Genomic DNA, 55,938 nt, shown 5'->3' with positions numbered 1-55,938 from the left:
GGGGATGTTCTCCACCCATTACAACAAGGTCCACCGTCCCGACGAGGCGACGCTGCGCCGGCTCGATCTGCTCTCCAGGCAAACCGCGGACATGATCTGCCGCCTGCGCGCGGACGAGGCACTGCGCATACAGGCAAAGGATCTGGAGGAGTCAAGGCAGGAGGCGTTGCAGGCCCACGACGCGTTGAGTCTGCTGAACCAGGAGTTGGAACAGCGGGTCCAGGAGCGGACCGTGAAACTGATGGCCATCAACAAGGAACTGGAATCATTCTGCTATTCGGTCGCCCATGAACTCGGGTCTCCCCTGAGGAGCATGAACTGTTTCAGCTCCATCGTCCTGGAGGAGTATGGCGAGCTGATGGACCCGGAGGGAAGGAATTACCTGGAACGGATCGCCGCAAGCGCTTCCCGGATGGGGCACCTGGTCGAGGGGCTCCTGCTGCTCTCCAGGGTGACCCGCAGGGAGATGGCAAGGGAGACCGTCAACCTCAGCGCCATCGTCGGCGAGATCGTCAACGAGTTGGTGGCGCAGGAGCCGGGACGGCAGGTCGAGACGGAGGTAGCCGAGGGAACCTGGGGGCAGTTCGATCCCGCGCTGGCGAAGCTGGCGCTATACAACCTGTTAGGCAACGCCTGGAAATACACCAGCAGAATCGATGCGGCGAAGATAGAGTTCGGCCACTTCCGGAAGGGGGCCGAGAGCATCTATTACGTGCGGGACAACGGTGTGGGCTTCGACATGGCTTATGTCCACAAGATATTCCTTCCTTTCGAGCGCCTGGAGGCCACCGCCAAGTTCGACGGCACCGGCATCGGGTTGGCCACCGTGCAGCGGGTGATCGAGATGCACGGCGGCAAGGTTTGGGCCGAATCCGAGCCCGGCAGCGGGTCGACCTTCTATTTCACCGAGGGACTCGGCTACGCCTACTGACCGACCCCTCACCTTTTTGCTCCTCATCACCTCCGACGTCGTCGCAAGCTCAGCCGGTGGGACGATTGTCAGTGTACTGGCCGTGTATAATCACTGACGCCCCTCAACTGCACTATCCAATCCCGACATTCACGGCAAAGCTGCCATATGGACTAGAACTAGCCTTCCCTGCATTCCTCCACTCCTCGATGCACCCCGCTCCTTAACAAGGCATGAAAATCTTCCCTCCCAGGTCGGGGCCGGCTCGGCCACCTGTCACCATCACCAGAGCTGGTTCGTTTACCCCAACCTTACCTGTATTTAAAAAAGCGATAACCAGCTAGTTGTTTTTTAAATATACCAATTTGACTTTATTAAATCTCCTTGGTAGGTTCACGCCGCCCGAAAAGCAGTGCTGCCGGTTTGTTATCCGCAGTTACTGCGGGTTATGAGATGAAAAACCGAGGAGGAAGGTAATGAAATGTTTAGTGAAGGGGATGCTGCTGCTGATGCTCTGTGCACTGGTGCTGGCCGGGTGCGGCAGCAGCGTAACGGACAAAACCGCTAACAAGGCGAGACTCGCGGCTGCGGCAACGGACTTTCCCAATGCCGATCTTTTGGTCTCGGCCGATTCGGTGCAGCAAAGCCTGCAGGCAACGGATCTCCTCATCATCGATGCGCGTAGCGCTTCGGCCTACGGGGCGGGACATCTACCCGGAGCCATCAACCTGCAGCATAGCGCGTTCTGGACCAAGGGGGCGGGGCTTAAGGACACCGACACGCTCGCCTCACAGCTCGGCGCCGCCGGTATCACGCGGCAGCAGAAGATCGTCATCTACGACAACACTACGGCCTCGTGGGGTGCGGCAGGGCGCCTCTTCTGGATGCTCGAGTACCTGGGCTGCACGGACGTCCACATACTGGACGGCGGCTGGGACAAGTGGTCCGCCGACGCTCGCCCGACGCAGAGCGCAGCGGTGACCAAGCCTGCCGCGACCTTCACTCCCAGCGTGCAGGGATCGCTCAAGGCGACCTCCGCAAAGATCGCAAGCCGCCTCTATGACAACGACTTTGCCGTGATCGATACCCGTACCGACGAGGAGTTCGTCGGGTGGCAGCTCTACGGCGAAACCCGCGGCGGCCACATACCGCGCGCGGTAAATATTCCGTACGCCTGGTACTACAACAGCGACAAGTCCACTGTCCGTTACCAGCAGCTCAAAACCATGCTGGAGTCCCGCGGCATCACGCCCGACAAGGAAGTCACCGCCTACTGCACCGCAGGTATCCGCAGCGGCTACGCCTATTTCCTGCTTCGCTTGATGGGCTACGGCAAATGCTCCAACTACGATGCCTCCGCCTGGGACTGGGCTGACAACACGTCCTATCCGATGGACAAGGCGACGAATTACGCCGACGCGGTCTACCCCGCTTGGGTCAAGGCGCTCATCGACTACCACAAACCGGGGAGCACCTCGGCCGCTCCGCCGCAGTACTCCTATGACCGCAACCACAAGTACGTCATCTTCGAGACCCAGTGGGGTAGCTTCTCAGACATGACCGCCGGTTGGGCTGACAACTCCTACCTCCTCGGGCACATCCCTGGCGCCATTCACTCCAATTCCGACGTCTACGAGAACGACTTCCCGCGCTGGTTCCTACGTCCGGACGCCGAGCTGAAGGCCGCGCTGGGGAGCATGGGCATCACCCCCGACACCACCGTCGTGGTCTACAGCGATTCCAACATCTTCGCGGCCCGCCTTTGGTGGATCCTCAAGTACGCCGGCGTCACCGACGTCCGCTTCATGAACGGCGGCATTCAAGGTTGGCAGGCCGCGGGGTACCCGACCGAGACCACCATCAATTACCCCGTGGCCACCACCTACACCGGCGCCACCAACCCCGCGCTTATCGCCACCACCCCCTACGTGGAGTCGGTCTACAACACGACCGCCAAGATGGTCGACGTCCGCTCCGGCAGCGAATTTGCCGGCATGATCAGCGGCTACGGCTACGTGGTGAACAAGGGCCGCATCCCAGGTGCCACCTGGGCCTACAACGCGGACGACTCTGCCGGGATCTACGTCGACGCCGACGCCACCTTGAGAAGCTACGAGGAGGTGAAGTCGCTCTGGAGCAACCTCGGCATCGACTTCAGCAAGGAAACCATCTTTTACTGTGGCAGCGGCTACCGCTCCGCCTTGGCCTACCTCTACGCGCACCTGATGGGGTACACCAACATCCGCAACTACTCGGATGGCTGGGAAGGGTGGTCCACCAACTATGTGGAAGATCCCGCCTACCTGGCGACCCCGGCCGTACCGGGAAGCACCGACGGCTGGCGCCAGGATCCCTCAGGACGCCCGGTGGCGACGGGCGGACTGTAAGACGAACCAGTGACTCTATAGCAGGGAAGGCGCCGGCAGCGGCGCCTTCCTTTTGAGACAGGAAGAAAATCATGAAAAAGCTTCTCGCATCGCTAACCGTGGTCGCCCTTGTGGCGGCCTTCCCGGTTTCGTCCTGCTTCGCCGGGGCCTGGACCGCCACACAGGGTGGGTATTATGAAAAAGCCTCCTTCAACTTCTACTACGCAGACAAGAGCTTCGACCGGGAGGGCAACCGCAGGGACCTCTCCGATCATGGGACGTTCACGGACTACAACCTGAGTAACTACTTCGAGTACGGCGTCACTGACAGCCTCACTGTTCTCAACTCACTCTCCTACAAGTGGATCGAGAACGACAACGACTTGAGCCGCGCCACGGCGCATGGCATCGGCGACGTCGACCTCGGGGCCCGCTACCGGCTCTACCGAAGCGACGCCGTCGGAGTGGTCTCGACCCAGCTTTTGGTGAAGATTCCGGGCGGCTACCATAGGAACGACCCGCTCCCGCTGGGGAACCACCAGTACGACACGGAACTGCGCCTACTCTACGGCCGCTCCTTGTACCCGCAGCTGCCCGGCTATGCGAACCTGGAGGTCGGCTACCGCCTGCGCGCTGGTGAACCCTCCGATGAACTGCGCTACTTGGTTGAGGTCGGCTTCGACCTGGGCAAGAACTTCTTCACCCGCGCGAAGCTGGACGGTATCTACAGCATCGACAACGGCAGCAGGCTGGACGGCTCCGGCAACCCGACCACGACCAACAACTTCGACCTCGGCAAGCTCGATCTGACCCTGGGCTACCAGGTCACGCCGGCCATGGGGGTAGAGCTCGGCTACCGCCCCGACCTTTACGGCCAGAACACCGCGGCCGGCGCCAACTACTCGGTCTCACTTTATTTCAAGACGCCGTAACAAAAGGAGGGGTCAGTGACACGGCAACGTAACGATACGGCAGGACAGGGAACTCGCGGGAAGAGCCCCTGGGGCCCGGTTTTACTGATCGCCTTGCTGGTCGCCGCCGCTGCGGGCGTCCAGTTCTCGGGAGCCAGAGAGTATCTCCAGCAGGACCGCCTGCGCGCGCTGATCGCATCTTACGGCGCCCTTGCCCCGGTCATCTACGTCCTGATCTACTCCCTGGCGCCGGTCCTTTTCCTCCCCGCGTTGCCGCTTACCGTGGTTGGGGGAATCGTCTTCGGCCCCGTCTGGGGCGTGATCTACACCATCATCGGAGCGACCGTTGGCGCGTCGCTCGCTTTCCTGGTGGCCCGCTACGGCGCGCGCGACTGGGTCGCTTCCAGGCTCACCGGCCCCACGTGGGAGCGACTCGACCGCGAGGTGGCGCAGCATGGCTGGAAGGTGGTCGCTTTCACCCGCCTGATTCCGGCCTTCCCCTTCAACCTTTTGAACTACGCCTTCGGTCTCACCAAGGTCCGCTTCGCCCACTACGTGCTTGCCAGCTTTATCTGCATGCTTCCCGCGACCGTCGCCTTCATCGTCTTCTCCAGTTCGCTTCTGGATCTTTTGAGCGGCCGCGTTTCGCCGGCGGCGTTGGCGGGGTTGGTCCTCATTTTGGTAGTGGTCCTGGTCCCGGTATGCTACCGTCGCCGCAAAGCGCGCCAGGGAGGTTTCGCAGCGACTGAATGAATGGTGGTGCAGTGGAAACAGTATTGGTGATACCGGCGAGGAACGAGGAGGAGGCGCTTCCCGGCGTGCTGGCTCGGGTCCCGGCCGGGATCGGCCGCGTCATCGTGGTCGACAACGGCTCCAGCGATGCGACGGCACAGGTGGCGGCATCCTTTGGCGCGGCGGTGGTGTACGAGCCGGTGCCCGGCTACGGCCGGGCCTGTCTCGCCGGGCTGGCCGCTTTGCGCGACAATCCGCCTGCGGTAGTCGCCTTTGTCGATGCGGACGGCAGCGACGACCTGTCGCTGTTCCCGGAACTCCTCGCCCCGGTCTGTGCCGGGGAGGTGGATCTCATGCTGGGGCGGCGCGTCCCGGTGGAAGACGGTGCGCTCAGCTTCCAGCAGCGCTTTGGACACCTCCTGGCCACCTCGCTGATCCGGATCTTCTGGGGGCACCGTTTCCGTGACCTGGGGCCGATGCGGGCGATCAGGTGGGATGCATTGGAGAGGCTCTCCATGCAGGACAGGGCATTCGGCTGGACTGTCGAGATGCAGGTCAGGGCGGTGCGCCACGGGCTGAAGATCGGCGAGGTTGACGTAGCGTACCGCCGGCGCAAGGCCGGCATATCGAAGATCAGCCGGACCGTGAGCGGCACCGTGCAGGCCGGTTGCACCATTCTTTGGGTGATCGCGCGGGAGTTGCGTGTGGAGCTTGCTGGAAGAAAACGAAAACGGATTAACCGCATCGGCTAGGCGTGCGGATTCAGGAGATCAGGAGCTAGTCATGTTTAAAATCATGCGGATGATACCGGCGGTGGGGCGGATGCGCCTTGTGACCGCTGTTCTGGCGGGACTTCTTGTGCAGGTCTTCCTCCCTTGGTCCGCTCAAGCGACGGACCTGGGGCTCATCGAGGCCTCCCAGCTGAAGGGGAGCGCCGGCAACTGGGTCATTCTCGATGCCCGCCCCCGCGCTGAGTGGCTGGCCGGCCATATCCCTGGCGCCATCTCCTTTTCCTGGGACGAATACACCCGTACCGACGCGCGCGGCGTGAAGTACAGCTCCTTTCCACCTAACGAACTGGCCTCCCTCCTGGGGGCGATGGGGATTTCCGAGCGTACGCCGCTAGTTATCTACGGCGATGCGGACAAGAGCTGGGGAGGCGAAGGGTACGATGCCTGGCTTTTCTCATGGCTCGGGCACAAGGGACCGGTTCGTCTCCTGAACGGCGGCATCCAGGCCTGGCGTGGCGCCGGACTCCCGCTCGTGGCAGGGGCGGAGCAGCGGCAGGTCAAGAAGGTCGCTTACCTGTTCCAGGTCAAGCCGCGCACGGTGATCTCGACCGAAGAACTCCGGGGGCAAAAGGATGCCTACACCCTGATCGATGTCCGTTCCACCTTCGAGTGGCTGAAGGGGAGGATTCCCGGTTCGGTGCATATTCCCTGGGATGACTTCTACACCGGGAAGGAGCGCAGGCCCCTCAACGCGGCGGAACTGCGGAAGCTCCTGACCAAGCATGGTGTTGACCTTAAAAAGCCGGTCGTGTATTACTGCCTGGGCGGCGTTCGTTCCGGCTATGCCTGGACCGTGCACCAGTTGTCGGGTCTCCCCGAAGCGAGAAATTACAAAGGTGGCTGGGAGGCCTGGGATAAAAGGGAAGGGCGGTAGCCCGACGCCTCAGCCGTGTCCATTTTGTGTAGCTTGTTTTCTTTGCGTCTTAGCACCTTTGCGTTACGTGAGGTTTTTTGCGTATCTCTGTCTTGGTAAGAGCGATGATGCCTTCGGGGGTACTGCTGTTCCTTCTGGTCGGTGTTGTCGGAGCGGCGTCGGGTCAGAAGAGGCTGCTCCTCTTCGCCAAGGACCCCGCCACCTGGTCCATCGTCAAGGGTGGTGCCCATGGGACGATGAGCTACCGCGAGGCGAGCGGCGCCTTTACCCTGACGGCATCCGGTCTCGCCCCGCGCTCTCCCTACGCCTTGGTGCGCTACCACGAGGCCCCGTCTCGCGGCGAAATCCTGGCCAGAGGCGCTAGTGACACGGAAGGGAAGCTCGTGCTGCAGGGGACCTGGCACACCTGGCTCGGCAAGTTCTGGGTGGTCTCGGGAGAGGATGTGGCCGGCGCGCCCGGTTCCGCGGCCACCCCGAGGGCGTGGCGGCCCGAGCGCTACCTGTTCGAGGAAAAGCCGCTTGGCGTCCCCTGCGCTTGCCCCGAACCTGAGGAACCCTGATGTCGCTGCTCCCCCCCTTTTTGACCGCACTGCATTTCTGCGCCCTTATCGGCCTCTGCCTCTACGGGGCGCACCGGCTCTGGCTGCTCAAATGCCTCCGCTTCGATACGTCCGCCGCAGCCCCCCCACCTCCCTTCACGGCGCAGGAAGGTTTCCCTTTCGTCACCGTGCAGCTTCCCCTCTACAACGAGCGTTTCGTGGTGCAGCGCCTGATCGACGCCGCAGCCTCGCTGCAATGGCCCGCGGACCGGCTCGAGATCCAGGTGCTGGACGACTCCAGCGACGACACCGCGGCGATGGTAGACGAGCGGGTGCTTTACTGGCGGGGGAGGGGAGTGGAGATCCATGTGCTGCGGCGCGACCACCGCGCAGGCTTCAAGGCGGGGGCCCTCGCCGAGGGGATGCGTCATGCGCGCGGGGAATTCCTGGCCCTGTTCGATGCCGATTTCATCCCGGCCCCGGACTTCCTGCAGCATACCGTGCCCTGGTTCCGCGACGGCAGGGTCGGCATGGTTCAGGCGCGTTGGGGATTTTGCAACGCCGAGCATTCCTGGTTCACCGGGGTGCAGGCCCTGCTGCTCGGACCGCACTTCAGTATCGAGCACCGGGTGCGCTACCAGAAGGGGCTCTTCTTCAATTTCAATGGGACCGCGGGGGTGTGGCGCAGGTGCGCCATCGAGGAAGCGGGGGGGTGGCAGTCGGACACCGTCACCGAGGACCTTGACCTCAGCTACCGGGCCCAGCTCGCCGGATGGCGCTTCGTCTACCGCGACGAATGCCCGGTTCCCTCGGAGCTTCCAGTCACCGTCGGCGCATTGCGCAGCCAGCAGCAGCGCTGGGCCAAGGGGTCGATCCAGACCGCCCGGAAAATCCTGCCTCGCTTGCTGAGGTCGAAGTTCCCCTTTGCCGTGAAGCTCGAGGCTGTGGTGCATCTCACCGCAAACTGCTACTGGCTTTTGGGCGTCCTGGTCATGCTCACCCTCTATCCTGCCGTCATCTTTCGGGTGGGGATCGGGCTGCATCAGATCCTGCGCGTCGACCTCCCTCTTTTCCTGGGAACGAGCGGCGCCATCATGGGATATTTTCTCTGCTACGCCGCCAGAAGCGGGACGTTGAAGTTCAGACAACTTTGCCTGCTCCCCGCGCTCGCCATTGGCCTGGCACCGAGCATTTCCCTTTCGGTATTGAAGGGGATGTTCTCCTCCGGCGGCAGTTTCGAACGGACCCCCAAGTTCGGGGTGCGGGGGCGGGAGCGTGTGCCCGGCCTTGCCTTTCTCTACTGCCAGCGGAGCTTCGTTTATCTGATCCTGAATGCGCTCCTGTTCGCCTACTCCCTGCTTCCGATCGCTTTTGCTTGGCAACGGGGCGTGGTCGGCGCCGTGCCGCTTTTCCTCCTGTTCCCTATGGGTTTCGCGCTCGTGTTCCTCAAGGACCTGAACGAGCTGTTCATCTCTCAGCGGACGAACTGAGCGCAGGGCCCGGGCACGCCCCCCCGCGCCGCGACAGCAGGCGCCCCACCCCCCACGCCGTGGCCGGCGCCAGGAAGACGACCGCCGTGACCCAGCCGCTTTCGATCCATTGCCCCAAAATAAAATACGGAATCTGTACCCGGTAGGTGAGCAGTACCACCCAGCAGAGCACGATCCCCGCCGGCCCGGCTGCAAAAGGGAGCAAGGCCGCCAGCATCAGTGCGTACCACGGCTGCAGCGTGGGGGTGGTCAGTAGCAGGACCATGGTGACCGCGTAGCAGGTCCCGAGCGCGCGCCTTCCCCGCATGTCAGTGTCGGTTCCATCCGGCGCTTCGAGGGCAACCGCCACGCGCCGGCTCAGCGCTGCGACACAAAGCAGCAGCACCGAAACCAGTGCAAGGCGCGCGAAGTTGCCGGAACCGGTGCTGCCGCGCAAGGTTTTGAAGGCGAACCCGGCGAACTCCCAGTTTTTGGCGTAGATCGCGAGACTGTCCAGGATCCGCGCCAGATCCGGCATAAACGGAATCATGAGCAGCAAGGACCCGCAGCAGAATCCGCCTAAAAAGTGCAGGCGGCGGGGGCGCGGAGCCAGCAGGAAGAGGACCGGCCCGAGCACCAGGGGGAAGAGTTTCACCAGTGCCGCCGCAGCGTAGACGGCTCCGGCGCAGGCCGCGCCTCCCCGCTTCCCGCCGTAGACGAGCAGCAACGAAAAGGCGGCGAGAAAGAGCGCCATGCCGGCCCCGTCCACATGCCCGGATCCCGCGATCTCCAGTATCGGCAACGGGTTCCAGGCGTAGAGCACCGCCCGCCAGGCCGGTAAGCCCACCTTGCGCAAAAGGTACATCATCAGCGCGCAGAGGGCGAGGTCGATCAGCACCAGGAAAGCCTTCAGCCCTGCCACCGTTCCACACAGCGCCGTGCCCGCGGCGAAGATGAACTGCGCGGCGGGCGGATAGATGGTGGTGTACTCCTTGTGGTTGATGGCGGCATGGATCTGCCGCAGTTGTTTCGGCGGCACCACGGCGCCGGGAGCGGCAGCATACGGGTTGACCCCGGAGAGGACGTTGTGGCCGTCCCACAGGTAGCGGTAGATGTCATCCGACAACTGCGCTGGTGCCAGCACGAACATGAGCCGCAGGATGAGGGCTACCCATAGGATGAGAGCTGGCGACCAGGCCCACGGACGCCGCTCTCCCCGGTACAATACCAACGCCAGCACCATGGTTGCCGCAGCCGAAATCCCCACCAGGAGCGGCACTTCCAGTCGCAGTTCTGGCTCCCGTGCCAGGAAAAAAAACAGGGTAATCAGCGACAGGGGGATTGTCACGCTGGTAATGAGGGGGCGCTCCGGAACTCCTGCCGAAACATGGAGAGGAGGGTTACCTGCAGCCGTCTTTGTGGGATTGTCTGGTTTTAGGTGTAACAACTGGAGCACCCCGGTTTGGGAGTGATGAATCAAAAAAGCCGCAAGTCCGAAGGCTTGCGGCTAAAATTCACATTCTTGTAAGGTACTGGTTAGAACGGGATCTCGTCGTCCGGGTTGAATACCGGCTCCTCGTAACCGCCGCCCTGGTTGTAGTCCTGCTGGGGCCTGCCGCCACCCTGGCGCTGGCCGCCGCCTTCACCCTTAGCGGAGAGCATCTGCATCTTCTCGCCCACGATTTCGGTGGTGTAGCGGTCCTTGCCGTCCTTGTCGGTCCACTTGCGGGTCTGCAGACGTCCTTCGATATATACAGTCTTCCCTTTGGAGAGGTACTCGCCGGCGATCTCGGCCAGACGTGCCCAGAGGGTGATGTTGTGCCATTCGGTCTTGTCTTCCCAGTTGCCGTCCTTGCCCTTGATGCGGTCGGTGGTGGCCAGGGAGAAGGAAGCTACGGCAGTACCGCCGGCGGTGTAGCGCACCTCGGGGTCCTTGCCCAGGTTGCCTATGAGCATCACCTTGTTGAGACTTGCCATGGGGATTCTCCTTTGTTCGTGTCCGTTTTGAATTCCGGGAAGTGTATAGAAATCGGGGTCTCATGGCAAGCGATATTGTTTGACTCTCACGGTAAAAAAAAGTAACGTAACCGGTCATGCTGAGAGCTCGTATCTACCTTCTTTTCTTCGTTCCGTACACCTTGTTATGCAGCCTCGCCGCCGTGATCGGCGGACTTTTTGACGCCTCCGGCAGGGCTGGTCACGCCGTCGCCAGGGTCTGGGGCATTGGCTCGCTCTGGGCAGCCCGGATCAGGCTTCAGGTAGAGGGGCTGGAACAGGTCCCCACCGAGGGGCCGGTCATCTACATGGGGAACCACCAGGGGAACTTCGACATCCTCGCCCTGAGTCGAGCCATCCCGCGCCTGTTCTCTTGGGTAGCCAAGGAAGAGCTTTTCAGGGTGCCGGTGTTCGGCGCTGCCATGCGTCGTGCGGGCTATATCCCCCTCGATCGCAGCGACGGCAGGAAAGCGTTGCGGAGCATGAACCAGGCCGCCCAGCGCATCGCTTCCGGCGCCAGCGTGGTGATCTTCCCGGAAGGGACCCGCACCAAGGACGGCTCCCTGCTCCCCTTCAAGCGCGGCGCCTTCTTGCTGGCGGCCAAGGCCGGCGTTCCCATCGTCCCGTTCACCATTAACGGCAGCCGCGCCATCAACCCGCGCAACCGCATCGAGTTGCGGCCGGGGACCATCAGGATCACGTTCGGAGCGCCCATCGATGTGGCGGGGGTCCCGGAACAGGAACTCCTGGAGCGGGTACGCGCAGCGATTGCAGCAAACCTGGAGGGTAGTTAGATGGTCATGGTTTACCTGGCGCTGGCTCTTGGCGGGGTCGCTCTGATCGCGTGGGGGCTCCCCGCCGCGCACCGTCTGCGCTCACCGCTTGACGTCGTTGCTGCCGCGACGGTCCTCCTGGGGGTGGTACTCGCCCTGCTCGGCACGCTGCTCGCCGTCGCCCCCCACTTCTTCCAGGGGTAACCCTGAAGCCACAGGAAACAGAAAAGGACATGGAAAAGGTCAAAACCATAGCGGTAAATGTCGCGGCGATCACGCTGATCTCCATCGCCCTGTTCTGGGGCAACGCGCTGTACCGACAATACGTCCAGTTCGAAAAGGGTGAGAAGGGTACCGCGTCGGGAGATTTCCCCGCGGCGGTGGCCGGCTACGAGGCCGCCATCCACATGTACACCCCGGGCAGTTCCATCGTCCCCCGCAGCGCACAAAAATTGTGGGACCTCGGGCAGATGGCGGAGGCGAACCACGACACGGCGCGCGCGCTGATCGCCTACCGCGCCCTGAGGAGCTCGTTCTACGCTGTGGCCGGCCTCTACTCGCCGGGCCAGGATTGGATTCAGCGTTGCGACTCCCGCATCGCGGTACTCGTCTCCACGTCCGCCAAGGCTACGGGCGGCACGGTGCCTGAGCAGGGGCGGTAAAAACAGGGACTAGTAGCTGGGGGGGGAGTAAACCCCATGCAGCTACACCACGGTCTTTGGGCAGTTCCACGCCATTGCGTGCAAAGGATAATTTTTGGAAGAAAGCAGCATTGAAAATACCGGGCTGAAGTTCGTGGCCCTCGGCGGGCTCGGCGAGATCGGGCTGAACATGGCCGCCTTCGAGTACGGCGACGACGTCGTCATCGTCGACTGCGGGCTCATGTTCCCGGAGCCGTACATGCTGGGGATCGATGTGGTCATCCCGGACATCGGTTACCTGGTGGAACGGGCGGACCGGATCCGCGCCATCCTGCTCACCCACGGGCACGAGGACCACATCGGTGCGCTCCCGTACGTGCTGCGGGACATCAATCCTCCCATCTACGGCACCGCCCTCACCCTGGGCTTCGTCAAGGAAAAGCTGAAGGAGTTCGAGCTCGACGAGAAGGTCGACCTGCGCGTGGTGAAGCCCCGGGACGTGGTGGAACTGGGCGACTTCATAGTGGAGTTCATCCGCGTGGCCCACTCCACCGTGGATGGCTGCGCCCTGGCCCTCACCTGTCCCGAGGGGGTGGTGATCCACACCGGCGATTTCAAGCTGGACCAGACCCCGGTGGACGGCGAACTCACCGACCTCCCCACCTTCGCCCGCTACGGGCAGGCGGGGGTACTGGCGCTCTTTGCCGATTCGACCAACATCGAGCGCGAGGGTTACACCCTTTCGGAACGGGTGGTGGGCGAGGCCTTCGACGAGATCTTCCCCAACTGTCCCGGCCGGGTTATCGTTGCCGCCTTCTCGAGTAATATCCACCGGGTGCAGCAGGTGGTGCACGCGGCGCAGAAAAGCGGCAGGAAAGTGTTGTTGAACGGCCGCTCCATGATCGCCAACGTGCAGATCGCCCGCGAACTCGGCTACCTCACCATCCCCGACGATCTCCTCATGGATTTGAAGGAGCTCCCCAGGCTCCCCAAGGAGCAGGTCTGCATGATCACCACCGGGAGCCAGGGGGAGCCGAGAAGCTCGCTGATCCGGATCGCCATGGACGATCACAAACAGATCAAGCTTGAGCGCGGTGACACCGTCATCCTCTCCTCCCGCTTCATCCCGGGCAACGAGAAGACCATCTCCGACCTGATGAACCACCTGTACCGCCGCGGCGCCGAGGTGATCCACGAGAAGGTCTCCGAGGTGCACGTCTCCGGTCACGCCAGCCAGGAAGAGCTGAAACTCCTGCACAACCTGGTCAAGCCCCGCTTCTTCGTTCCGGTGCACGGCGAGTATCGACACCTGGTGAAGCACGCCCAGTTGGCCCAAAGGGTGGGCACCCCCGAGGAGCGCTGCATCCTGGCCGTAAACGGCGACGTGGTGCTCTTCTCCGGCGACGAGGCAGTCATCGTGGACCACGTCAACACCGGTCGCGTCTTCGTGGACGGCAAGGGGGTCGGCGACGTTGGTAACGTGGTCCTCAAAGACAGGAAGCATCTCTCCGAGGACGGCATGGTGGTGGTCATCGTCGGCATCAACCAGGTGAGCGGCGAGATCATCTACGGACCCGACATCGTATCGCGCGGTTTCATCTTCGAAGACGAGAGCCAGCAGTACCTGGACGAGGCGAAGAAGGTGGTGCTGGACACCCTGGCCCTGGTGAGCACCGAGGCGATGACCGACTGGAACGAGGTTAAGCTCGAGGTACGCCGCGTGCTGCGCCGCTTCTTCAACAAGACCATCGAACGGCGCCCGGTGATACTGCCGCTGGTATTGGAAATGTAGGCAATTTTCCCCCTCGCCCTCCGGGAGAGGGACGGGGTGAGGGCTCCGCCGCCGGTAGCCACCTCTTCGTGGCAACGCCCTCATCCGCCTTTCGGGCACCTTCTCCCGGTGGGAGAAGGGATGAACGGCTGGTGGTTTCGCAATGTTTTCTCCGATTTTCTCCGTGCCTCCGTGGCAAATAGGTTTTGACTATGACGACTGAAGAGAAGATCGAAAAAAAGGAAAAGGTGGCCAAGGAAGTCAAGGGGATGGCCTTCGGCGTGGCCGGGCTGTTCCTGTTCATCGCGCTGGCCTCCTTCCATGGCGAGGACCTGTCCTTCAACAGCGTCTCCACGTTCGCCCAGACCAAGAACCTCGGAGGACGCTTCGGTGCCCAGCTCTCCGACCTCTTCTTGCAGCTCTTCGGCCTGGCCGCCTATATCTTTCCCTGCACCCTTTTCTATCTTACCTACCGCGCCTTCAGCTCGGACACGATCCGGTGGCGCCGCTACAAGCTGGTCGGCTTCGGGCTGCTGGTGCTTTCCATCTCCGGCCTGTTCGCCTTCAACCTGCAGTTCACCGAGTTCCTGGGCCAGCGGGTTCCGACCGGCGGTTTCGTCGGCTACCAAAGCGCTGAGCTTATGAAGCGCGCCTTCGGCAAGATCGGGGCACTGCTCATCCTGCTTCCCATGCTGGCGGCGAGCGCCATGCTCTTGTCCCGCTTCTCCTTCGTCCTGTTCGCCAACTGGTGGCTGACCGCGCTCAAGGAGAACTGGGAGAAGAGCAAGCAGCGCCGCGCCCTGCAGCGCGAGCTCGCTTCCGAGAAGGGTGAGAAGGAAGAGAAGCCTCGGCAGCACGCGGCCCCGGTCATCAAGCCGGCCGCGGTGCCGGCGCCGGTTCCCGCACCGGTGGCCAAGAAGGAGAAGAAGAAGGACGACAAGAAGACCGCCCCAGTGCAGGAGGCCTTCGATTTCATCAAGGCGGAAGGGGACTTCAAGACCCCGCCGCTGTCCCTGCTCGATCCGCCGCCGGAGGGGACCAAGCGCCAGGACAAAGAAACCCTGACCATGAACGCGCGGCTCATGGAGAAGAAGCTCAAGGACTTCGGTGTCGAAGGGGAGGTGGTGGAGATCTGCCCCGGCCCGGTCATCACCATGTACGAGTTCTCCCCCGGCCCCGGCATCAAGGTGAGCCGCATCGCCGGCCTGCAGGACGACCTGACCATGGCGCTGCAGGCGCACTCGATCCGCATCGTCGCCCCGATCCCTGGCAAGGGGGTGGTGGGCATAGAGCTCCCCAACCGCGAGCGCGAGATGGTCTCGCTGCGCGAGATCTTCGCCACCGAACAGTTCCACCGCGGCAAGATGAAGCTCCCGATGGCGCTCGGCAAGGACATCGCCGGCCACCCGCTGGTGACCGACCTGGCCAAGATGCCGCACCTGCTGGTGGCCGGCGCCACCGGTTCGGGTAAATCGGTCGCGATCAACACCATGATCCTGTCGCTCCTGTACACCTCGACGCCCACCGACGTCAGGGTCATCATGGTCGACCCGAAGATGCTGGAACTCTCGGTGTACGAGGGGATCCCGCACCTCCTGCTCCCGGTCGTCACTAACCCGAAGAAGGCGGCCCTGGCGCTCAAGTGGGCGGTCGAGGAGATGGGACGCCGCTACCGGCTCATGTCGGACAAGGGGGTCAGGAACATCGACTCCTACAACCGCGAGTTGGAGCGTGAGGAAAAAGAGAAGGCCGAGAACCTTGCCCGCGAGACCGTGGTGGTCGACGAGATCATCGAGGACATGGAGGAGATCGAGGACCCGGATGACATGGAGGCGCGAGAGGCGGCCATCCAGGCCTTCCTTGCCAAGGAGGAGCAGCTGGAGCACGGCCACCTCCCCTACATCGTGGTCATCGTGGACGAACTCGCCGACCTGATGATGGTGGCCGGCCGCGAGATCGAGGAGTCTATCGCCCGCCTGGCCCAGATGGCCCGCGCCGCCGGCATCCACCTGATCCTCGCCACCCAGCGCCCGTCGGTCGACGTCATCACCGGTCTCATCAAGGCGAACTTCCCCGCGAGGATCTCGTTCCAGGTCTCCTCGAAGATCGACTCGCGCACCATTTTGGACGGCAACGGCGCCGAGTCGCTGCTCGGCATGGGCGACATGCTCTTCCTCCCGCCGGGAACCTCGAAGATGTTGCGCGCCCACGGTGCATTCGTCTCCGATTCCGAGGTGCAGCGCGTGGTCGAGTTCCTGAAGAAGCAGGGGAAGCCGATTTACGAGAAGTCGATCCTGGAAATGAAGGCCGAGGAAAAGGGAGGTGGCGACGAGGAGGAAGAGGTGGACGAGCGCTACGACGACGCCCTGGCCCTGGTGGCCGAGGCGAAGATGGCCTCCATCTCCATGATCCAGCGCCGCCTGCGCATTGGCTACAACCGCGCCGCCCGCATCATCGAGAAGATGGAGCAGGAAGGGGTCATCGGACCCTCCGACGGCACCAGCAAGCCCCGCGAAGTTTTTATCAACAAGATCTAGTCATTCAGGGGACTGGCTCCGCAGGCGCCTGTCCCCCTTACAAGGAGGCCCAATGAACCTTTGTCGCAAGCCTAACCTGGCTCATTTCGCCGTCACCATCATCGGCAAGGACCGCACCGGCATCGTGGCGGACACCTCCGAGGTGCTCTTCAAGCTCGGCTGCAACGTCGAGGACTCGAGCTGCACCATGCTCGGTGGCGAGTTCGCCATGATCCTGATCGTCTCCCACGAGAAGCCCTTCTCCAAGAAGAAGCTGGAGGAAGAGTTCGCCGCCAAGACCGCCGGCACCGGGCTTTCCGCCTTCGTCAGGACCCTGAAGGACGACGAGGTCTGCTACCAGGGGCCGGAAGGGGAGCTCTGCCTGATCTCGGTGTACGGTTCCGACAAGCCCGGCATCGTCTACCGCATCACCCGTGAGCTCGCCGACCGCGGCGTCAGCATCACCGACCTCAACACCAAGCTGATCGGCAAGCCGACTGAGCCCGTGTACGTGCTGGTGCTCGAGGCGGCACTGCCCCAGGGGCTCACGGTGGAGGATGCCTCCGCCCTGCTGGAAAAACTGAAAAAGGAGCTGAGTGTGGAGATTTCGGTGCGCCTCATTACACCCGTCTCCCTCTGATCTGATATGGCAGTCAAACCGATAGTCGTCTATCCCGACCCAATATTGAAGCAGGTCTGCGCCCCGGTGCAGGCCATCGACGATGAGATAAAGCAGCTGATCGAAGACCTGGTGGACACCATGCACGCGGGGCCTGGTTCCGTTGGCGTCGCTGCGCCGCAGATCGGCGTCTCCCGGCGCGTCTGCGTCATCGACGTCTCCAAAAACCGCCACGGCAAGGAGAACAACCACGGGCTGTTGCTGATGATCAACCCGGAGATCGTTGCCAAGAGCGGCGGCGCAGTGATGCGCGAGGGGTGCATGAGCGTGCCGGACTACACCGGCGACGTCGAGCGCGCCACCGAGCTCACCCTGCGTTTCACCGAGCCCGACGGCAACGTGCGCGAGTTCGATGCCTCCGGCTTCGAGGCCGTGGCCATTCAGCACGAGATGGACCACCTGGACGGTTTCCTGTTCCTGGATCGCATCGCTTCGCTTAAAACCGGCCTCTTCCGCAGGAAAAGCTACAAATAAACTCTCTACCCTCTCCCCCCAGGAGAGGGTGCCCGAAGGGCGGGTGAGGGAGCTTCCCTCCGCTTTTTAGTTGCCCCTGGCAAGGCCCTCACCCCGACCCTCTCCCGGAGGGAGAGGGAGATTGTTCAAGCAACCTCGATCATCCACTAAAGCACAACGTGCCAAGGCGGGTTCCGGATTCCTATGAAATGGCTTCTCATCACATCCGCGCTGCTCTTCGTCGCCTCCATCCGCCGGCCCATCTTCGTGGTGGCGCTCGGCTGCAGCCTGGCCTACCTCGCCTCGCGTGGGATGGGACTGGGACGGCTCCCCCTGATCGGACCGCAGGACACCCTGGCTTTTTTCTCCGGGTCGCTCGGGCTCATGGCGCTCCCCTTCATCTATAGCCGCCAGACCGCGGGCATACGCTGGTTCTGCTGGGGGTGCGGCGCGCTGGCCGGTCTCTTCGCCGCCTTGGCGCTTCCCTTCCCGACCATCAACATGCCGCTGCCCCCCATCCTCGACACCTACTGGTTCGAGCTGCACGTGGCGTTGGCCTTCTTCGCCTACGGCCTGTTCGGCATCGCTGCGCTCCTGGGCATAGCGTTTTTGCAGGGCGGGGGGAAACCCGCGCTTGACCTGCAGTACCGGGCCGCGCTGGTCGGTTACAGCTTCTTCTCGCTCTCCATGGTCTCGGGTGGTATCTGGGGCTATTACGCCTGGGGCACCTACTGGCTGTGGACCGCTAAGGAGCTTTGGACCTCCATCCTCTGGATCTTCTACTCGCTTTACTTGCACCTGCGCCTGAAGGGGCAGTCCTGGGAGCGTGGCTTTGCCTGGCTTGGCATCGTCGGCTTCCTGGTGACGCTCTTCACCTACCTGGGCGTCAGCATGCTCATGCGGAGCTCGCATAGTTTCTAGTCGGTAGTCTGGGGACAGGCACCTGCGGAGCCTGTCCCCAAACCGAAAAAAGAGGGAACGCCCTTGCTGAAAAAACTCTACGCAACCTTCTGCTCGTTAAACCTTGGCCTCTGGCTCATGACCGGAGTCATGGTCACCCTGGCCCTGGGTTCCTTTTCCAGCGCCAGTTCGGAGCAAGGTGGCCTCAACGACATGCCGCTCCTCTTCTGGCTGCAGCGCGCGCCCCTGGGCTACTCCTGGTGGCTCTGGCTCTGCGTCGCGTGCATCGCGGTCCTCTTCGTCAACGCGCTCATCTGCTCTATCGACGCCCTGCGCCGCAAAGGCCGCAGCGTGGCACCGCACCTGATGCACGCGGGCTTCCTGCTCATCGTCCTGGCACACCTCCTCTCGGCTTACGGCGGGTTCAAACAGCAGATGCAACTGCCACAAGGCGATTCCTTCGGCTTTCCAGACGGGGAGCGGGTAGTGGTGGAGCGCATTTCGGGACAGATCGGTCCCATGGGGATGATGAGCACCTATCGTGCGGACCTGCGGCTCTCGGACGGCCTGCACGCGGTGCAGCCCAACCAGCCGCTCTTCCACAAGGGGTACGGTATTTACGTGAAGGACGTGGAACTCAGCCCGGTACCGGTGGCACTCTTCGAGGTGCACAAGGAACCGGGGGCCTTGACGGCTTTCATCGGTGCCTTGATCTTTACGGTGGGCAACCTGATGCTTCTGGCGCAGCGCAAGGGGAGATAAAAAGAAAGGGGCGCCTGGCGGCGCCCCTTTTTGTTTACTTGAGGACTTTGACGCTCTTGATGATCATCGGCGTCTGCGGTACGTCCGGCATGCCGTTTGCCCCGCGCCCGGTCCTGGTGGCGGCGATCTTGTCGACCACGTCCATCCCCTCAATGACCTTGCCGAAGACTGCATAGCCGTACCCCGCGGGTCCGCCGGCCGGGTTGTGGTTCAGGAAGCCGTTATTCACGGTGTTGATGAAGAACTGCGCGGTGGCGGAGTCGACCACACCGGTGCGGGCCATGGCGATGGTGCCGCGCTCGTTCTTAAGGCCATTGGCCGCCTCGTTCTTGATCGGGGCCTTGGTCTGCTTGGGCATCAGGTCCTGGCCGAAGCCGCCACCCTGGATCATGAAGTTGGGGATGACGCGGTGGAAGATGGTCCCGTTGTAGAAGCCGCTGTTCGCATAGTCGAGGAAGTTCTTGACTGAGATCGGCGCTTTCTCCTGGTTCAGCTCTACCTTGATGTTGCCCTGGTTGGTCTCGATAAGCACTACCGGGTTCTTCGTCTCGGCAGCGAAGGCGCCGCCCGCCAGGAAGAGCCCCAGGATCAGAGCGTAGATGAATCTTTTCAGCATGTTTTCGTACCTCCTCTGGGATTGGTAATAGTTGCATTCTTATAAGCCAATCCCCGCCTGGGGTCAACCACTTCGGAGCTTTTCCGGCAACTAAGGGTTGACAGATCAGGCGCCGCCATGGAAAATGCCCAATCATTAACGTTTATGGAGGATTGCACTTGCAGATACAATTCGGTACCGACGGGTGGCGCGGCGTCATCGCCGACACCTTCACCTTTGACAACCTTGCCCTGGTGGCGCAGGCCACCATGGATTATCTGCACCAAGAGGGTCTTGCGGGAAAAGGGCTGGTGATCGGCTACGACCGCCGCTTTCTTTCCAAAGAGTTCGCCGAGCGGGTCGCCGCCATCGCGGCCGGCAATGGCATCAAGACCTGGCTCTCTCACGATTACGCACCCACCCCCGCAGTCTCCTGGGCGGTCCACGAGAAGAAAGCAGGCGCCGGGGTAATGATCACGGCCAGCCACAACCCGCCGCGCTATAACGGCTTCAAGGTCAAGGAATCCTTCGGAGGCTCCGCGCGCCCCTCCACCACCAAGGTGCTGGAGCAGATGGTGGCCGAGAACCAGGCCGCCTCCCGCCCGGTGCAGGCGCTGGAGCTGGCCGAGGCCCAGGCGACCGGGCAGGTCGAGCTGTTCGACGCCTCCGCCCCCTACCTGGCCCAGCTGGGGCGCTACGTCGACCTGGAGCTGATTCGCTCCGCCGGCATCAAGGCGGTCGTCGACCCGATGTACGGCGCGGGCTCCGGCCTGTTGCCCCTGCTGATCCCCGGGATCGAGGAGATCCACGGCGCCGAAAACCCGGCCTTCGGTGGCCACCCCCCCGAGCCCATCGCCGAGCACCTGGGCGAGCTCTCCGCGCTGGTAGAGGCAGGCAAGTTCCAGGTCGGCCTGGCGCTGGACGGCGATGCCGACCGTATCGGCGCCGTCGACGAGACCGGCGAGTTCTTCTCCTCGCACCGCATCTTCACGGTGCTATTGCGCCACCTTTACGAGAGGAAAGGGGTGCGCGGTGCCGTGGTCAAGACCGTTTCCACCACCCAGATGATCGACCTCCTGACCGCAAAGTATGGGCTGGAACTCTTCGAGACCCAGATCGGCTTCAAGCACATCTGCGAGTTGATGCTGGAGAACGACATACTGATGGGGGGGGAGGAGTCCGGCGGCCTCGGCGTCAAGGGGCACATCCCCGAGCGCGACGGCATCCTGATGGGGCTCCTGCTTCTGGAGGCGATGGCCATGAGTGGCAAGGGGCTGCGGGCGCTGCTCGAAGAGACCATGGACGAGATCGGCCACTTCCACTACTCCCGCATCGATCTCCCCATTGACCCGCAGGCGAAGCGGCAACTGCTGGAGCGGATGCAGGAGGGTGGCATCACCAACATCGCCGGGTTCGAGGTGGCGCGCCACAATTTCAGCGACGGCTTCAAGTTCATCTTCGAGGACGGAGCCTGGCTCTTGATACGTCCCTCCGGGACCGAGCCGGTGCTCAGGCTTTACAGCGAGGCGGGGGATCCGGAGAAAGTTGCCCTGCTTCTCAAGGCAGCACGGGGTATAGCGAGCGTGTAAGGAGCGGTTATCGCTCAGGCAATTACCTTGAAATGGTGTAACGCTTCTGTTATAGAATAAGCTTCGCAGCAAAAGTACCCCCCACCAAGGAGACATTCATGTCGAATCCTCAGTTGATTATGTACGATGAGGAATTCAAACAGATAAACGTTGCGCTGGAGAAGCTGCTGCGCGAGGCCAATGCAAAGGTGATCTTCCTGGTGGACAAGAACGGCCAGTTGATCACCGGCTGCGGCGAGACCGAGCGCTTCGACACCACCTCGCTCGCCTCGCTCACCGCCGGCAACATCGCCGCCACGGGTGGTTTGGCCAAGCTGATCGGCGAGAAGGAGTTCTCCATTCTCTTCCACGAAGGGGAGAAGGATAACCTGCACATCTCCATCGTTGCCGGCCGTGTCATCCTGGTGGTGCTCTTCGATACCCGCTCTTCGCTGGGGCTGGTTCGCCTGCGCGTTAAGAAAGCCTCCGAGGAACTCACCGCCATCTTCAATCGTCTGCTGCAGAAGAACGAGGAGAAGGAGAAGAGCGGCGACAGCGAGTTCCCCTTTGCGGAAATCACCGACGACGATATCGACAACCTGTTCAGCTAACGGAACATTTTCGGTGAGTGGGGTGGCGGCCTGTGCCCCAAAACCCTGTGGTGCAGTAATTTATAAGAGGTAATGTAGGATGTCCTTCATCAACTACGCTTCCCGTGAAATAAACTGCAAGATCGTCTACTACGGCCCTGGCCTGTGTGGCAAGACTACCAATCTTCAGTACGTCTACCAGAAGACCGCGGCCGACGCGAAAGGTAAGATGATCAGTCTCGCAACCGAGACCGAGCGCACCCTTTTCTTCGACTTCCTTCCCCTCGCGCTGGGCGAGATCCGTGGCTTCAAGACGCGCTTCCACCTGTACACGGTCCCCGGCCAGGTCTTCTACGACGCTTCCCGCAAGCTGATCCTGAAGGGTGTCGACGGGGTGGTCTTCGTGGCCGACTCCCAGGAAGAGCGCATGGACGCCAACATCGAGAGCGTCGAGAACCTGCGTATCAACCTGATCGAGCAGGGGTACGACCTGGACAAGATCCCGTACGTGGTCCAGTACAACAAGCGGGACCTCCCCAACGTGGTCAGCGTCGAGGAATTGCGCCGTGAGCTGAACCCGACCAACGTTCCCGATTTCGAAGCCTGCGCCACCACCGGCGAAGGCGTCTTCGAGACCCTGAAGGCCATCGCCAAGCTGATCCTGTTCGATCTGAAGAAAGGGAAGTAGGCAGAGCCGGCAGGGATGGCGGTTACGAGATAAAGAGAAGGGGGCGCCGGATAAACCGGCGCCCCCTTTTGTTTTTGGTCGCGACTGCTCCTCCCCCCTCCGGGGGGAGGAGTTACGTCGGCTGCTTTTCTCCGTGCAGGTGTTCCCACAGCGCCCGCGCTGCTGTCTCGGTCATTCCCGGCGCGGCAATCAGTTCCTCCAGCGCCGCACCCTGCACACCTCTCAAGCTCCCGAAATGTTTCAAGAGCGCCTTCTTCCTCTTGGCGCCGATCCCCGGCACCTGGTCCAGGCTGGAGCCGGTCAGGGTCTTGCTGCGCACGGCCTTGTGGTAGGTGACGGCGAAGCGGTGCGCCTCGTCCCGTATGCGCGCCAAAAGGAGCAACGGCGCGGAACTCTGCCGGAGCGTGATCGGGTTCTTGCGCCCCGGGCGGAACACACGCTCGTCACTCTTCGAGATTTGCTCGCTCTCCATGTCCCGGAAGGTGCGGCTCTTGGCCAAGCCCGCCGCCTCCACCCCGGTCACCCCCAGCTCGTCCAACACCGCGTTGAGTACTCCCAATTGGCCGAGACCGCCGTCCACCACGATCAGGTCGGGCTGGTCCTCAGTGGTCTCCGCCTTGAAGCGACGCGACAGCACTTCGCGCATCATGGCGAAGTCGTCGGATTGGAATACCCCTTTGATGCGGTAGCGCCGGTACAGGTTCTTGTCGGCCTTGCCGTCAATGAAGACCACCCGGCTGCCGACTGCCATTTCCCCCTGGATGTTGGAGATGTCGTAGCACTCGATCCTCCTCGGGGTGCGGGCAAGGTGCAGCTTCTCGGCGAGCTCGGTTAAGAGCGTTGCGGACGAGCTTTCCTTGGCCAGCCGTTCCTGCGCCGCGGTCTCCGCGTTCTTCTGGGCCAGCTTCACCATCTCCAGTTTGGGACCGCGCTGCGGTGCGGCGATGACCACCTTCTTGCCCGCCTTCTCGGACAGGAGCTCCTCGAGCGGACCCGGCTCCGGGATGGGGAGCGGGATCAACACCTGGGGGGGGAGCGGGGCGTCCAGGTCGTAGTACTCGTTGAGGAAGGAGGCCAATCCCTCCTCGGTCTCCAGCTCCCAGTCGAACAGAAAGGTCCGGCCGCCGGTCACGGTGCCGCCGCGGATGTGCAAGAGGGCGATCTGCATCTGGTCCCCCTCGCGGTGCACACCGAACACGTCGCTGTCACCCCCTTGCGCCACCATCTTCTGGCGTTCCACGGTCACCTCGATCGCGCGCACCAGGTCGCGGTAGCGTGCGGCGTCCTCGTAGCGCATGTCCTGGGAAGCCTGGTTCATCTTGGCCCGGTAGAGGCGGGCGATCTCGGTGTTTTTACCTTCCAGGAACAGGGCCGCCCCCTCGGCGAGGGCCGCGTATTCCTCCTTGGTGATCAGCCCACAGCAAGGGGCGGAGCACTGCTTGATCTGGTGGTACAGGCAGGGGCGCTTGCGCGCCATGCAGGTCGCCAGCGGGTAGTGGCGCAGCGGGAACATCTTGTAGAGCTGCTTCAGCACCTCCTTCGCGGCGGTGGCGGAAGAATAGGGGCCAAAGTAGCGCGCGCCGTCGGAGGGGATCTTGCGCACCAGTGACAGGCGCGGGAACTCTTCTTTCATGTCCATGCGCAGCGAGAAGTAGGTCTTATCGTCGCGCAGGTTGATGTTGTACTTCGGTCGGTGCTGCTTGATCAGCGTGTTTTCGAGGATCAGCGCTTCTTTTTCCGTATCGGTGACCAGGTAGTCCACCGATTGGACCAGTTGCACCATGAACCGGATGTGGACGCGGGAATCGCGGGTGTCGCCCACGTAGGCCCGGACGCGGTTTCTCAGGTTGCGCGCCTTGCCGACGTAGATGACGGTGCCGTCCGAGGCCTTCATGAGGTAGACGCCGGGGGAGGTGGGGAAGTTCTTGATCATCTCCTGGGTTATCATGAGGCGTAGTATAGACGGTTGCTGGTTAGAAGGGAAGCTGGGACGTGTTCACGAGAAGGCGGGTGGGGGGTTCGATGGTGCCCTCTCCCTCTGGGAGAGGGTGGCCGAAGGCCGGGTGAGGGCGATGCCGATGGGGAGTGCTTGCTTGTTCGTGACGCCCTCACCTCGGCCCTCTCCCAGAGGGAGAGGGAGAGGGGGAGGGAGAGGGAGAGGGGGAGGGGGAGGGGGAGGGGGAGGGGGAGGGGGCAGAGACGGGAGAGGAAGGCAGTTAGCGTTTGCCGGTCCTGCTGCCGGGCTTGGCAGCGTTGCCGGGACGGGAGGCAGGCTTGCTGCCTGCGGGCTTGGAGCCACCGGCGGGGCGTGCCGCTCCTGTTTTGGCGGCTGCCTGTCTACCTGCTGGCTTGGCGGCAGGACTTCCCGCCGGCCTTGCTGCCGGTTTTGCTGACGACTGAGCAACCGGTTTAGCGGCGGGTTTTGCTGCCGACTTGGCTGCCGGTTTTGCAGCCGGCTTCGTGGTTGTTACCGCTGCTGCGGCCTTCTTCTCTGCGGCTTTCTTCTCGGCCGCCTCGATACGCCACCTGGGCAGGGTCTTGGCGCCGCCACCGCCCGCCTTCATCTTTTGCGGGTTGGCATAGGAGACGGTGATCTGCTTGTCGAGGAGCCACGCGCCGTCCAGGGACTCGATGGCGTCCTTCGCCTCGGCCTCGGTCGACATTCTGACGTAGCCGCACCCCTTGAACTGGCCGGTCTCTGGATCCCTGATCAGGTGCATCGAGGTGACCGTGCCGGAAACGGCGAACAGCTTCTGCAACTCGTATTCGGTGACATCGTAGGACAGGCTGCCTACGTAAAGTTCTTTACCTGCTTTTGCCATGGAATCTAACTCTCCTTGATTTTGTCGGCACACTCTAACACAACACGCGACGGCACAGCAAAACTTTCTCTCCCTCCGATGCCTTAGCCGCCGTTACGCTCCCGCAGGATCGCCGTGTAGAGCGGCTCCCGATCTGCCCTGGAAGCGGAAACGACCATCTCGACGGTGACCGGCTTGCCGGCCGCGCTGATTACCCGCTGACGCGTGGTCTCCTCCTTGAACTCGCCGGGCTGTTCGATCCGCTGCCGCAGCTCATGCCCCCCCTCCAGGAAATCGAAGATGGACTCGCCAAGCAGCATCTGCCGGTTGCGGCCGAAGAGCGCCTCGGCTTTTTCGTTGACGATCACCATCTTACCGTCCTTGAGGAAGGTGACCACCGCGGAGGCGGCCACCTCGATGAAGCGGCGGTAGCGCTCGTCCGCCTCGCGCGACTGGACCGTGCGGTGCGAGAGCTCCTCCATCATGTCATTGAAGGCGGCGATGAGCATGCCGATCTCGTCGCGGTTTTTCTGTTGCAGCCTTTCGTGATAGTTGCCGGTTCGGGTGACATCGATGATCCGGTCCGAAAGGAGCTTCACCGGCGAGATGATCAGCCGGCTCATGATGATCCCCATCACGACCGTGACGATGAGGTACACCAGCGCGCGGGCGAGCAGGTCGAGTTTGAAATTCGCGCCCAACTGGGCGTACAGGTCCTTCATCGGAATACTCACCGACACCGCGCCGATCACCTCGCCCACGCGGTAATTGTAGGAGTAGTGGCCGGGTGGGAAACGCTTCCGCACGAAGTCGGGGGCGCTTTCGTAGCTGCCGTGGCATCCCAGGCAGGAAGGGGTGGCCCGCATCGGCTGCAGGTAGCGGAAGACGCTGGTGTCGCCGCTTTTTACGACGTCGTAGCTTTCTGTTACCGGGTTCTTGATGAACTTCTGCAACTGTGCCGTCTCGTAAGCGTCTGGGCGGTTTTCCGGGTTGCGGTAGCGCAGCGACACCTGGCGCACGTAGAACTTGCTGTTCTGGGTGACCCGCTTGGCGACCTGGGTCGCCACTACCTGCGGCACCAGGCTGTAGTTCGTTTCCGGCTCGTTCTTAACTACCGAGGACATGTACTCGCGGGTCTCGATGAGCTGCGTCGCGAAGCTGCGGGCGTTGTCCACCGCGAAGCGGATCACGAAGGCTTTCTGGCGCTGGTACAGGAGGATTCCTGAGGCGAGCAGGAGGGCGATCAGAAGCAGGGACATCAGTCCGAAGAACTTGGTGCGGATCGAGAAATCTGCCGGGCGAGTCATGCATCCTCCTGGAATTCATAGCACTGAAGCCTCAAGTATATCCGGGGACATAGGAACCGCAATCCACCTTCGCCAAGGCTACGGTGGACAAGTCCCTCAGGTATTCCCCTCCGGGGGAGGCAGGACAAAAAAGCCCCATCCGCAGGAGAGGGCGGATGGGGCACAGGTGCTGGGTTTTAGACGTAGAAACTTAGAACGTCCGTCAGCTCTTCTTGTGGCACTCGAAGCAGATCTCTTCGGTCTCGCGGCGCTTGATCTGGGCGGCCTTGTCTTTCGGGATCCCTTTGCCCATCAGCTTCTCGCCCATCTTATGGCAGTCGAAACAGTTCCGCCCTTTCAGGGCCTTGTGCATCTTCACCATCGCGGGGTTCTTGCTGTGACAGACGTTGCACTCGAAGCCATAGGCGGCGGGGGCGACAAGCAGCAACGACAGGACCAAAAGCGTTTTCTTCATGTGGGGACTCCTTCCACGACATCGGGTTATCAGCTGGTTCAGCGACGTCAGCTTAAACCTCGACCGGTCAGGGCGCCTTGACCTAAGTCAAGGAACGCGCGGCGCCGTTCTCTGAGAAAACACTTTTCATAGCTCCGGCAGTATGGTAATTTTCCCTGCTTTGCATTTTCGGCAACACTCGGATCATTTACAAATCGAGAAGAAACTATGGCTAAGATCATCTGTGTGGCGAATCAAAAGGGTGGGGTGGGCAAGACCACGACGGCCGTGAACCTGTCGGCCTCGCTGGCCGTGGCCGAACGCCGCGTGCTCCTGGTGGACATGGATCCGCAGGGGAACGCAGGGAGCGGCGTGGGAGCCGACAAGGATCTCCTCGAAGAGAGCATCTATGATGCCCTTATCGACGATGCACCGGCGTCGCGCATTGTCCTGAAAACTGAGCTCCCCTACCTGCACCTGCTTCCGGCAACCTCCGATCTCGCCGGTGCCGAACTGGAGTTGGTCAGCGTCACCGACCGCGAGAGAAAGTTGAAGAAGATCCTTAGCTCCCTCTCCGACTCCTACGACTACATCTTCATCGACTGCCCCCCCTCGCTGAACCTTCTCACCATCAACGCGATGACCGCGGCGCATTCTGTCCTGATTCCGCTGCAGTGCGAGTTCTACGCCATGGAAGGGCTTTCGCAGATACTGAAAACCATCAACCTGATCCAGCAGGGGCTTAACAAGTCACTCTCCATCGAGGGGATCCTGCTCACCATGTTCGACGCCAGGAACAACCTGTCGCGCCAGGTCGGCGAGGAGATGCGCTCCCACTTCCCCAAGGAGACCCTGCAGACCGTGATCCCGAGGAACGTCAGGCTCTCCGAGGCACCGTCGCACGGCAAGCCGATCTGCCTGTACGACATCACCTCCAAGGGGGCGACCAGCTACATGGATCTGGCCAAGGAACTCATCGCGCGCGAGGTGTCGCATGGTTAAAAAAATGGGACTGGGTAAAGGGATGGGGGCGCTGCTCCCGGTCGTGGAAGACCACGGCAAGAAGTACTTCTCCTGCCCGATCGAAGACATCAAGCCCAACAAGGAACAGCCCAGGAAGACCTTCGTCAACGAGAAGCTGGAGGAGTTGGCGGCGTCCATCCGCGAGAAGGGGATCATCCAGCCCTTGGTCGTGGTCAAGAAGGCCGGCCATTACGAGCTGATCGCCGGTGAGCGGCGCTGGCGCGCCGCCCAAAAGGCGGGCCTCAGGGAAGTCCCCGTCGTTATCCAGGACGTCTCCGAGGAGACCGCCCTGGAGATGGCCCTCATCGAGAACATCCAGCGCGAGGACCTGAACGCGGTCGAAGAGGCCGAGGCCTACCACGCGCTCCTGGAGCGCTTCTCCCTGTCCCAGGAGGAGTTGGCCAAGAGGGTGGGCAAGGAGCGCTCGACCATCGCCAACGCCCTGCGTCTCTTGCGTCTCCCCGCCGAGATCAAGCGTGACGTGGCCGAGGACCGCATCTCCATGGGGCACGCGCGTGCGCTGTTGACCCTGGAAGACGTCGAGGAGCAGAAGGCCGTCCGTGACGAGATCGTCAAGGGGCACCTCTCGGTGCGCGAGACCGAGGCGCTGGTCAAGCGCAAGAAGGCGGGGCCGGCCAAGAAGATGGCCAAGCCATCGCTCGACCCGGACCAGAAGGACCTCGTAGACCGCATGCAGCGCCACTTCGCCGCCAAGGTTGCCCTCAAGCGCTCCGGGCGCGGCGGCAAGCTGGAGATCAGCTTCGGCGACATGAAGGAACTGACTCGCATCGTGGAGCTGTTGAACCTCTAGGCTCGGAGCAGAGTACTCCCCACTTCGTCCATCCCCCTCTCCCTCCGGGAGAGGGGAAACGGGCACCTCCCGCAAGAGGGGGAATAAGACGAAGCTTCTTCCTTTTTCCTCAGCAACACCTGCCGTACCTGTTTCAGATCCACCCCTGCACGGGGAGCAATTCCGAACATCGTTCCAAATGTCATACACGATTCTGTCTACAGAACCCGCGCTAACTCTCGGTTCGCGCTCTTGAGACAGTCCCGCGGCACCCGGATTGGCACAGCTTTGGGGTCGCAAAACACTGATGTTCGGCAGTGTCCAAGTGTATACAATTCTTCACGCAAACGGATAAATCGCTTGACACAAAAAGCATTTATGTGATAGCAATCACCTGTTTTGCGCGGACCCCTGCACAGTATGAAGGCGTAGACGCCTTTAAAAATGTTCGAATAGAGGTGGTTTGGTGATCAATTTAGACATCGCATTTGTATTCCAGCTGGTGAACTTCCTGGTGCTCGTACTGCTCCTGAACGTCTTCCTTTACAAGCCGATCAGGAAACAGCTCGCCGACCGCGCCGCCCAGGTCAACGGGGCGAAGCAGAAAAGCGCCGAAGTCGACAGGGAAGTGCAGGAGAAGCTGGCCAGCTACGAGGCACGCATGCGCGAGATCCGCGCCGGTGCTGCCGACGAGCGTGGTGCCCTGAAGAAGGAGGCCCAGCAGCAGGAGGCCGCCATCCTCGACAAGGCGCGTGCCGAAGCTACCGAGTCGCTTTCCGCCATCAAGGCCAAGGTGGCCCAGGAGGCCGAGGAAGCACGTCGCCTGCTCACCTCCAGCGCCGAGACCCTGTCCGCCGAAATCTGCGAAAAAGTTCTGGGGAGGAGTCTCTAGCATGCATAAGAACAAGAAGCTCATAGTTTCCCTGCTCACCGCGGGCGCTGTTATCGCCCTGGCTTCCCTTGGCTTCGCCCAGGAAGCTGCCGAGGGCGCAGGTGCAGCACACGAAGGCGGCCACCAGGCAGCCCAGATGAAGGACTTCATGTGGCGCTGCATCGACTTCGCCGCACTGGTCGCCATCGCCGTCTGGGCCCTCAAGAAGGCCGACGTGAAAGGCACCCTGGCCGCACGCCGCGAAGGGATTGAGAAGACCCTGCAGGAAGCGGTCGCCGCCAAGGAAGCCGCCGAGAAGAAATTCGCCGAGTACTCCCAGCGCCTTGACCAGGCCAACCAGGAGATCGAGGTGATTTCCGCCAACATGAAGCGCGAGGGTGAGCTCGAAAAAGAGCGCATCATCGCCGAAGCCAAGGACGCCGCCGCCCGCATCAAGGCTCAGGCCGAGGCCGCTGCGGCACAGGAAGTCCTCAAGGCGAAAGACGAGCTCCGCGCCGAGGCAGCACGCCTCGCGGTCGAGCTGGCCGAGCAGAAGATCAAGCAGAACATTGCAAAAGGCGACCAGGACAAGCTGGTGGGCGACTATATCTCCAAGGTGGTGACTCTACATTGAGTACTAACGCTATTGCCAAACGTTACGCCAAGGCACTCGTGCAGATTGGCTCGGAAGCAGGGAGCGTGGAAGGGTTCAACGGCGAACTGTCCCGCTTCAGCACTGTCCTGACCGACAGCCGCGAGCTTTCGGCGATCTTCGCCAACCCTGCCTATGGCATCGAAGAGAAGAAAGAGATCCTCAAGGACCTGGTGGCTAAACTCTCCATCTCCCCGATGATCTCCAACCTGATGATGCTCCTCCTCGAGCGCGGCCGCCTCTCGGTGCTGCCGCAGATCGCGGAGAACTACGGCGTCTTCGCCGACGAGCTCTCCGGCGTGATCAGGCCGACCCTCTCCTCCGGGCTGCCGCTGGACGCGACCCAGGTCGAGGAGATCAAATCGGCCCTGGCCAAGTCGACCGGGAAAAAGGTTGAACTCAAAGTTGTGGTTGATCCGTCGCTCATCGGCGGTGTGGTAACGCAGATCGGCGACAAGGTATTCGACGGCTCGGTAAGGACTCAGTTAGCTAACATTCAGGATATATTACAGAAGGGGTGAGACGGTTCTATGGAAATCAAAGCGGAAGAAATCAGCGAGATTATCAGGAAGCAGATCAAGGAGTACGGCAAGGAAGTGGCGGTAGCCGAAACCGGCACCATCATCTCCATCGGTGACGGTATTGCCCGTATCCACGGTCTTGACAAGGCGATGGCAGGCGAGCTCCTCGAGTTCCCGCACGGCATCACCGGCATGTGCCTCAACCTTGAGGAAGACAACGTCGGTGCCGCGATCCTCGGTGAGTTCTCCGAGATCAAGGAAGGCGATACCGTCAAGCGTACCGGCAGGATCGTTGAGGTCCCGGTAGGCCAGGCACTCGTCGGCCGCGTCGTCAACGCTATCGGCCAGCCGATCGACGGCCTCGGCCCGATCAACACCGACACCTTCGGTAAGGTGGAAGTGAAGGCCCCCGGTATCGTCAAGCGTAAGTCGGTTCACCAGCCGATGCAGACCGGCCTCAAGGCGATCGACTCCATGGTTCCGATCGGGCGTGGCCAGCGCGAGCTGATCATCGGCGACCGTCAGACCGGCAAGACCGCCGTCGCGATCGACACCATCATCAACCAGAAGGGCGGCGACGTTATCTGCATCTACGTCGCAATCGGCCAGAAGCGTTCCACGGTCGCCCAGGTTGTTTCCAAGCTCAAAGAGCACGGCGCAATGGACTACACCATCGTCGTCGCCGCTACCGCTTCCGAGCCGGCACCGCTGCAGTTCATCGCGCCGTACACCGGCGTGACCATGGGTGAGTTCTTCCGCGACGCGGGCAAGCACGCTCTCATCATCTACGATGACCTCTCCAAGCAGGCCGTCGCATACCGCCAGCTTTCCCTGCTGCTCCGTCGTCCGCCGGGGCGCGAAGCTTACCCGGGCGACGTCTTCTACCTCCACAGCCGTCTCCTCGAGCGTGCGTGCAAGGTATCCGACGAGTGCGGCGCTGGCTCCCTGACCGCTCTGCCGGTCATCGAGACCCAGGCAGGTGACGTTTCGGCCTACATCCCGACCAACGTCATCTCCATCACCGACGGCCAGATCTACCTGGAGAGCGACCTGTTCTACTCCGGCGTACGCCCGGCCATCAACGTCGGTCTGTCCGTTTCCCGCGTCGGCGGTTCCGCACAGATGAAGTCGATGAAGCAGGTTGCCGGTACCCTCCGTCTGGCTCTCGCTCAGTACCGCGAGATGGCAGCGTTCGCACAGTTCGGCTCCGACCTCGACAAGGCCACCCAGATGCAGCTTGCTCGTGGTGCCCGCCTGGTCGAGATCCTGAAGCAGCCGCAGTACAAGCCGCTCTCCAACGAGAAGCAGGTTCTCGTCATCTTCGCCGCCAACAACGGCTATGTCGACGACTACCCGGTCAACTCGCTTGGCAAGTACGAGCAGGAACTCTACGCGTTCTTCGACGCCAGGAAAGCGGACGTTCTCGCCACCCTGCGTGACAAGAAGGCGATCGACGACGACCTGAAAGCTCAGATCATCGCCGGCCTCGAAGAGTTCAAGAAGGAATTTACTGCCTAAACCAAGGACGGACTTAGCGAATGGCAAACCTTAAGAGCATCAAGAAACGGATCGTATCCGTAAAAAATACCCGGCAGATCACCAAGGCCATGAAGATGGTCTCGGCCGCCAAGCTGCGTCGCGCCCAGGAAAACGTGGTCGCGGCGCGCCCCTACGCGGGTAAGCTCGCGGAGGTGCTTGAGCGTCTCGCCAAGAGCCAGGAGTCGGATGCCAATCCGCTCATGGTGAAGCGCGACGGCGGTCGTGCACTTCTGGTGGTGGTGACCTCGGACCGCGGCCTGTGCGGCGGCTTCAACGCCAACCTCTCCAAGGCCGCCGACCGCTTCATGAAGGAGCGCAAGGGCGACTTCTCGGAAATGACCCTGATGACCATCGGCCGCAAGGGTTACGAGTTCCTGAGGAACCGTCACACGGTCCGCAAACATCACGGCAACATCTTCTCCACCCTCTCCTACCAGACCGCGGCCCTGCTGGCTGCCGAACTGATCGAGGGGTACCTGGCGGAAGAGTACGACGAAGTCTTCATCATCTACAACGCGTTCAAGAGCGTCATGAGCCAGGACATCACCCTGGAGCAGCTGCTGCCGATCGCGCCGAAGGCCGGTGACGAGGACGAAGTCGGGACCGAGTACATCTACGAGCCGTCCAAGGGCGCGCTCCTGGATGAACTGCTTCCCAAGCACATCGAGGTCCAGGTCTTCAAGGCCCTCCTCGAGTCCGTCGCCTCCGAGCATGGCGCAAGGATGACGGCGATGGATGCCGCCTCCAAAAACGCCACCGAGATGATCGCCAAGCTGACCCTGATCTACAACAGGGCCCGTCAGGCGGCCATCACGACCGAGCTGATGGAAATCATCTCCGGCGCTGAATCGATCAAGGGTTAACACTTATAAAAATATGTGGCCCTCTCGGCCGCAAAAGGAAGAGGTTTAAACATGAGTCAGAACTTCGGAAAAATATCGCAGGTCATCGGCGCAGTTATCGACGTCGAATTCGAGCCGGGCAAGCTCCCGCCGATCTACCAGGCTCTCAGGGTAACCAACCCCGCGATCGACGACCAGGAGTTCAACCTGGTTCTCGAAGTCGCACAGCACCTTGGCGAGAACGCCGTCAGGACCATCGCAATGGACGGTACCGACGGTCTGGTTCGTGGCCAGCAGGTCATGGACACCGGCAAGCAGATCTCCGTACCGGTCGGTCGCAAGACCCTGGGCCGCATCCTCAACGTCATCGGCGAGCCGGTTGACGAGATGGGTCCGGTAGGAAACGAGAAAGAGTACGGCATCCACCGCGAGGCGCCGCTCTTCGTGAACCAGTCCACCAAGGTCGAAGCGTTCACCACCGGCATCAAGGTCGTCGACCTGCTCGCACCGTACGCCAGGGGCGGTAAGATCGGCCTCTTCGGCGGCGCAGGCGTCGGCAAGACCGTTCTCATCATGGAGCTGATCAACAACATCGCCAAGCAGCACGGCGGCTTCTCCGTTTTCGCCGGCGTCGGCGAGCGTACCCGTGAAGGGAACGACCTCTGGATGGAAATGAAAGAGTCCGGCGTTCTCGACAAGGCTGCTCTCGTGTACGGCCAGATGAACGAGCCTCCGGGGGCGCGTGCCCGCGTTGCTCTCTCCGCGCTCTCCATCGCAGAGTACTTCCGTGACGAGGAAGGCCAGGACGTGCTCCTCTTCGTTGACAACATCTTCCGCTTCACCCAGGCAGGTTCCGAGGTGTCCGCACTTCTGGGCCGTATCCCGAGCGCCGTCGGTTACCAGCCGACCCTGGCTACCGAGATGGGCGAGCTGCAGGAGCGCATCACCTCGACCACCAAGGGTTCCATCACCTCGGTTCAGGCGATCTACGTACCGGCCGACGACCTTACCGACCCGGCTCCGGCAACCGCCTTCGCCCACCTCGACGCGACCACGGTTCTTTCCCGTCAGATCGCCGAGCTCGGCATCTACCCGGCAGTGGACCCGCTCGACTCCACCTCCAGGATTCTCGACCCGCAGGTCATCGGCGAGGAGCACTACGGTGTAGCCCGTCAGGTCCAGTACGTACTCCAGAAGTACAAGGATCTCCAGGACATCATCGCGATCCTCGGTATGGACGAGCTTTCCGAAGAGGACAAGCTGGTCGTTGCCCGCGCCCGTAAGATCCAGAAGTTCCTCTCCCAGCCGTTCCACGTGGCAGAGGCCTTCACCGGTTCCCCGGGCAAGTACGTCGAGCTGAAGGACACCATCAAGGGCTTCCAGGAGATCATCGCTGGCAAGCACGACGACCTCCCGGAGCAGGCCTTCTACATGGTCGGCACCATCGAGGAAGCTATCGAGAAAGCTCAGAAGCTCGCGGTGTAATTAATCTGGTACGGCTAAAGGCTTGAGGAAAGGGGACCGGCTCCGCCTGTCCCCCTCTCCCTCGCACCTTTACCTCAAGAGGTTTATATGGCTGAAAAACTGAAGGTTGAACTGGTAACCCCGTACAAGAAGGTCATGTCCGAAGAAGTGGACGAGATCACCGCCACTGGTGCCCTCGGCGAGTTCGGTGTCCTTCCGGGCCACGCCCCCTTCCTCACCTCGCTGAAGATCGGCGAGCTGGCCTACAAGAAGGACGGCGTGCTGCACCACCTGGCGCTCAACTGGGGCTACTTCGAAGTGGAAAACGACCAGGTCACCGTGCTGGTCGAAACCGCCGAGAGGGCCGACGAGATCGATCTGGAGCGTGCCAAGGCAGCCCTTGGGCGTGCCGAGACCGAGCTCAAGTCGCTCACCCCGGAAGACAAGAACTTCCGCATCTACCAGGCCGCGCTCGAGCGCGCCCTGATCCGGGTACAGGTGGCCGGCAAGGCAGGCGGGCGCTAAGCGTCCGAAACAGAAACAAATGAGAAGAGCGGCCACGCCGCTCTTTTTTTTTGTCCGGAGGACGTGTAAGCTTGTTCCTTTGAACAAACCGCCCCCCCTCCCAGCCTCCCCCTTCCAGGCGGAGGAGCTTCAACCTGCCCACTTTCCCCTCCCCCTGAGGGGGAGGGCTAGGGAGGGAGAGCTTTTCTATGAAGGCAGCGAATTGAAGGTGCCATGAACCACGGTCACGACCTGCTCAACCAACCCATCCCCGGCCTGATCCGCAAGATCGCCGTGCCCACCAGCGTGGGTTACTTCTTCAACACCATGTTCAACGTGGTGGACACCTTCTACGGTGGGCGCATCTCCACGGACGCCCTGGCGGCGATGTCGCTCTCCTTCCCGGTCTTTTTCCTGATCATCGCCATCGGGGCCGGCATCTCCACCGGAGCCACCTCGCTCATCGGCCATGCCCTCGGTGCCGGCGACCGCGACGGCGCGCGCCACCTTGCCGGACAGACCCTCTCTTTCGGCTTGCTGCACGGTTTGCTGCTGACCTTGGTTGGACTAGCCTGCGCACCCTTCCTGTTCGGCCTGCTCGGCGCCCATGGAACCGTGCTGGAACTGGCCCTGCAGTACATGGGCTGCATCTTCACCGGCAGCGTCTTCTTCCTGGTCAACTACGTCCTGAACGCCATCCTCAACGCCACCGGCGACAGCCGCAGCTTCCGTAACTACCTGGTGCTCGGTTTCTTCCTGAACCTGGCCCTCGACCCCTGGTTCATGTACGGTGGCCTTGGTTTGCCCGCCTTCGGTCTGTCCGGCATCGCATGGGCCACCGTGCTGGTTCAGGCCATCGGCAACTGCTATATGCTGATGCGGGTCAGGCAGTCCGGTATGCTCAGGCATTTCCGCATCCCGGAGCTGATCCCGGACCGGCACGCCTACTACCAACTCGCCAAGCTCGGCTTCCCGTCGAGCCTCAACATGATGACCGTTGCCATCGGTATCTTCGTCATCACCCGCTTCGTGGCCCGCTTCGGCAGCGACGCGGTCGCCGCCTACGGCATCGGCACCAGGATCGAGCAGATTGCCCTGCTACCGGTCATGGGGATGAACGTGGCCACCCTGGCGCTGGTGGCGCAAAACAGCGGGGGGCGCCAGATGGAGCGCGTGGTGCTCACCATCCGTACCTCGCTGCGGGCCGGCATGATCCTGATGAGCTTTGGCACCGCGGCGGTCTTCCTCGCGGCACGGCCGCTCGTGTCGTTCTTCACCAAGGACCCCGTGGTCGTCGATATCGGCGTGCACTACCTGCACATCGAATGCTTCGTCTTCACCGCCTACGTCATCCTCTACACCAGCGTCGCCGTGCTGCAGGGGCTCAAACGTCCAGTCTTCCCTCTGGTGATCGGCCTCGCGCGGCAGATCGTGTTCCCGATCCCGATCTTCTACCTCCTGTCGGATGTCCTCGGGTGGGGCCTCACCGGCATCTGGTGCGGCATCCTGTTCGTCACGTGGGGAGCCGCCTGCGTCATCCTGCTCTACGTCCTGCGTCTCGCTACCACCATGGACGGCTCCGCCGCAGTGGTGCAAGAGGCAGGGGAAGACGGGCGCTGATCCGCGGTTCGTTGGCCGCTGCTATTTTTCCTCAGGCGGCCCACCGGCGCTGACGCGCTGCCCATAGTACGCTAGAATTTCCTGTCGTCGCCGAACAGTGCCACATGACGCGGATTCGTGCTGCCGTGGGGGATCGCCATGGATCTCGAGCATCTGTGCAGGGGAATAAAGGAAAGGGTCGCGCTCGAACTGCGGGAAAGCACCGATGCCGCCACCAGGCACGAGTTGTTGATTGCGGCCCTCTGCGACGTTGAGCGGATCGTCTTCCCGGTCCTGGGACAGGCCAACGGGGTACAGGGATACCGGCGTCTGCAGGATATGGTCATGGACCTGGTCAGTTCCATTGCCATCCCGCTGATCAAGGGCGGTGACCGGGGGGCGGTGGGGGCCTTGGCGAAACTTGCGCAGACCTGTCCGGATCCCCTGATCGGAAAGAAGTTGGCTGGATACGCCCATGAGCTGTCCGGGCGGCAGACCCACCGCGCCGGACCAGTATCTGCGGCAAGGACCGCTGCCGGGTTGGCCGGCCTGCTGGCGGTGGCCGGCGTGATGCTTTACCTGCTGTGGCCCTATGGCGCCAGCGAGCAGGTCCAGCTGGCACAGGCCCAGCAGATCGCGGAAGAGGCTGAGCCCAAGGGGCAGGTGCAGACCGGTGCCCAGATCCCTACGTCGGCGCAGGCGGAACAAAACGGGGACGGGGAGCAACGGGGAAGGGGGGAACAGCTTTCCCAGCGACAGGAACGACCCGCCGCGATGCTGGCGGCGGCCCCCGCTGGCGATATGGTCACCAAGGTGCGCGTGGTGGACAACCAGGTGCTGGTCCCGGTGACCGTGAAGCACGGCGGCCAGGCCATCCGGCTGGAATTGGTCCTCGACACCGGCGCCACCAGGACGGCACTGCACGAAAGTGTTGCCAACAGGCTCCCCATTGATTTACGCTCTGCCGCGAATGCGCAGGCGGAGCTGGCCGACGGCAGGGTGGTGCGCTCCAGGATCGTGCGCGTCGACGCGGTGACCGTCGGCCCCTATGCCCGCCCTTCGATGGAGGTCGAACTGATCTCCTACAGTGGCAGCTCCGGGATACACGATGGCCTGCTAGGGATGGACTTCCTGCGCAAGTACCGCTACCAGATTGACATGGAACATGAAATGATCCGCTGGTTTTAATGCACCGCGGTTGGAGGGGAAGTGAGCAGGGAAAGAAGTTTAGGTAGAGGTGCAGCGCTTCGCCGCGTAGGCCTCGGGGCGGGGTGCTGACAGCATGACGGGAAGTCTCAAATCGGTATATGTGAAGCTGGTTCTGACCACATTTTTCTGGGGCGGCACCTTCGTCGCGGCGCGCCTGGCGGTAAAAGAGGCGCCTCCTTTCTTCGCGGCCACCAGCCGGTTCTCGATCGCAGGGACCTGCCTCATCGCGCTCACCGCCTGGTACGCAGCCAAAGAGGGCAAACCGTTCCCCGTGCCCAAGGGGTTGCGGGAGCTTGCCCTCCTCTTCAGCCTGGGCGTCACCGGCATCTTCTGCTACAACGCGGTCTTTTTTACCGGCCTGAAGCTGACCACAGCCACCAGCGGCGCGCTCATCGTCGCCATCAATCCGCTTCTGACTGCAGTCCTCTCCGCGCTCTGGCTCCGGGAAAGGGTCACCCTGACCCAGGCAATCGGCCTCCTGGTGTCGCTGCTGGGCGTGTCGGTGGTTATCTCAAAAGGATCCTGGGCGGTCCTCGCCGGCTTCGCTTTCAACAAGGGCGACATCATCATGCTGGGTGCACCGCTTTGCTGGGCGCTCTACTCCATCCTGGGCAAGAAGGCTCTCGCCACCTTCACGCCGCTGGCAGCCACTGCGTACGCAGCGCTGTTCGGAGCGATGCTCCTCTTGCCGGCCGCGCTGCTCGAACACGCCGTCTTGGGTGGCCCCTGGCCTGCGTTCAGCTGGGTTGGGTGGCTTGCCATCCTGCAACTGGCACTTTTGGGGACTGTGGTCGGGTTTGTCTGGTGGTACCAGGGGGTGGGGCGGATAGGTGCCTCGCGCGCGGCGGTCTTCGTCAACCTGGTCCCGTTCTTCGGGGCGATGCAGGCTGCGCTGCTCTTGGGGGAACGGGTGGTGCTGCCGCAACTGTGCGGCGGGTTGCTGGTGGTCGCCGGCGTCTACTGGGGCAGTCGCGGTACCGCCAGGCAGCAGGCCGCGGTGGCGGTACCAAAGCCGACAAGTGGCCCGGAGCGAACGGGTGCAGAGGGCGAGGGGTTCCAGGAACGGGGGGAGGTCAAGCCATGACAAGGATGCTGCGAACCATCGCGCTGATCTGGCACGCGCTCCATCCCGCACAAGGCGGAACACCCCAGCCGGTCGAGCCGGATAGGGTGCGTGAGTGTGAGCCAGCGGATATCAGGGGAGGTATGGGGCTTTTCCTGGATGCTTCCGGCGAACTGAGGCTCTTCGTCCCGAACTGCCGGGGGCTTGCCGCCCCGGTCGTGCTGTTCCGGTTGAAGCGGGAAGGTTTCTCGCGCTGCTCTGTCAGGATCTCCGCAGGAGGGCTGCTGATCCAGGCGCGGCGCTAAAGTCTAGCCGATCTTCCCGATCTCGAATCCTATCTGGTCCAGCGGCAGCACTACGTCGGCCACCTTGCCGTCGATGCAGGCGCGCGGCATGCCGTAGATGGTGGAGGTCGCCTCGTTCTGCACCAGGGTCAGCCCTCCTTTTTCCTTCAGATGCTTCATCCCCTTGAACCCGTCATTCCCCATCCCGGTCAGGATTACCCCTAACATGGCGCCGTTGCTGGCGTCCGCCATGGAGGTGATCATCTGGTCCACCGAAGGGATGTAGATGTACTGCGGGAACTCGCTGGTCGGGGAGGTCTTCACCACGATATTGCTCCCCTGCCTGACCAGGCTGGTATGCATTCCGCCCGGTGCGATCAGCACCTGCCCACCCTTGACGATATCCCCGTCCACCGCTTCCCTGATCGATAACGAACACTTGGCGTTGAGCCTCTCGGCGTAGGGGCCGGTGAAGGCCTTGGGCATGTGGATGGCCACCACGATGCCGTGCGGGAAATTGACCGGGATTCGGGAGATGACCTCCTGGAGCGCGACCGGTCCCCCGGTGGAGGCACCGATGCCGACGTAACCGATGCGGCGGTTGGCGAACTGGGACGGACGCACCTGCACCGGCGGCGCGACCCGCTGCACGAGGCCGAGGCCGCCACGCCTGGGGATGGCAGAGACCGAAGCCTCGCGCACTTTCTCGAGGAGCGCCGCCTGGAACATGGCCTGCGCGTCCTTGCAGTCGCTGACGTTCTTGGGGACGTAGTCGATGGCGCCCGCTTCGAGCGCCTCGAAGGTGGCCCGCGCCCCCTCGCAGGTAAGGGTGGAGACCATGAGCACCCGGGTGGGCTGCTTGGACATGATCTGCTTCAGCGCGGCAATGCCGTCCATGCGCGGCATCTCGACGTCCATGGTGATCAGGTCCGGTTTCAGCGCCAGGGCCTTTTCCACCCCTTCCATGCCGTCGGCCGCGATGCCGACGATCTCCACGCCGGGGGCCTTGGTGAGGATGCCGCGGATTGCCATCCTCATAAAGGAGGAGTCGTCGACGATCAGTACCTTCAGTTTGCTCGAGGTTGCGGGGATCATGACGTTTCTTTGGCTCCTATGCCTTGGAAGATCGATTTGACCATGTCCTGGATCTCGGGGACGCGGTCGTCCAGCTCGTAGCAGAAGCGCTCCACGTCGAGGTCGGCGAGATTGGGCGCGTAGGCCCTCAGGATAGCCCAGGCCTTTTCCTCGGCGAGGTTGAAGGTGACCCAGGAGCTCCCGCCGTAGTCGAGCTGGCGCACGGAGCAGAACAGGTCTGCCAGGTTGACGATGGCGCACAGGGTCGGGTCGAGCACGGCCTGCTCCGGGTCGTGGTGCAGCCCGATCACCTCGCAGTAATCGGCAGGGAAGTTCCACTTTCGGGCGATGCACAGGCCGATCTCGCTGTGCGAGGTCCCCAGGTACTCGGCCTCCTTGTCCACCAGCCGGAAGGGATGGCCCTTCACCGACTCGAGCAGGGCGCGGAAGGCGTCCTGGCGGTAGTAGGAGAGGAAAACCTCGCCGATGTCGTGCACGATCCCCACCAGGTAGGCCTTTTCGGTGTCCGGGTAGCGCACCCGCTGGGCGATGATCTTGGAGACCACGCCGACGCCGAAGGAGTGCTCCCAGAACGTCCTGACGTCGAAGATGCCGTCTCGCCCTTCGAATACGTCGACGAAGGAACAGGTGAAGGCCAGCTCGCGGATGTGACGGAAGCCCAGGTAAATCAGGGCCCGTTTCACGGACTTTATCTCGTTGGCCGGTTTGTACAGCGGCGAGTTGACCATCTTGATGACCCGGGCCGCCAGGACCTGGTCGGCCAGAATCATGTCGGCAACTTCATCCAGCTCGACGCCGGGGCGGTCCAGAAGCTCGATCACCCGGGTGGCCACGTGCGGGATGGTGGGGAGGTCAACGAAGCTCTCGACCATCTCCTGGGCAGTCTGCATCATGGCTGCTTTATCCATTGCATCGTCCTCACTTGTTGTAGGTGAACCCGCCAGGGAAGTGCACGGTCTTGAATTTGTCGTTCACCCCATGCAGCGACTCGGACTGCCCCACGAAGAAGTAGCCATACGGCTGCAGGTTGTTGTAGAAGTGCTGCACTACCTTGCTCTTCGAGGACGTGTCGAAGTAGATGAGCACGTTGGCGCAGAAGATAAAATCGAAGCTCTTCATGAAGAGCATCTTGTTGTCGTCGTAGAGGTTCAACTGGCTGAATGTGGCCAGTTTCTTCACGTCGGGAGAAAGCACGAACCGCCCCGGGGCCTCTTCCTTGAAGTATTTCTTGAGGTAGTAGTCGGGGGTGTTGCGCACCGAGTAGCTGTTGTAGACCCCTTCGCGTGCCTGGCCCAGCACCGTCTCATTGATGTCGGTTCCCACGATTTCGATGATCCAGTCCTTCAGGAGCGTGGCGCGCTTTTCCAGGAGGATCATGGCCATGGTGTAGGCCTCTTCGCCAGACGAGGAGCCGGCGCTCCAGATGCGCAGCTTCTTGAACCCGATTTTCCCCTTGGTGGCGATGATCTCGGGGAGGAACTTGTTCTCCAGCGCGTTCAGCTGGGGCATGTTCCTGAAGAAGCAGGTCTCGTTGGTGGTGATCTCGTCGAGCAGTTTGGTCAGCTCGGTCCTTCCGGTGGCCGGGCTGCGCACGTACTGGTAGTAGTCCGCATGGGTCTTGCAGCCGGTCCCTTCCATCCTGCGCGCCAGACGGCTTTCCAGGAAGTACTTCTTGCTGCTGTGGAAGTAGATGCCGCAGACGTTGTATATGTAGTCCCGAAGCTGCTCGAAATCCTTGTCGGAAATCTTCGGGGCACTTTTAGCGTCAAATGGTTTCATGTCTAATGGCATTATCGTCCCCTCAGGCTGCCCCACCGACCAGTCCGATCGGATCTACAATTAACGCCACCCTGCCGTCTCCCATGATGGTCGATCCGCCGATCCCCGGGAGGTTGGACAGGAACTTGCCCAGCGACTTGATGGCAACCTCCTGTTGCCCGAGCAGCCTGGTGACGATCAGGCCGATCCTCTTCTCTGCGACCCCAACGATGACCACGTAGCAGGTGTCCCGGTCCGTGTAGACCTCGTGGCACCCGAAGGTCTGCTGCAACCGGAGCAGCGGCAGCACCGAGTCCCGCAGCTTGAGCACCTCCTGGCCGCCGATCATGTGGAACTCCTTCTTGCTGACGCGCATGGTCTCGATGACCGAGGCCAGCGGGATCGAGTAGACCTCCTTCTCGACCTCGACCAGCAGCGACTGGATGATGGCCAGGGTAAGCGGCAGTTTCAGTATGAACTCGCTGCCGTGCCCCACCTCGTTCTTGATCTCGATGATGCCGTTCAGCTTCCGGATGTTGGTGCGCACCACGTCCATGCCCACGCCGCGCCCGGAGAGGTCGGTGGTCTGCTCCTTGGTGGAGAAGCCGGGGAGGAAGATGAGGTCGAGGATCTCCCGGGTCCCCATGGCAGCGACCTGCTCGTCGGTGACCAGCCCCTTGTCCAGCGCCTTCTTGGCGATCTTGTCCGGGTCGATGCCGCGGCCGTTGTCCTTGATGCTGATGACGATCTGGTTCCCCTCGTGGGCGGCGGAGAGGACCACGGTGCCGGTGCGGTCCTTGCCGGCGGCCAGGCGCTGCTCCGGGGTCTCCAGGCCGTGGTCCAGGGCGTTCCTGATCAGGTGGATCAAGGGATCGCCGATCTCGTCGACAACGGAACGGTCCAGTTCGGTCTCCTCGCCGTAGATGACCAGGTCGACCTCCTTGCCCAGGTCGCGTGCCAGGTTGCGGACGATGCGCGGGAACTTCTTGAATACCTTCTCCACCGGGAGCATGCGCATCTTGAGGACCTGCATCTGCAGTTCCGAGGTGACGAAGTTAAGCCGCTTGGAGAGCTTGCCGAAATCGTCGCCGAACTCGGCGGGATTGAGGCCGGTCTGGTAGTCGCTGTGCAGCTGGATCATGCGGTTACGCTCCAGCACCAGCTCGCCGACCTGGTTCATCAGGTCGTCCAGGCGCTTCACGTCCACCCTGACCGTCGAGTTGTCGGCGAGGTCTTCGCCACCACCCTTGGCGGGAACCTTTTGCGGCTCCTTGACCGGCTGGGGCTTGGGTTGCGGCGCGGGCGCTACCTGCTGGGCGGGCGCGGGCTCGGCCTTGGCTTCCGCCTTGGCTTCTTGCGGGGCGGCAGACGCGGCCTCGGCAGCAGGCTCGGCCGCCGCGGCTTGTGCCGGCGCTTCCGCAGGGGCGGCAGCCTTCTCCTCCTTGGGGGCGAAGACGGGCGCGAGCACGGTCGCTTCCACGGCGTTCTCCGAAAGGAACGGGATCAACTTGGCTATGGTCCCCTCCAGGTCCCGGTCGACGATGTCGCCACCCTTGATGTCGGCCACCAGGGTCTTGACGAGGTCGACCGCCTCGAGGATCACGTCCATGATCTCGGAGGTGAGCGTCAGCTCCAGCTTCCTGAGCCGGTTCAGCACGTCCTCGGTCTTGTGCGTGACCTTGACGAGCATGTCGAATCCCAGGAAGCTCGAGGCCCCCTTCACCGTGTGGATGGACCGGAAGATCCGGTTCATGAGGTCGGCGTCTTCCGGGCTCTTCTCGAGAGAGATCAGGTCGTCGTCAAGTTTTTCCAGGAGCTCGGTGGTTTCGGCAAGAAAGCCGTCCAATAGTTCCTGATCTTCGCAGTCTATGGCCATTTTTGTGCTCCGGAAAGGGGGACCGTTTCCCCCTGTTGGTGCCTTACGCTACGTTGCTGAACAGCCTTCTTTCGTCGGCCGAGAACATCTTCTCGAGGTCAAGCAGGACCAGGAGCCGTTCGGCCTGGTTGATGACGCCGGCCATGCACTCTTGCTCGATACCGCTGGAGACCACCGGGGGAGGCGGCTGGATCTCCTTCTCGGAGATGCGGATCACCTCGGAAACCTCGTCCACGATGAACCCCATCAGCTCGCCCACCACCTCCATCACCATGATCCTGGTGCGCTTGTCGTAGTCGGTGTCCATCAGGTCGAACTTCTTGCGCAGGTTGATGATCGGGATGACCTTGCCGCGCAGGTTGATGACACCCTCGACGTAGTGGGGGGTGTTGGGCACCCGGGTGATGTTGAGCATCCGGATGATCTCGCGCACCATGAGGACGTTGATGCCGTACTCTTCTTTCTCGAGGTTGAAGCTGACCAGCTGGATCAACTCCCCCCCGTACTCTTCGCTCTTTACCTTGGTGAGTGCGGTCTCCATGGACCCTCCCTCTACGGTGTAATCGGGACCGACACGTGGTGCCAGCCCTACTGACCCTAATCGGCCGGGTATGACAAAGGTTGAATATTTTTTTTCTCTAATGCAAGATCGCTGTCAGCGATGCGGAACGCCGCCCAGTGCGGCTGGAGCCCCCCATCCGGGGTATGTTTGGGGGTGTCGGGCAAAAAATTGACAGGGATGATATTTAGCCCTAGTCATTTAATTGACATTGCCGAGAGAACTCGCTATAGTTTCGGACGTTGACCGTTTTTGTATCGGCTTAAATCTCAGCAACTTTAACCGAAATCGGGGAAACGATGGAAACGCCGAAAATACTGATCGCAGATGATGACAAAAAGACGCGGGACTTCGTGGCCGCCTTTTTGAGCTACAAAGGGTACCAGGTCTACCAGGCCTTCGACGGGCAGGACGCCCTGCAGAAGATAGAGATGCACGACGTGCAGATGGTCATCACCGATATCATGATGCCGCGGGTGAACGGTCTGGAGTTCATCCGGCAGCTCAAGTCGCTCCGCCCGGAGATAGTCACCATAGCCTACAGCGCCTTCGCCAACAACGAGATGACCGCCAATCTCCTGAAGGCGGGGGCGTTCTTCTATCTGGAAAAGCCCTTCAACCTCGAGGAGTTGGAAACCCACGTCAAGCGCGGCCTGGAGCACCAGGCGCTGCAGAGCAAGAGTTTCCGGTCCAAGCCTTGCATAAAGAACAGGGCGCTTTTGAACAACATCATCGGCGAAAGCGAAAAGATGCTCTCGCTTTTCGAGATGATCGAGAAGGTAGCCACCTCCGACTCCACCGTCCTGATCCAGGGAGAGTCGGGGACCGGCAAGGAACTGGTGGCGCGGGCCATCCACGACCTCTCCAACCGCTCCGACAAGAACTTCGTGGCCCTCAACTGCGCTGCCATCCCGGACGAGCTTTTGGAGAGCGAACTGTTCGGCCACGTCAAGGGCTCCTTCACCGGCGCCGTCGCCACCCGGGTCGGGCGCTTCGAGATGGCCGACAAGGGGACCCTGTTCCTCGACGAGATCGGGGACATGAAGGCGAACCTGCAGGTGAAGCTCCTGCGCGTGCTGCAGAGCCGGGAGCTGGAGCCGGTAGGTTCCACCCGCTCCAAGAAGGTCGACGTCAGGATCATCGCGGCCACGAACCAGAACCTGGACGGGATGGTGGCCTCCAAGGAGTTCCGCGAGGACCTCTATTACCGGCTGTCCGTGATCCCGATCATGCTTCCCCCCCTGCGCGAGCGCGGGGCGGACATTCCGCTCTTGTTGAACAGCTTCCTGGAGAAGTTCAACCGGAGCAAGCAGCGCAAGGTTCAGGGTTTTGACAAGCAGGTCATGGAGACCCTGGGGAGCTACGACTGGCCCGGCAACGTGCGCGAGTTGGAGAACCTGGTGGAGCGCCTGGTCATCATCAAGGGGACCGGCGTGATCAGCATCCACGACCTTCCCGAGAAGTACCGCGGCGGCCGCAGCATCCCCGTGGCGCACGGCGAACACATGATCAACCTTCCCGACGACGGCTTCTGCCTCAACAGCGCTGTTGAAGAGTTCGAGAACCGGCTGATCTTGCAGGCCCTGGAGAAGAGCGGCGGCAACAAGAAAGAAGCCGCCGAGCTCTTGAACCTGAAGCGCACCACGCTGATCGAGAAGTTGAAGAAGAAGAAACTGGTTTACGGGGAGACTACGCTTTCCCCGTAAGAGGGGAGAATATGTCGATCAATCCCATAACCACGGCCCCGGGGAGCGTCGAAGGGGGCAAGAAGCCCGTCGCCGCCGGTTCGCCGGCAGTGCCCTTCCAGGAGATGCTGGACAAAGGGAGCGCCACCGTCCCGGTGACGCCTCAGGCCGCCGCCGAGGCGCTTCGGCTGAAGATGCTCAGTTCCGCCCTGGCGATCGGTGGTGGTGAAGCCGCAACCCCGGCTCCATCCACTGCCAACGTCAACGTTCAGGGTTTGTTGAACCGGTTTCTGGAGCAGCTTCCCTCCCGCGGCAGTGCGGTGGCCGAGACCCGTGAAGCCGCAGCCGAGCAGGGGCCCGAGGCCGCTTTCCAGTCCCAGCAGTCCCATTTCCAGGCCGGCCAGCTTCCCGTCGTGCCGGGGGTAGCCGACGACAGCGGCACCGACGCCATCATCCAGCGGGCCAGTCAGCGCTACGGCGTGGACAGCGGGTTGATCCGTGCGGTGATCAAGGCCGAGAGCAATTTTAACCCCCGCGCTGTCAGTTCCGCAGGCGCACAGGGGTTGATGCAGCTGATGCCCGCCACCGCGCGGGGGCTCGGCGTCACCGATTCCTTCGATCCCGAGCAGAACATCATGGCGGGGACCAGGTTTTTGAAGGACATGTTGCGCCGCTACAACGGCAACGTTGACGAGGCCTTGGCCGCCTACAACTGGGGACCGGGCAATGTCGACCGTCACGGCACCGACGTCCTCCCCCGGGAGACCAGGAATTACCTGGCCAAGGTCAAGGGTTACTACGCCCAGTACCTGGCCTAGCAGGCGGGTAGAGCGGGTAGAAGCCATGTTCAAAAACAAAAGCCTCCGCACCAAAAGGTGCGGAGGCTTTTCACGTTGTAGCTTATCAGCAGTAGCCCGTTCACCGGGTCCACATAACGCCCCTTCCACGGCCACTGCCGCTGCCCACAGACCCGGCGCCCTTCGGGCGCCTTCCCCTTATTCCCTCACGTAAATGTTCTGATCCGAGCTGTGCACCATGGTCATGACACGCATGTACTCATCCTCGATCATGTCATAGTGCCCCTGGGTCTCCTTGATCACCGTCTCGAAGACACGACGCACCAGCGGGTCCACCACGTCCTTCACCAGTATGGTGTAGAAGTCGATACAGGCCTTCTCTTCCTTCAGGGCGATTTCCAGTGCCTTCTGCTCGTGGCTGTCGGCGGCAATCGCCTGTTCCAGCGCCAGGTGGGTTGCCGACTGCTTGTCCGGAGGAGAGGCCAGGTAGCTGTCGATGTCCCCCAGGTCGCCGCCGCGGTAGTGATCGAAGAAGGCGCGCAGATGCCCTGCTTCCTCGTTGGCCAAGAGATCGAACACCTTTTTCGACCTGTCATCCTTGCTCGCCGACCCCGCCCGACGGTAGAAGTCCATGCTCTCCTTCTCGGTCTTGATGGCCAGTTTTAACGCTTCCTGTAGTGTGTATTCCTTGAACATGGCAGTACCTCCGTAACGGTTCAATGGGAATTGCCTGGCAAAGAGTATATCTAAGCCGTCAAGGAGGTCAAATGACTGAAATAGCAATGAAAACAGTCTAATGCGTCGAATGGGATCCCAGGGACGGGTCGAGTTTGAAGAGCCGGACGGCGTTGTTGAAAGTGTGGCGGGCGAGGTCGTCCAGGGGGATTCCCCGGATGTCAGCCACACGTCGGGCGGTGGCCAGCAGATGTGCCGGAACATTGACGCTGCCCCGGTACGGCTCCGGAGCCAGGTCTGGAGCGTCGGTCTCCAGTAGCAACCGCTCCAGCGGAACCGCCTTGGCCACCTCCAGCGGGCGGCGGGCATTGGCGTAGGTGACGGTCCCCGAGAGCGAGATGTGCAGCCCGAGCTTCAGGCAGATCTCCGCCGTTGCCAGGCTCCCGGAAAAGGAGTGCATCACGCCACCGATGCGGCTGACCTCACTCTCGCGCAGTATCGCGATCAGGTCCTCGAAGGCCTTGCGGCAGTGGAGCAGAACCGGCAGCCCGGCCTCCAACGCGACCTGCAACTGAGCCGCGAAGGCCTGCCGCTGCAGTTCCCGTGGAGGGGAGGGGAACTGGTAGTCGAGCCCGATCTCGCCGATGGCGCAGGCGGTGACCGCATGTGTTTTCAGGGTAGCAAGTACCGAGGGGGTGACGAGGTCGGCGTGCATGGGGTGGACGCCGTAAGCGGGGCAGATGCGGGGCTGGCTTGAGCAGAGCGACTGGATGGGCTGCCAACCAGCGGGATGCACCCCCGGCACAAGGAAGCCGGTGATACCGGCAGCCTCCGCCTCGGGGATGAGCGTGCCCAGGTGGGGCAAAAGCTGCGGGTCATCCAGGTGACAGTGGCTGTCAAAAAGCATGGGGATTAGCTGGCGACGCCGGGGTGGTCCTTCAGTTCCTTGATGATCTCGACCTGGCGCTGGAAGATGTACTGGGAAATGCTGAGCTCAGCAGCGCGAGACGGCTCGATCTCGAAGACCAGCCGGAACCCCTCCTCCAGGTTGAACACCTTTAAAAGGGAGGCGGCGACCGAGATGGATCCGGAGGGGAGGCTTAGGGAGAGTTCCCCCTTCTGGCTGACCGGCAGGTTGGGGTCGCGTGCGACGTTGATGGACATCCCTGTTAGCGACATGTCGTGCAAACGGCCGTGTACCGAGTCAAGTTCCGGGGCGGCAAAAGATGCATCGATCGCGGAGCCCAGCTGGACCCGCACCGACATGCGCCGGTCGGCCCGCACCAAGGCGTAGCTCAGGTTGGACAGCACCACCCGCGACTTCTCCACGTTGACGTAGGTCACCGACGCCGCCACGTCCCTGCGGAAGTGGCTGCTTTTCAAAACGGTGAGCTTTTCGTGGGCGATCACCACGGCCTGGATCTGGTTCACCTGCAGTTCCGCATCGTGCTCCTCCACGGTGAGCACCTCGGCACCGTAGCTGACCGGAACTTCGCGGTAGAAATTAAGCAGCCTCAGGTCGTTTTTCAGCTTCCCAGCTTTAATGGCATCCAAGGTCGCGATGATCTCGGCCAGGTCCTGTGTTTCGCCGGTAACTTGGAGGCGCTGATAGATGTCGTTCATGGACGGCCCACCGGAAAAAAATGATTGCCCTTTAGGGGGTTGCTGTGCAATTATGCTTCGTTATCAGATCCGGCGAAGATACCCTCTTCGCCTTTCTTTTGTCCAGATAATTTTAACGGGAGTTCCAGTTGATGCGGTTCAACGAACAAGAAATAGGGAAGCGTCGCACCTTCGCCATCATCAGTCACCCCGACGCCGGTAAGACTACCATAACCGAGAAGCTATTGCTCTTCGGCGGCGCCATTCAGCAGGCCGGCGAGGTCAGGGCCAGGAAGTCGGCGCGCCATGCTACCAGCGACTGGATGGAGATGGAAAAGCAGCGCGGCATCTCGGTAACCTCCTCCGTGATGAAGTTCACCTATCGCGATTTCGAGATCAACCTGCTCGATACTCCCGGTCATAATGACTTTTCGGAAGATACCTACAGAACCTTAACTGCAGTTGACTCTGTTTTGATGGTTATCGACTCGGTGAAGGGCGTCGAGAGCCAGACCAAGAAGCTCCTCGAGGTCTGCCGCCTGCGCCACACGCCGATCATGACCTTCATCAACAAGCTGGACCGCGAGGGGCGCGAGCCGCTCGACCTCCTGGACGACATCGAGAGCACCCTCAACATCCAGTGCGCCCCGATGACCTGGCCCATCGGCATGGGCAAGCGTTTCCGCGGCACCTACCACCTCTACACCAAGGAGATCACCTTCTACGATCCCGAGGCGGATCGCGGGGTAGGGCAGGTCGTCACCGTCAAAGGTCTGGACGATCCCCTGCTTGACGAGCTCCTGGGGAGCCAGGTGGAGGAGCTGCGCAACGACGTCGAACTCCTGGAAGGCGCGGCCCACCCATTCGACGCCGCGGCCTACCTCGCCGGCAAGCAGACGCCGGTCTTCTTCGGTTCGGCCATCAACACCTTCGGGGTGCAGCAGCTTCTGGACTCCTTCGTCGAAAACGCACCCTCTCCGCTGCCGCGCGAAGCGACCACCCGCACCGTCGACCCCTACGAGGAGCCCTTCACCGGCTTCACCTTCAAGATCCAGGCGAACATGGACCCGGCGCACCGCGACCGCATCGCCTTCTTCCGCATCTGCTCGGGCAAGTTCGAGCGCGGCATGAAGGTGAAGCACCTAAGGCTTGGGCGCGAGGTTCAGATCTCCAACGCCACCATCTTCATGGCCCAGGACCGCACCAACGTCGACGAGGCCTACGCCGGCGACATCATCGGCATTCACAACCACGGCACCATCAAGATTGGCGACACCTTCACCCAGGGCGAAGATCTTAAATATACCGGCATCCCAAACTTCGCGCCGGAGCACTTCCGCAAAGTGCGCATCCTGAACCCGCTCAAGTCCAAGTCGCTGGAGAAGGGGCTGGTGCAGCTCGCCGAGGAGGGGACCACCCAGGTGTTCCGTCCGCTCATGGGGGCGGACTGGATAGTCGGCGCGGTCGGCATGCTGCAGTTCGACGTGGTCATGCACCGCCTGGAGCACGAGTACAGCGTCAAGGCCGCCTACGAGCCCGTTTCCTACGTCACTGCGCGCTGGGTCACCGGCGACAGGAAGAAGCTGGACGAGTTCCAGAAGAAAGAGGCCATGAACCTCTACCTGGATGGTGAAGGGAACCTGGCCTACCTGGCCGGGAGCCAGTGGCGCCTGGATAACACCATGGAGAACTGGAAGGATTTGAGCTTCCACGCCACCCGCGAGCACAGCTAGCGCCTCGCGTTCGCTCGTCCGTTCAGTCCGATCGGTCTGACTTAACAGAAAGCCTACCCAATGACCACTGCACCCGAATCCACCGCAGCCGCCCCGGCCACTAAAAACGCCGCGGGTGCTCTGCTCGTTCTTGCCGCCGCCACCCTTTGGGGCTCCTCCGGCACCGCCCAGGCCCTGGCTCCCACCGGTGTCAGCCCCTGGAGCGTCGGCGCGTTTCGACTCCTGGTGGGGGGAGCGGCCCTCATGGTGCTTGCTCTCCTTAAGGGCGGCCTCGGCAAAGGGCGCTGGCCCTTCTGGGGGACCCTTGCCGCGGGTGGTTTCGTTGCCATCTATCAACTTACCTTTTTCACCGCGGTGCACCGGACCGGTGTGGCAGTAGGCACCTTGGTCGCCATCGGCAGTTCCCCGGTTATCGCAGGCATCCTTGGGTTCGTCGTCCGCGGCGAGCGTCCCGGCCGCGCCTGGGGCATCGCCACCGTGCTCGCCCTTGCCGGCTGCAGCCTCCTGGTGACCGGAGGCGGTGGCATCGCCATCGACGTCCTGGGCATTCTGTTGGCACTCGGTGCCGGCACCTCCTATGCCTGCTACACCATGGCCATCAAGGTGCTCCTCCCCGGGCGGACGTCCGAAGCAGTCATGGCGGTCGTCTTTTGCCTGGGCGCTCTCCTGCTCCTGCCGGTGCTCTTCTTTACCGATCTTGGCTGGGTGGTCACGGTACGGGGAACCATGGTGGTCCTGTACCTCGGGGTTGTCATCACAGCCCTGTCATACTGGCTTTTCGCCATGGGGCTGCGTAGCGTCCCCGTGGCCTCCGCCGTCACCCTTTCCTTGGCTGAGCCGCTGGTAGCCGCGTTGCTGGGCATCCTGTTCCTGGGCGAGCGCCTCACCCCTACCGCAATGGCAGGCATCCCGCTTCTCTTTGCCGGCCTCGCCGTCCTCGCCTATTCCATGTCCGGCAAGAGAGCCGTCTAAAAACAAAAGGGGTGCCGGTACCGGCGCCCCTTCTTTATTCCCGCAATGTTACGATCCAGGGAGACTAAGGTGGTTTCCCAGCACTCGCATCATTCCCATTCTTCCCCCAACTCCCATCTTAGCCCTACTCGCTAAACCCCAGGAAATCCAGCAGCCTCTCCCAGGAAGCGTTCACCACCTGTGTCTCTGCAATCCCCGCCTCAGCTGCCAGTTGCAGCGCCTGGTCGAACACCCCGACCCCTTGGCAGATATGGGCGTCACTGCCGATCATCACTCGCGCGCCGATCCTGGCGCACAGGCGGGCGATTTCCCCGCAGTTCTCGTTGCTCCCCTTGCGGCTCACCGCGGCGAGCGATGAGTTGTTCAACTCCAGCGCCGTATCGGTGGCGAGCGCACCCATGACGATCTCCTCGTAGTGGAGCGGGAAGATCGGGTTGCCCGGGTGGGAGATACATTTCACCAGCGGGTTTTCCATGACTGTGAGCAGCGTCTTGGTGTTGCGGTCCCGGTCCTGGCCGCAGATGCCGCAGTCCTCGTGGAAGCCCGCCATGACGTAGTCCAGGCTCTCCAGGACGTCCTGCTCCAGGTCGAGCCGGCCCGTGTGGTCGAGGATGTTGGCCTCGATGCCGCGGAAGATCCTGACACCGGCGATGGTGGCGGGGACGAAGCGCATGGCGCAGAAATGGTACCGGTGCGGTCCGCCGGGTAATCCCGGGCCGTGGTCGGTGATGCCCAGCCCGCGCAGACCCGCCTGTGCGGCCGCGTTGGCCAGTTCGTTGATGGTGGAGTAAGCGTGCCCCGAGGCGAGGGTGTGAGTATGCATGTCGGCTATGATTTTCATGGCCTGGACTATTTCATAGCGGAAAGTAAATGTCAACAGGGGGGCGTGCGGCAGATTCTATGTCCCATACCCTTGCCCGTTGGGAGAGGGTGGCCGAAGGCCGGGTGAGGGATATGCCACGAAGTGAGGATAGTGCAGACAACGTTGCCCTCACCCCTGCCCCTCTCCCGGAGGGCGAGGGGGTGGACCGGCAGATATGCCACAAAGTGCGTATGGTACAGACTCACCCCTGCCCGCGAACCAGCGCCCCCCCTTTTGCGAAGGGGGGACAGGGGGGATTTGCTTCTAAAGCTGCAAGCACAAAAAAAGGGGCGTACCGCAAGGTACGCCCCTTTTCTCGTTTCCAGAAGAAACTAATTACTTCGCAACAGCCTTGATAGCGGACATTGCAACTTCTTTGTACGGGTTAGCGAAGAGGATGATGAGGCAAACAACGAGGGCGTAGATTGCCAGGGACTCGATCATCGCCAGACCGATCATCATGGTGGTGAGGATTTTGCCGGAAGCGCCCGGGTTACGGGAAACGCCTTCAACTGCGCTCTTAACTGCGAGACCCTGGCCGATGCCGGTGCCGAGGGTGCCGAGAGCCATGCCGATGCCTGCTGCGAGTACACACATAGTAAAGAATTCCATTTGTTTCTCCTTTGCTGCGTATTTTTCCTAAATAGTATAGGAATTAAAAGTCGAGATTGAGATAAAGATTAGGGCCAAGTAGAGGCTTTTCTAAACCTCAATCTTAGTCTTAATCTGCTTCTTAGTGCGCGTGCTCGAGCGAACCCTGGATGTAGATCATGGCCAGGAGCATGAACACGAAGGCCTGGATGAAGGAAACCAGCACGCCCATCAGCATCATCGGCAGCGGCACCATGAACGGGGCCAGGCCGAAGAAGATGATGAGGACCAGTTCGTGGCCGTTCATATTGCCGAAGAGACGCAGGGTCAGCGAGATCACGCGGCTCAGGTGGCCGATCACCTCGATGAAGAACATCATCGGAGCGAGCCAGGCGATGGGACCCAGGAAGTGCTTGATGTAGCCGGCGCCGTGCTCCTTCACGCCCACGATGTGGGTAGTGATGAAGACAACGACTGCGCAGGCCGCGGTGGTGTTGATGTTTGCGGTCGGCGGGAAGAAGCCCGGGACCAGGCCGATCAGGTTGGAAACCAGGATGAACAGTGCCAGGGTCGCCACCAGCGGGAAGAACGGACGGCCGTGCTCGCCCATGGTCTCTACCAGCATGTTCTCGATGCCGCCCACGATGACTTCCATGAAGTTCTGCGCGCCAGACGGAACGGCCTGCAGCCTCTTGGTGGCCACGATGGAAAACAGCACCAGGCCGATCATGATCAGCCAGGTATAAACGACGGCGTCAGCGCTGGCCTCGGAAAAACCGAGGGGGTGCAGCAACTCACGGAAAAACTGAAGGAATAAAAAGGGATGAACCATGCAGCTAGCCTCCTTTACGGGTCGACAGATATATCGAAAATGCGATTATGTTGAGAACGAGGACCGAGAGCCCGATTATCAGGCCAAAGACGTCGGCCTTGAAGACTACGATCAACAGGTACAAAAAGGCCGCCATGATGGCGAGCCGTAATACGTAGCGCAGTATGGCGAAGCGAGAAGCGTTGCGCGGCTGCATCCTGAGCGCTGCTTCCAGCCCGGCCCGGATCCAGAAGAAGTTGGCCAGGGCCAATAATCCCCCGACGAAGAGCGAGCCGCCGAATCGTGGGGAGATGAGGAGCGCACCCGCCGCGCCGAGTACCACACTCAGCAGCAGGCTCCCCCGGACCAGCCAGGAGAAGATGTTACTCTCGTTTATCCTTGTCTCCGCCATCGCGCAGTTCTTTGCCCGCTAATATGAAGATGTTGCGGAAGCCTGCCGCAATGCCGAAGAAGAGGAAGATGAAGAAAAACCACGGATCAGTTCCGAGCCAATGGTCCAGTTTCAAGCCCACGAACACGCCGATGGCAATCGCCACCGCGAAGGAGATCCCCATGGTGGAGATCATGCCCAGGGTCCTGAGCAGGTTCTTTTTTTCCTCATCCATAACTGTGTGTCCTCTTTCCCGTATACAAACCACGGGTAGAAAACCAAGGCTAAATAGCACGTCCCTGGTGCTAATGTCAATTAATTTCCAAGGTTCGGCTCAACAAAAATAACGATTTATCGCGGCATCCCGTGTCCCCTGCCTGCTTTGCCTTGCCCGCTTCTGCCATTGTAACAGTACGCCGGTGGCGCTGCCAACAAGGCCCGATCGCTGTTTGACCCGGCTCAACCAGATACACTTTTTACCCGGCCCTGCAGAAGTTGGTTGCGTCATCAGTCAGCGTTAAGTAGAATACGCCAATTTTACTGTTCCAGTTGCGAGGTTTTCTGAACACGAGACGCTGTGCTCAAGGAGGTAAGCGATGTCGGTAAAGCTTGGCGAGATGTTGCTCAAGGTGGGGGCGCTTACCAAGGCTCAACTGGACCAGGTGCTGCAAGCCCAGGTCATCTACGGCGGCAGGATCGGCACCAACCTGGTGGAGATGGGACTGGTTACCGAGGAGGAGCTGGCCCACGTGCTGAGCGAGCAGATGGGCGCACCCTGCGTGGAACCGGCGGAGCTGTCCGCCATCCCGGACCAGGTGCTGCGTCTCGTACCGCTCGAGCTGATCAAGCGCTACCGGGTGGTGCCGCTGGCCGTCGAAGGAAAGCGGCTCTCGCTTGCCATGACCAACCCGCACGACTTCAAGGCGCTGGACGAGATCGGATTCGTAACCGGTATGGTCATCAAGCCCAGGATCTGCCCCGAGGTCAGGTTGAACCTTGCCCTCGAGAGGTTCTACCGCATCACCCGTCCCGCCCGTTTCATCCAGGTAGAAGGCGGGCTCCGGACCCGTTTCGAAGGGGGCACCCAGGGCGAGGCTAGCCCTGCG

58 protein-coding genes (2 of these 58 only partly in view) are annotated in these 55,938 nt (G+C 61.8%); 38 read left to right on the top strand and 20 right to left on the bottom strand.

The features are described from left to right. The 8 genes from K7R21_RS14005 to K7R21_RS13970 all read left to right on the top strand — a co-directional run. Window positions 1-931 carry the 3' end of a PAS domain S-box protein gene (locus K7R21_RS14005; protein ID WP_224983912.1) on the top strand. The gene continues 1,547 nt to the left of window position 1, outside the view, so the window shows 931 of its 2,478 coding nt (coding positions 1,548-2,478); its start codon lies off the left edge, out of view; the stop codon is at window positions 929-931. 455 nt (window positions 932-1,386) lie between these two features. Beyond that, window positions 1,387-3,297, top strand: coding sequence for a sulfurtransferase (locus K7R21_RS14000; protein WP_224983911.1), 1,911 nt, complete (start codon window positions 1,387-1,389; stop codon window positions 3,295-3,297). A 71-nt stretch (window positions 3,298-3,368) separates the two neighbouring features. Beyond that, a complete protein-coding gene (locus K7R21_RS13995) occupies window positions 3,369-4,208 on the top strand; it encodes a hypothetical protein (RefSeq protein ID WP_224983910.1) in 840 nt (279 codons plus the stop codon). A 15-nt stretch (window positions 4,209-4,223) separates the two neighbouring features. Beyond that, window positions 4,224-4,940: a TVP38/TMEM64 family protein gene (locus tag K7R21_RS13990; RefSeq protein ID WP_224983909.1), complete on the top strand. Its 717-nt coding sequence runs from the start codon at window positions 4,224-4,226 to the stop codon at window positions 4,938-4,940. An 11-nt stretch (window positions 4,941-4,951) separates the two neighbouring features. After that, on the top strand, window positions 4,952-5,671 hold the full coding sequence (locus tag K7R21_RS13985; protein ID WP_224983908.1) for a glycosyltransferase family 2 protein: 720 nt from the start codon (window positions 4,952-4,954) through the stop codon (window positions 5,669-5,671). 31 nt (window positions 5,672-5,702) lie between these two features. Beyond that, on the top strand, window positions 5,703-6,584 hold the full coding sequence (locus tag K7R21_RS13980; RefSeq protein ID WP_224983907.1) for a sulfurtransferase: 882 nt from the start codon (window positions 5,703-5,705) through the stop codon (window positions 6,582-6,584). Window positions 6,585-6,691: 107 nt separating this feature from the next. After that, window positions 6,692-7,144 (top strand): hypothetical protein, encoded by a 453-nt coding sequence (locus tag K7R21_RS13975; protein ID WP_224983906.1) that lies wholly within the window; start codon window positions 6,692-6,694, stop codon window positions 7,142-7,144. Further along, window positions 7,144-8,613 carry a glycosyltransferase gene (locus K7R21_RS13970; protein WP_224983905.1) on the top strand — a complete coding sequence of 490 codons (1,470 nt, stop codon included), beginning with the start codon at window positions 7,144-7,146 and terminating at the stop codon, window positions 8,611-8,613. The genes K7R21_RS13975 and K7R21_RS13970 overlap by 1 nt, the downstream gene beginning before the upstream one ends. Here the strand turns inward: K7R21_RS13970 and K7R21_RS13965 are convergent. Then, the gene (locus K7R21_RS13965; RefSeq protein ID WP_224983904.1) at window positions 8,591-9,940 is read right to left on the bottom strand and encodes a hypothetical protein; all 1,350 of its coding nucleotides are present in this window, start codon (window positions 9,938-9,940) and stop codon (window positions 8,591-8,593) included. The two genes, K7R21_RS13970 and K7R21_RS13965, sit on opposite strands and share 23 nt — an antisense overlap. 188 nt (window positions 9,941-10,128) lie before the next feature. Further along, entirely contained in the window at window positions 10,129-10,569 is a 441-nt protein-coding gene (locus tag K7R21_RS13960) for a single-stranded DNA-binding protein (RefSeq protein ID WP_216500083.1), read from the bottom strand. A 116-nt stretch (window positions 10,570-10,685) separates the two neighbouring features. Between K7R21_RS13960 and K7R21_RS13955 the strand changes: the two genes are divergently transcribed. From K7R21_RS13955 to K7R21_RS13915, 9 genes are all read left to right on the top strand, one after another. Next, window positions 10,686-11,381, top strand: a complete 696-nt coding sequence (locus tag K7R21_RS13955; RefSeq protein WP_224983903.1) for a lysophospholipid acyltransferase family protein — start codon at window positions 10,686-10,688, stop codon at window positions 11,379-11,381. Next, window positions 11,382-11,564, top strand: coding sequence for a hypothetical protein (locus K7R21_RS13950; RefSeq protein WP_224983902.1), 183 nt, complete (start codon window positions 11,382-11,384; stop codon window positions 11,562-11,564). Between the two features lie 29 nt (window positions 11,565-11,593). Next, window positions 11,594-12,022 (top strand): hypothetical protein, encoded by a 429-nt coding sequence (locus K7R21_RS13945; protein WP_224983901.1) that lies wholly within the window; start codon window positions 11,594-11,596, stop codon window positions 12,020-12,022. A gap of 94 nt (window positions 12,023-12,116) precedes the next feature. Then, on the top strand, window positions 12,117-13,793 hold the full coding sequence (locus K7R21_RS13940) for a ribonuclease J (protein ID WP_224983900.1): 1,677 nt from the start codon (window positions 12,117-12,119) through the stop codon (window positions 13,791-13,793). 191 nt (window positions 13,794-13,984) lie between these two features. Further along, window positions 13,985-16,309 (top strand): DNA translocase FtsK, encoded by a 2,325-nt coding sequence (locus K7R21_RS13935; protein ID WP_224983899.1) that lies wholly within the window; start codon window positions 13,985-13,987, stop codon window positions 16,307-16,309. 52 nt (window positions 16,310-16,361) lie between these two features. Continuing rightward, window positions 16,362-16,928 (top strand): glycine cleavage system protein R, encoded by a 567-nt coding sequence (locus K7R21_RS13930; RefSeq protein WP_224983898.1) that lies wholly within the window; start codon window positions 16,362-16,364, stop codon window positions 16,926-16,928. Between the two features lie 6 nt (window positions 16,929-16,934). Further along, window positions 16,935-17,441 (top strand): peptide deformylase, encoded by a 507-nt coding sequence (gene def, locus K7R21_RS13925; RefSeq protein ID WP_224983897.1) that lies wholly within the window; start codon window positions 16,935-16,937, stop codon window positions 17,439-17,441. Window positions 17,442-17,624: 183 nt separating this feature from the next. After that, window positions 17,625-18,341 carry a cytochrome c biogenesis protein gene (locus K7R21_RS13920; RefSeq protein ID WP_224983896.1) on the top strand — a complete coding sequence of 239 codons (717 nt, stop codon included), beginning with the start codon at window positions 17,625-17,627 and terminating at the stop codon, window positions 18,339-18,341. Between the two features lie 63 nt (window positions 18,342-18,404). Continuing rightward, window positions 18,405-19,082, top strand: a complete 678-nt coding sequence (locus K7R21_RS13915; protein ID WP_224983895.1) for a cytochrome c biogenesis protein ResB — start codon at window positions 18,405-18,407, stop codon at window positions 19,080-19,082. 34 nt (window positions 19,083-19,116) lie between these two features. Here the strand turns inward: K7R21_RS13915 and K7R21_RS13910 are convergent, their stop codons facing one another. Then, on the bottom strand, window positions 19,117-19,698 hold the full coding sequence (locus tag K7R21_RS13910; RefSeq protein WP_224983894.1) for a peptidylprolyl isomerase: 582 nt from the start codon (window positions 19,696-19,698) through the stop codon (window positions 19,117-19,119). Between the two features lie 158 nt (window positions 19,699-19,856). Between K7R21_RS13910 and K7R21_RS13905 the strand changes: the two genes are divergently transcribed. From K7R21_RS13905 to K7R21_RS13895, 3 genes are all read left to right on the top strand, one after another. Beyond that, a complete protein-coding gene (locus K7R21_RS13905) occupies window positions 19,857-21,266 on the top strand; it encodes a phosphoglucomutase/phosphomannomutase family protein (RefSeq protein ID WP_224983893.1) in 1,410 nt (469 codons plus the stop codon). Between the two features lie 98 nt (window positions 21,267-21,364). Further along, window positions 21,365-21,856 (top strand): roadblock/LC7 domain-containing protein, encoded by a 492-nt coding sequence (locus tag K7R21_RS13900; protein WP_183343930.1) that lies wholly within the window; start codon window positions 21,365-21,367, stop codon window positions 21,854-21,856. A gap of 79 nt (window positions 21,857-21,935) precedes the next feature. Beyond that, window positions 21,936-22,523: a GTP-binding protein gene (locus tag K7R21_RS13895; RefSeq protein ID WP_199390678.1), complete on the top strand. Its 588-nt coding sequence runs from the start codon at window positions 21,936-21,938 to the stop codon at window positions 22,521-22,523. Window positions 22,524-22,635: 112 nt separating this feature from the next. On the opposite strand, the gene uvrC is transcribed toward K7R21_RS13895, so the two are convergent. The 4 genes from uvrC to K7R21_RS13870 all read right to left on the bottom strand — a co-directional run bounded on the left by uvrC (window position 22,636) and on the right by K7R21_RS13870 (window position 27,085). Continuing rightward, window positions 22,636-24,471, bottom strand: a complete 1,836-nt coding sequence (gene uvrC / locus K7R21_RS13890) for an excinuclease ABC subunit UvrC (RefSeq protein WP_224983892.1) — start codon at window positions 24,469-24,471, stop codon at window positions 22,636-22,638. 268 nt (window positions 24,472-24,739) lie between these two features. After that, entirely contained in the window at window positions 24,740-25,345 is a 606-nt protein-coding gene (locus tag K7R21_RS13880) for an RNA recognition motif domain-containing protein (RefSeq protein ID WP_224983891.1), read from the bottom strand. A gap of 83 nt (window positions 25,346-25,428) precedes the next feature. Further along, complete coding sequence (locus tag K7R21_RS13875; protein ID WP_224983890.1) at window positions 25,429-26,631, bottom strand: c-type heme family protein; 1,203 nt, start codon at window positions 26,629-26,631, stop codon at window positions 25,429-25,431. A gap of 202 nt (window positions 26,632-26,833) precedes the next feature. After that, the gene (locus tag K7R21_RS13870; RefSeq protein ID WP_224983889.1) at window positions 26,834-27,085 is read right to left on the bottom strand and encodes a cytochrome c3 family protein; all 252 of its coding nucleotides are present in this window, start codon (window positions 27,083-27,085) and stop codon (window positions 26,834-26,836) included. A gap of 207 nt (window positions 27,086-27,292) precedes the next feature. Between K7R21_RS13870 and K7R21_RS13865 the strand changes: the two genes are divergently transcribed. The 13 genes from K7R21_RS13865 (at window position 27,293) to K7R21_RS13805 (ending at window position 39,446) form a co-directional block, all read left to right on the top strand. After that, window positions 27,293-28,066 (top strand): ParA family protein, encoded by a 774-nt coding sequence (locus K7R21_RS13865; protein ID WP_224983888.1) that lies wholly within the window; start codon window positions 27,293-27,295, stop codon window positions 28,064-28,066. Further along, window positions 28,059-28,898, top strand: coding sequence for a ParB/RepB/Spo0J family partition protein (locus tag K7R21_RS13860; RefSeq protein ID WP_224983887.1), 840 nt, complete (start codon window positions 28,059-28,061; stop codon window positions 28,896-28,898). The genes K7R21_RS13865 and K7R21_RS13860 overlap by 8 nt, the downstream gene beginning before the upstream one ends. 445 nt (window positions 28,899-29,343) lie before the next feature. After that, window positions 29,344-29,769, top strand: coding sequence for a F0F1 ATP synthase subunit B family protein (locus K7R21_RS13855; RefSeq protein WP_224983886.1), 426 nt, complete (start codon window positions 29,344-29,346; stop codon window positions 29,767-29,769). A gap of 1 nt (window position 29,770) precedes the next feature. Further along, window positions 29,771-30,382, top strand: coding sequence for a F0F1 ATP synthase subunit B family protein (locus K7R21_RS13850; RefSeq protein WP_224983885.1), 612 nt, complete (start codon window positions 29,771-29,773; stop codon window positions 30,380-30,382). Then, window positions 30,379-30,921, top strand: coding sequence for an ATP synthase F1 subunit delta (gene atpH, locus K7R21_RS13845; protein ID WP_224983884.1), 543 nt, complete (start codon window positions 30,379-30,381; stop codon window positions 30,919-30,921). The genes K7R21_RS13850 and atpH overlap by 4 nt, the downstream gene beginning before the upstream one ends. 9 nt (window positions 30,922-30,930) lie before the next feature. Further along, window positions 30,931-32,439 carry a F0F1 ATP synthase subunit alpha gene (gene atpA / locus K7R21_RS13840; RefSeq protein ID WP_224983883.1) on the top strand — a complete coding sequence of 503 codons (1,509 nt, stop codon included), beginning with the start codon at window positions 30,931-30,933 and terminating at the stop codon, window positions 32,437-32,439. Between the two features lie 20 nt (window positions 32,440-32,459). Next, entirely contained in the window at window positions 32,460-33,323 is an 864-nt protein-coding gene (gene atpG, locus K7R21_RS13835) for an ATP synthase F1 subunit gamma (RefSeq protein WP_224983882.1), read from the top strand. 51 nt (window positions 33,324-33,374) lie between these two features. Then, a complete protein-coding gene (gene atpD, locus K7R21_RS13830; protein ID WP_224983881.1) occupies window positions 33,375-34,787 on the top strand; it encodes a F0F1 ATP synthase subunit beta in 1,413 nt (470 codons plus the stop codon). 87 nt (window positions 34,788-34,874) lie between these two features. Further along, window positions 34,875-35,291, top strand: a complete 417-nt coding sequence (locus tag K7R21_RS13825; protein WP_183343904.1) for a F0F1 ATP synthase subunit epsilon — start codon at window positions 34,875-34,877, stop codon at window positions 35,289-35,291. A 213-nt stretch (window positions 35,292-35,504) separates the two neighbouring features. Beyond that, on the top strand, window positions 35,505-36,890 hold the full coding sequence (locus K7R21_RS13820; RefSeq protein ID WP_224983880.1) for an MATE family efflux transporter: 1,386 nt from the start codon (window positions 35,505-35,507) through the stop codon (window positions 36,888-36,890). 138 nt (window positions 36,891-37,028) lie between these two features. Then, complete coding sequence (locus K7R21_RS13815) at window positions 37,029-38,057, top strand: retropepsin-like aspartic protease (protein WP_224983879.1); 1,029 nt, start codon at window positions 37,029-37,031, stop codon at window positions 38,055-38,057. A 94-nt stretch (window positions 38,058-38,151) separates the two neighbouring features. Next, complete coding sequence (locus K7R21_RS13810) at window positions 38,152-39,162, top strand: DMT family transporter (protein WP_224983878.1); 1,011 nt, start codon at window positions 38,152-38,154, stop codon at window positions 39,160-39,162. Then, window positions 39,159-39,446, top strand: coding sequence for a hypothetical protein (locus tag K7R21_RS13805; RefSeq protein ID WP_224983877.1), 288 nt, complete (start codon window positions 39,159-39,161; stop codon window positions 39,444-39,446). Before K7R21_RS13810 ends, K7R21_RS13805 begins: the two co-directional genes overlap by 4 nt. Window positions 39,447-39,449: 3 nt before the next feature. On the opposite strand, the gene K7R21_RS13800 is transcribed toward K7R21_RS13805, so the two are convergent. The 5 genes from K7R21_RS13800 to K7R21_RS13780 are packed head-to-tail and all read right to left on the bottom strand — an operon-like array spanning window position 39,450 to window position 44,695. Next, complete coding sequence (locus tag K7R21_RS13800) at window positions 39,450-40,520, bottom strand: protein-glutamate methylesterase/protein-glutamine glutaminase (RefSeq protein WP_224983876.1); 1,071 nt, start codon at window positions 40,518-40,520, stop codon at window positions 39,450-39,452. Continuing rightward, entirely contained in the window at window positions 40,517-41,428 is a 912-nt protein-coding gene (locus K7R21_RS13795; protein ID WP_224983875.1) for an HDOD domain-containing protein, read from the bottom strand. Before K7R21_RS13795 ends, K7R21_RS13800 begins: the two co-directional genes overlap by 4 nt. A 10-nt stretch (window positions 41,429-41,438) precedes the next feature. After that, window positions 41,439-42,311: a CheR family methyltransferase gene (locus K7R21_RS13790; RefSeq protein WP_224983874.1), complete on the bottom strand. Its 873-nt coding sequence runs from the start codon at window positions 42,309-42,311 to the stop codon at window positions 41,439-41,441. Window positions 42,312-42,321: 10 nt separating this feature from the next. Next, complete coding sequence (locus K7R21_RS13785; RefSeq protein ID WP_224983873.1) at window positions 42,322-44,154, bottom strand: chemotaxis protein CheA; 1,833 nt, start codon at window positions 44,152-44,154, stop codon at window positions 42,322-42,324. Between the two features lie 43 nt (window positions 44,155-44,197). Continuing rightward, a complete protein-coding gene (locus K7R21_RS13780; protein ID WP_224983872.1) occupies window positions 44,198-44,695 on the bottom strand; it encodes a chemotaxis protein CheW in 498 nt (165 codons plus the stop codon). Between the two features lie 317 nt (window positions 44,696-45,012). On the opposite strand from K7R21_RS13780, the gene K7R21_RS13775 reads away from it, so the two are divergent. Together K7R21_RS13775 and K7R21_RS13770 are read left to right on the top strand one after the other, a co-directional pair. Then, complete coding sequence (locus tag K7R21_RS13775; RefSeq protein ID WP_224983871.1) at window positions 45,013-46,419, top strand: sigma-54-dependent transcriptional regulator; 1,407 nt, start codon at window positions 45,013-45,015, stop codon at window positions 46,417-46,419. An 11-nt stretch (window positions 46,420-46,430) separates the two neighbouring features. Next, window positions 46,431-47,216: a lytic transglycosylase domain-containing protein gene (locus tag K7R21_RS13770; protein ID WP_224983870.1), complete on the top strand. Its 786-nt coding sequence runs from the start codon at window positions 46,431-46,433 to the stop codon at window positions 47,214-47,216. A gap of 177 nt (window positions 47,217-47,393) precedes the next feature. On the opposite strand, the gene K7R21_RS13765 is transcribed toward K7R21_RS13770, so the two are convergent. The 3 genes from K7R21_RS13765 to K7R21_RS13755 form a co-directional block, all read right to left on the bottom strand. Then, entirely contained in the window at window positions 47,394-47,891 is a 498-nt protein-coding gene (locus K7R21_RS13765) for a ferritin-like domain-containing protein (protein ID WP_224983869.1), read from the bottom strand. 97 nt (window positions 47,892-47,988) lie between these two features. After that, window positions 47,989-48,777 (bottom strand): TatD family hydrolase, encoded by a 789-nt coding sequence (locus tag K7R21_RS13760; RefSeq protein WP_224983868.1) that lies wholly within the window; start codon window positions 48,775-48,777, stop codon window positions 47,989-47,991. A gap of 5 nt (window positions 48,778-48,782) precedes the next feature. After that, the gene (locus tag K7R21_RS13755; RefSeq protein ID WP_224983867.1) at window positions 48,783-49,493 is read right to left on the bottom strand and encodes a PilZ domain-containing protein; all 711 of its coding nucleotides are present in this window, start codon (window positions 49,491-49,493) and stop codon (window positions 48,783-48,785) included. Window positions 49,494-49,624: 131 nt separating this feature from the next. Here K7R21_RS13755 and K7R21_RS13750 point away from each other — a divergent pair, with 131 nt between their 5' ends. Together K7R21_RS13750 and K7R21_RS13745 are read left to right on the top strand one after the other, a co-directional pair. Beyond that, window positions 49,625-51,205: a peptide chain release factor 3 gene (locus K7R21_RS13750; RefSeq protein WP_404813657.1), complete on the top strand. Its 1,581-nt coding sequence runs from the start codon at window positions 49,625-49,627 to the stop codon at window positions 51,203-51,205. Between the two features lie 60 nt (window positions 51,206-51,265). Next, window positions 51,266-52,177 carry a DMT family transporter gene (locus K7R21_RS13745; RefSeq protein ID WP_224983865.1) on the top strand — a complete coding sequence of 304 codons (912 nt, stop codon included), beginning with the start codon at window positions 51,266-51,268 and terminating at the stop codon, window positions 52,175-52,177. 124 nt (window positions 52,178-52,301) lie between these two features. On the opposite strand, the gene K7R21_RS13740 is transcribed toward K7R21_RS13745, so the two are convergent. The 5 genes from K7R21_RS13740 to K7R21_RS13720 form a co-directional block, all read right to left on the bottom strand. Further along, the gene (locus K7R21_RS13740; RefSeq protein WP_224983864.1) at window positions 52,302-53,018 is read right to left on the bottom strand and encodes a phosphatase; all 717 of its coding nucleotides are present in this window, start codon (window positions 53,016-53,018) and stop codon (window positions 52,302-52,304) included. Window positions 53,019-53,375: 357 nt separating this feature from the next. Further along, window positions 53,376-53,651, bottom strand: a complete 276-nt coding sequence (gene atpE, locus K7R21_RS13735) for an ATP synthase F0 subunit C (RefSeq protein ID WP_199391134.1) — start codon at window positions 53,649-53,651, stop codon at window positions 53,376-53,378. A 121-nt stretch (window positions 53,652-53,772) separates the two neighbouring features. Then, a complete protein-coding gene (gene atpB / locus K7R21_RS13730; protein WP_216500186.1) occupies window positions 53,773-54,462 on the bottom strand; it encodes a F0F1 ATP synthase subunit A in 690 nt (229 codons plus the stop codon). 4 nt (window positions 54,463-54,466) lie between these two features. Further along, complete coding sequence (locus K7R21_RS13725; RefSeq protein ID WP_224983863.1) at window positions 54,467-54,853, bottom strand: ATP synthase subunit I; 387 nt, start codon at window positions 54,851-54,853, stop codon at window positions 54,467-54,469. Beyond that, window positions 54,825-55,067: an AtpZ/AtpI family protein gene (locus tag K7R21_RS13720; RefSeq protein ID WP_216508834.1), complete on the bottom strand. Its 243-nt coding sequence runs from the start codon at window positions 55,065-55,067 to the stop codon at window positions 54,825-54,827. Before K7R21_RS13720 ends, K7R21_RS13725 begins: the two co-directional genes overlap by 29 nt. A 361-nt stretch (window positions 55,068-55,428) precedes the next feature. Between K7R21_RS13720 and K7R21_RS13715 the strand changes: the two genes are divergently transcribed. Next, window positions 55,429-55,938, top strand: the start of a protein-coding gene (locus K7R21_RS13715; RefSeq protein WP_224983862.1) for a GspE/PulE/PilB domain-containing protein. Its footprint extends 546 nt past the window's final position; the window shows 510 of its 1,056 coding nt (coding positions 1-510); it begins with the start codon at window positions 55,429-55,431; its stop codon lies beyond the right edge, outside the window.

The organism is Geomonas agri (genome assembly GCF_020179605.1).
In the GTDB taxonomy this organism is placed as follows: domain Bacteria; phylum Desulfobacterota; class Desulfuromonadia; order Geobacterales; family Geobacteraceae; genus Geomonas; species Geomonas agri.
This window is presented reverse-complemented; position numbering and strand designations above follow the sequence as displayed.

Bases quoted from the DNA above. Each gene is read 5' to 3' on its own strand.
- K7R21_RS13785 (WP_224983873.1), bottom strand. From the start codon at position 44,154: ATGGCCATAGACTGCGAAGATCAGGAACTATTGGACGGCTTTCTTGCC.
- K7R21_RS13870 (WP_224983889.1), bottom strand. From the start codon at position 27,085: ATGAAGAAAACGCTTTTGGTCCTGTCGTTGCTGCTTGTCGCCCCCGCC.
- K7R21_RS13995 (WP_224983910.1), top strand. From the start codon at position 3,369: ATGAAAAAGCTTCTCGCATCGCTAACCGTGGTCGCCCTTGTGGCGGCC.
- K7R21_RS13920 (WP_224983896.1), top strand. From the start codon at position 17,625: ATGAAATGGCTTCTCATCACATCCGCGCTGCTCTTCGTCGCCTCCATC.
- K7R21_RS13820 (WP_224983880.1), top strand. From the start codon at position 35,505: ATGAACCACGGTCACGACCTGCTCAACCAACCCATCCCCGGCCTGATC.
- K7R21_RS13720 (WP_216508834.1), bottom strand. From the start codon at position 55,067: ATGGATGAGGAAAAAAAGAACCTGCTCAGGACCCTGGGCATGATCTCC.
- K7R21_RS13800 (WP_224983876.1), bottom strand. From the start codon at position 40,520: ATGATCCCCGCAACCTCGAGCAAACTGAAGGTACTGATCGTCGACGAC.
- K7R21_RS13725 (WP_224983863.1), bottom strand. From the start codon at position 54,853: ATGGCGGAGACAAGGATAAACGAGAGTAACATCTTCTCCTGGCTGGTC.
- uvrC (WP_224983892.1), bottom strand. From the start codon at position 24,471: ATGATAACCCAGGAGATGATCAAGAACTTCCCCACCTCCCCCGGCGTC.
- K7R21_RS13950 (WP_224983902.1), top strand. From the start codon at position 11,382: ATGGTCATGGTTTACCTGGCGCTGGCTCTTGGCGGGGTCGCTCTGATC.
- K7R21_RS13770 (WP_224983870.1), top strand. From the start codon at position 46,431: ATGTCGATCAATCCCATAACCACGGCCCCGGGGAGCGTCGAAGGGGGC.
- K7R21_RS13850 (WP_224983885.1), top strand. From the start codon at position 29,771: ATGCATAAGAACAAGAAGCTCATAGTTTCCCTGCTCACCGCGGGCGCT.
- K7R21_RS13740 (WP_224983864.1), bottom strand. From the start codon at position 53,018: ATGAAAATCATAGCCGACATGCATACTCACACCCTCGCCTCGGGGCAC.
- K7R21_RS13865 (WP_224983888.1), top strand. From the start codon at position 27,293: ATGGCTAAGATCATCTGTGTGGCGAATCAAAAGGGTGGGGTGGGCAAG.
- K7R21_RS13795 (WP_224983875.1), bottom strand. From the start codon at position 41,428: ATGGATAAAGCAGCCATGATGCAGACTGCCCAGGAGATGGTCGAGAGC.
- atpD (WP_224983881.1), top strand. From the start codon at position 33,375: ATGAGTCAGAACTTCGGAAAAATATCGCAGGTCATCGGCGCAGTTATC.
- K7R21_RS13780 (WP_224983872.1), bottom strand. From the start codon at position 44,695: ATGGAGACCGCACTCACCAAGGTAAAGAGCGAAGAGTACGGGGGGGAG.
- K7R21_RS13750 (WP_404813657.1), top strand. From the start codon at position 49,625: ATGCGGTTCAACGAACAAGAAATAGGGAAGCGTCGCACCTTCGCCATC.
- atpB (WP_216500186.1), bottom strand. From the start codon at position 54,462: ATGGTTCATCCCTTTTTATTCCTTCAGTTTTTCCGTGAGTTGCTGCAC.
- K7R21_RS13935 (WP_224983899.1), top strand. From the start codon at position 13,985: ATGACGACTGAAGAGAAGATCGAAAAAAAGGAAAAGGTGGCCAAGGAA.
- K7R21_RS13815 (WP_224983879.1), top strand. From the start codon at position 37,029: ATGGATCTCGAGCATCTGTGCAGGGGAATAAAGGAAAGGGTCGCGCTC.
- K7R21_RS13980 (WP_224983907.1), top strand. From the start codon at position 5,703: ATGTTTAAAATCATGCGGATGATACCGGCGGTGGGGCGGATGCGCCTT.
- K7R21_RS13975 (WP_224983906.1), top strand. From the start codon at position 6,692: ATGCCTTCGGGGGTACTGCTGTTCCTTCTGGTCGGTGTTGTCGGAGCG.
- K7R21_RS13805 (WP_224983877.1), top strand. From the start codon at position 39,159: ATGACAAGGATGCTGCGAACCATCGCGCTGATCTGGCACGCGCTCCAT.
- K7R21_RS13810 (WP_224983878.1), top strand. From the start codon at position 38,152: ATGACGGGAAGTCTCAAATCGGTATATGTGAAGCTGGTTCTGACCACA.
- K7R21_RS13825 (WP_183343904.1), top strand. From the start codon at position 34,875: ATGGCTGAAAAACTGAAGGTTGAACTGGTAACCCCGTACAAGAAGGTC.
- K7R21_RS13970 (WP_224983905.1), top strand. From the start codon at position 7,144: ATGTCGCTGCTCCCCCCCTTTTTGACCGCACTGCATTTCTGCGCCCTT.
- K7R21_RS13895 (WP_199390678.1), top strand. From the start codon at position 21,936: ATGTCCTTCATCAACTACGCTTCCCGTGAAATAAACTGCAAGATCGTC.
- K7R21_RS13945 (WP_224983901.1), top strand. From the start codon at position 11,594: ATGGAAAAGGTCAAAACCATAGCGGTAAATGTCGCGGCGATCACGCTG.
- K7R21_RS13760 (WP_224983868.1), bottom strand. From the start codon at position 48,777: ATGCTTTTTGACAGCCACTGTCACCTGGATGACCCGCAGCTTTTGCCC.
- def (WP_224983897.1), top strand. From the start codon at position 16,935: ATGGCAGTCAAACCGATAGTCGTCTATCCCGACCCAATATTGAAGCAG.
- K7R21_RS13765 (WP_224983869.1), bottom strand. From the start codon at position 47,891: ATGTTCAAGGAATACACACTACAGGAAGCGTTAAAACTGGCCATCAAG.
- K7R21_RS13955 (WP_224983903.1), top strand. From the start codon at position 10,686: ATGCTGAGAGCTCGTATCTACCTTCTTTTCTTCGTTCCGTACACCTTG.
- atpE (WP_199391134.1), bottom strand. From the start codon at position 53,651: ATGGAATTCTTTACTATGTGTGTACTCGCAGCAGGCATCGGCATGGCT.
- K7R21_RS13745 (WP_224983865.1), top strand. From the start codon at position 51,266: ATGACCACTGCACCCGAATCCACCGCAGCCGCCCCGGCCACTAAAAAC.
- K7R21_RS13930 (WP_224983898.1), top strand. From the start codon at position 16,362: ATGAACCTTTGTCGCAAGCCTAACCTGGCTCATTTCGCCGTCACCATC.
- atpA (WP_224983883.1), top strand. From the start codon at position 30,931: ATGGAAATCAAAGCGGAAGAAATCAGCGAGATTATCAGGAAGCAGATC.
- K7R21_RS13790 (WP_224983874.1), bottom strand. From the start codon at position 42,311: ATGCCATTAGACATGAAACCATTTGACGCTAAAAGTGCCCCGAAGATT.
- K7R21_RS13875 (WP_224983890.1), bottom strand. From the start codon at position 26,631: ATGACTCGCCCGGCAGATTTCTCGATCCGCACCAAGTTCTTCGGACTG.
- K7R21_RS14000 (WP_224983911.1), top strand. From the start codon at position 1,387: ATGAAATGTTTAGTGAAGGGGATGCTGCTGCTGATGCTCTGTGCACTG.
- K7R21_RS13900 (WP_183343930.1), top strand. From the start codon at position 21,365: ATGTCGAATCCTCAGTTGATTATGTACGATGAGGAATTCAAACAGATA.
- K7R21_RS13880 (WP_224983891.1), bottom strand. From the start codon at position 25,345: ATGGCAAAAGCAGGTAAAGAACTTTACGTAGGCAGCCTGTCCTACGAT.
- atpG (WP_224983882.1), top strand. From the start codon at position 32,460: ATGGCAAACCTTAAGAGCATCAAGAAACGGATCGTATCCGTAAAAAAT.
- K7R21_RS13960 (WP_216500083.1), bottom strand. From the start codon at position 10,569: ATGGCAAGTCTCAACAAGGTGATGCTCATAGGCAACCTGGGCAAGGAC.
- K7R21_RS13775 (WP_224983871.1), top strand. From the start codon at position 45,013: ATGGAAACGCCGAAAATACTGATCGCAGATGATGACAAAAAGACGCGG.
- K7R21_RS13860 (WP_224983887.1), top strand. From the start codon at position 28,059: ATGGTTAAAAAAATGGGACTGGGTAAAGGGATGGGGGCGCTGCTCCCG.
- K7R21_RS13755 (WP_224983867.1), bottom strand. From the start codon at position 49,493: ATGAACGACATCTATCAGCGCCTCCAAGTTACCGGCGAAACACAGGAC.
- K7R21_RS13910 (WP_224983894.1), bottom strand. From the start codon at position 19,698: ATGCTGAAAAGATTCATCTACGCTCTGATCCTGGGGCTCTTCCTGGCG.